Source organism: Blastomonas ursincola, from assembly GCF_013607875.1.
Classification (GTDB): Bacteria; Pseudomonadota; Alphaproteobacteria; order Sphingomonadales; family Sphingomonadaceae; genus Blastomonas; species Blastomonas ursincola.
This window is the reverse complement of the sequence record NZ_VDES01000001.1, coordinates 999689-1055218: the sequence shown is the minus strand read 5'-3', so window position 1 is coordinate 1055218 and position 55530 is coordinate 999689. Positions and strand designations below refer to the sequence as shown.

The window sequence follows — 55530 nt, the reverse complement described above, 5'->3', positions numbered from 1 at the left end:
AGGAAAGTCTATGCCCTTAATCGTCTTGGACGAAAGGTGTTTTACCGTCGTGAATGAAGTCTGGTCCTCGATCTCTTTCAGGTATCGATTGATACCGTAAAATAGGAACCGGGGATGCAAACGACTGTCGAAACGGCGAAGCCGGCACACCCGTTGGTTCAGCAGCGCTGGGCCACCACCCCACTCATAGCACCGGAACTCACCGTCCATGCCGATCAGTAGGTCACCATTGCCCACGACGTAATCCGCATCGTAGTTTCCGAGGAAGCCGACAGCGGTTGCGCCGTTGTCCTTGAGGTCGCGAATGCGGATCAGAGGAAACCCGCTACTTTCGGAAAACTGCTTCGACGAAAACGCAAAGCCATTCTGAACTTCGAGCAATTCTCCCAAGGGAGCCTTAGGCCAAGCCATTACGGTAGGCGCTTCCAATACCGCTGCAGCGCTCACAGCATCCCCCGGATCTCTTCAAGGATCAGCCGCGCCTCTTCGTCGCGGGCGAGCATGTCGGCGATGATCTGCTCGGGCGCTCGCAATGGCGCTTCATCCGGCGCGGTCGGGTTGCGGACCGATAAATCCCATGTCGCCTTGTCGAGATCGTCGACATTCACCGTCCAGCTCTTGGCGCTGTCTGTCTTGTCCGGCTGGAGCGCGATGAACTCGGCCAGATCATCGTCGTTGAGCGGATTGGTCTTGCCGAGCGAGCGGCCCAGATCGAGCTGATAATACCAGACCTGCCGGGTTGGCGCGCCTTTCTCGAAGAACAGCACGACCGTCTTCACACCTGCACCCTGGAAGGTGCCGCCGGGGCAATCGAGCACGGTGTGGAGGTTGCAGCTGGCAAGCAGTTCCTTGCGCAGCTCGACGCTGGCGTTGTCGGTGTTGCTGAGGAAGGTGTTCTTGATCACCACCGCCCCGCGTCCGCCCGCCTTCAGCTTGCGGATGAAGTGCTGCATGAAGAGGTAGGCGGTCTCCCCCGACTTGATCGGGAAGTTCTGCTGCACCTCCTTGCGCTCACCCCCGCCGAAGGGCGGGTTGGCCAGCACGATGTCGTGACGGTCGGCCTGCTGGATGTCCATCACGTTCTCTGTGAGCGTGTTGGTGTGCCGGATCTGCGGCGCCTCGATCCCGTGCAGGATCATGTTCATGACACCCAGCACGTAGGCTAGCGACTTCTTCTCCTGTCCGTAGAATGTCTTGCGCTGGAGAATGTCCCACTCGGCAGCGGAAAGGTCCGGCCGGCGCAGGTATTCGAACGCCTCGCACAAGAAACCGGCCGAGCCTGCCGCGCCGTCGTAGATGGTCTCGCCGATCTTGGGATCGACCACCTTGATCATGGCGCGAATGAGCGGGCGCGGGGTGTAGTATTCGCCGCCATTGCGCCCCGCATTGCCCATGCGCTTGATGCGCGTCTCGTAAAGGTCGGACAGCTCGTGCTTGGCCTTGCTGCTGCCGAAATCGAGCGTGTCGACGATGTCGATCACCTCGCGCAGGGAGTAGCCCGAGCGGAAGCGGTTGATGATCTCGTTGAAGATCTCGCCGATCTTGTACTCGATGGTGTCGGCATCGTGCGCCGCCGCGTGGAAGCCCTTGAGATAGGGGAACAGCTCGCCGTTGACGAAATCGACCAGGTCCTGGCCGGTCATCGCGATCTGGTGATCGATCTCACCGGTGTCCTTCTTGGGCGCAGCCCAGACATCCCAGCGGTACTGGGGGTCGAGGATCGGCTCGTAATCGCGACCCTCCAGCGCCGCCTCGTCCTCCATTTCCGCCTCGAAATCATCGAGATACTTGAGGAAAAGGAGCCAGCTGGTCTGCTCGGCATAATCGAGCTCGGACGCCAGGCCCTCGTCGTTACGCATGGCCCGATCGATATTGTTGAACGCGTTTTCAAACATGCCTTTCAGCTACCCAGCAATTGGGTTCGCGACAAGGGCTATTGCTGTTCGATATTGTTCGGAATTGGACTAGGCTGTCCGCTCCCAAGAGCTTCGCAGGTAGCAAGGAATATGCCCAGGAAAGGCAAGCCAGTACGACCGGTCATCGTGCCGGGGATCGGAAGTAAGCGCTTTCGAAGAACCGATGGAAAGGCCGTACGAGGATCGTTGCCAGCCCATCCAATGCTGGTGGCGCGCGATCTTCGGAATGGGTCTCTCGCGTCGCTGGAAGCCTATCTGAAGCAGCATCAGGGCATTCCGGACCGCGAGGTTGCTTTCGAGCTCTGGCGACTCCTTGCGGGTCCGGCGGCCCAGACGCGGTTCAGACTTGTCGTGGTCGATCATCCTGACGCCCCGGCTGACAAGGGAGGGCGGCCTTCCACCAGAAGCAGAGTTCCGACCCGAAAAGACAGGGAGCGGGTTGCCGAGTTTTCCTGCAAGCTGGACCTCCACGGGAAGGTCTGGCTGGCCAGGGAGGAAGCGGCAGAATGCCTCGGGATAAGCGAATCGACCATCAAGCGCGCTACTCGCAAGATCGAGGCTGAAGAAGCCCAAGAGATCGAGTTGAATAGCACTAGGGCACGCCGCGCCGCTGCGCTGAAGAAACTGCGCCGAGAGCGTTGATTTGCTTCGATACTCGGAAACCTCAGGAGGTTTCGCGCACCCCCCAAAGGCTTTATCCCTCGGTCAACAACCGTCAGGTCATCCTCAAACACATTGGAGCGAGGACGATCAATGACGAACCAACCGCAAAAGCTTGCCTATAGCATCCGCGAAGCCTGCGCCGCATCGAGCCTGGGCCGCACCACGATCTATGCGCACATCGCGGCCGGCCGTTTGCGGGTGGTCCGCGTCGGAGGCCGCACCCTGATCCCGGCCGAGGAGTTGCAAGCCTTCATCAAGGGGAACGGCTGAGGGGTGGTTGCGGGCTGAGGGTGCCAAGATGCCGAAAGGTCGGAGGCTCAACAAGAAGGGCCGCAACCCTGGAATGGACCGGTTCACCGGTGTACCCCACACCGTCATGAAATCGGAGGCTTACAGGTCTCTCAGCTCGACGGCGCGCTCACTGCTGTTTGAATTGGCCATGATCGAGAACGGCAAGAACAACGGTTCCCTGTATCTCTCCGTGCGTGATGCAGCGGACCGGCTGGGCATGTCTGACCCAAATTCCGTTACAAACGCCTTTGATGAACTGACAGATCGCGGCCTGATTTGTTGCACCAAGGCTGCGCATTTCGAAGTGAAGGCGGCAGACCATTCGCGAGCGCGCTGCTGGAAGCTGACGTGGAAAGCAGCCAATCGGCGGCCTCCGAGTGACGAATGGCGGGCCTATTGTGCTCCGCCCGATTCCGGAGCCGCCAAGCGTGCGCGCCGCGGAATGGCAGCGTTGAAGCGCTATGGCTATGCGCTCAGCGCCCACCGTTTGCCGGTATTGGAAACCATAACGGAGTGAGCGAAAATCGCTCCCGACAGTGTTGGAACGGTATGGGAAACCATAACCGCAAAAAGCCTAAGCGACTGAAATTGTTTTGTCCGTCATCGTTTTGGTTTCCATTGCACATGCAGCTGATACCACCAGGGGCAGAAAAAACTTCAGCTCTTTCGCTTGGAAGACGGCGGAACCCGGGGAATGAACCGCTCGATCTTGGCAATGGCACGGATAACGCGATCGAGATCGATGCAGCGGATCTCATCGGCAGCAGCTTCCAGATAAGGGCGAAGATAGAGAGCCGACCCGGTCACGAGCCCCCAGCGCTCGGATATGTGCCACGCGACGAGCTCGGCTTCGACTTCCCTGGCTGAATGTGGGAGATGTGACCGATCGGGCCATCCATATTCTTCTGCCTGGGGGTTGCCCTGATCGAACGCGCCCGCGTGGCCACAGAACAAGTGACCGAGCTCGTGTAAGAGCGTGGAAAACTGTTCGGCGGGTGTTAGGCGGGAGTTGATCATCACCCGCCAATGTCCTTTCAGGTGACCCGGCGTCAGCGCGTCCAGCCCGGGTTGCCCTTGGATCACGAGGTCGGGTTCCAGCGGAAGGGAAGTTTGCTGAGACACCCACCCTGCATAGTCCGAACCCAATGATGCGAACGTGACTTCCAACTTCAAGCTGCGCTTGGTCGGCGTGGTTAGGTTTCGCACCATCGCGTTGAGGGTCTCCGGCTTGAACTCGCCAGTGGCCGCGAAGGCATTCCGGCGCGGGTCCTTTTCCTGGACCGGCAAGGTGTCTTCAAGCTCGAAAACCTGGGCAATAGGTCCATTCGGCCGCAGGATCAGAATAGGAAGAGCGTCTGGGCGAACCGTCTGACCAGCCAAAGCCCATTCCCTGCGCGAGCCGACCGCCAGTGCGCCTGGGCGCTGAGCGTAGACCATCATGATGTTATAGGGACCGAGCCGTTTGAGACGCGATGCAAACGCACTGAACTCCAGAACGGCATCGGGGGTGGGGGCAGTCAGGGCTAATCCCATCAGCTCGCGCAGCTGTGTCTCGCGATTGGCATCACGCGCGGGACAGGCTAACTGTGGTTCGAACTCCCAAGGCGGGACTGGGCTTGATTGGGGCAAGGAAGGTGCCGGCATTCCGGCTTCAAATGGTTCCACTGCCGCAAACGTCGGCAGCGGGTCATCGTATTCTTTGAGCCTTCTGGGCTGACGGTCTCGGACTTTCAGGAGGCAGAACAATGCCCAGGAGGCGCAAAGTGACCAGGCAAGTGCGTTGACAATCACGAAAGCAGCCAGAAATTTGCCAAGATAGGACCAGGTAACGCCAAAACTTGAGTGCGGGGACCTGCAGCAACGGTCGTTCCAAGACCAATCAGGAAGGCCAAGGGCAGGGCCAGCAGGAAACCCGGCCAGCCGAAAACTGACACCACACCGGCTAGATATGCCAGAGCGCCCATTCCAAACCATATCGACCAGAAGGTGCCGCCGATCCATGCCCCAACCTTCCAGCCCGGCTTTGCGGCGGCAAATGATGGATACGCGATACCGGCGATAATCAAGCCGCCGCTTGCCAAAAGCGCCCAATCGGTAAAGTGCATTGCAGGACCTTTCCGTTTGCCAATCACCAGTTGGTCTGACTGGTGTAGAGTATACTCCGTTGTGAAATACACAACACGTGCCAGCCATACTGGCAATGGCACTGCGGCAAATCCTAGCGGACAATCTACGTCAGGCCCGGTGCGCGGCAGGCCTGTCCCAAGAGGAACTCGCCGATGCTGCAGGGATTGATCGGACCTATGTGAGCGCGCTTGAGCGGTGCCGCTACGCTGCCAGCGTTGATGTAATCGAGCGCCTGGCCGATGCACTGAATGTCACCGCGGCATATTTGTTGAAAGGCCTCGACGACGGTGCGGAATGAGTTGGGGCCGGATTGTCTAGCCATGATCCAACCCGCTTAGTTTCATGGTGAGATGCGACAGCGAGTTTTCTTCTGCCCATGTTTCAAGCGTGCCCGCCGCCCAAAAGCCGCCTCCCATCCGGCGGAACTGTCAGATTGCAGGAAGGATTGGCGGATCAAAATTGGGCCAGTTGGGCCACCTAATTGAGGCAAGTCGGGTCAGAATCGGCAACAACGCGTCCGTGTCTTAACCCTCTGATTTTTATTAAACTGGTGGGTGACAGCGGTGCGACAAAATGGCGTCAGGTTTCTAGATGCCTCCCGCGAGATCCCTTCATCACCCAACGCGCCGATTGAGTGTCCTGCGGGCATTGCAAGCGACCGCGACAGGTCTGCACTGGTGGCCGCAACCACTGCGCTATTGCCGGCTCCGTACGCATCAAGCACCGGTGCGCCGTCGCTCCACGCGAGCAGAAGACCCTTAAGCCATGGTCGGACCATCAGAAACGGTATTGGCCAGGAGGGGCCAAAACAGTATGCAGTCCTTTATCGAGAAGCCTATGTGCTCTCCCGACGAGGCCGCCGCCGCTCTCCGGGTACTGATCGAGACGACCACCTGCGCGGACGAACAGCAACGAAACACGGCTATACATAGGACTATTCGCGTAGCGCCGCGACAAGCGTGGTCGCGTGGCTGAACGATAGTAGGGTTGCAGCCGCTCTTCCGCCCAGCCAGACGTTCCCGCCTACTTCTTTTTCAGCGTCAGGGTGTTAGGCCCCAGCGGCTTTGGAGGCGCGGCCGGCTGTGCTTGACCCGGCGCGGCCCCCGCCGCTACGGCAGTTCGTGCAGGTGCGAATGCTGCGCCTAGAACCTTTTGCACGATCACGAAAATCGCTGTCAGATCGTTTGGTTCGACCTTGGGGAAGACCGCCTTTCCATTGTGGACCAATGGGCGGAGGCGGTTGATGTTGACTGTGTAGAGATGGTCGCAGACCACATAGGCTATCCGCCCTTCGGCCTGCCCTTTGGGGTTGGGATTCTTGGAGAGCTGATGAAAGTTCGTCCCGGCCTTTTGCTGCGCGCTCGTGACGGGCAGGATAATGCAGGTGTCATGTAACGAATTGGCCGCCCGAATGACGATGCCAGGGTGCTCGTTCACGAACTCGGGCGCATAGGCGTCGTGCGGAAAATCGATCCAATACATCTGTCCCATGCGTGGACGACTTACGATACGCCGTTCGCGGCGACTAATCGGCACATAACCTGCTTTTATTATTTCGTGATGAAACGGGAAAGGGTGCCCGGCTTCCGTGACCAAATCGGCTACGTCCGGCATGTTTGAGAAGTCGATCGGCACATAGCCCTGCGCCAATAATTCTTCCTCGGTCGGGATCGCCACATAGCCTGCTGCGAACAGTTCGGCTTCGGTCGGGAAGGGTACTGCCATACTTGGTTGATCTTCTGAGTTAACGTCATTGGGCATGGAAAGGCTGCTTTTCCCCGACGGTTGGTTGTCCTATTGCGGTGTGGCCGTATTCATCGGCCGACCATATTCACCCCGCAGCGCATCGAGCGCGATCTGGGTGTAGCCTGCTTCGTAAATCTCGATCTGGGTTCGGCGCTTATAATAGGAAAGGCGACGACCCGGAGTATCAGCCTCGATCCGCATACGCGCCACGCCCCGGATGCCCGGCGCGCGACGATGCTGCGCCAGCGTCACAAGCATGTCGATGCCATAGCGTTCGAGCAGGTTGCTGCGCTCTTCCGAAAGGTTAGCCGCAGCGTCGAGCATCGTGCGGGTGAGCTGATAGACATCGTCACCCTCACCCTGATGATACAGGGCGGCGGGATCGACTGGGAACAGCGGCTCGGCATCCGATTCCTCGCTGTCGAAGATCCATGCTTCATACCAGATGGCCCCGATCTTCTCGAGCATCGCCACCCGCGCCCAGAAATCCTCCCAGACTCCATCCTTGCTGCGGCTCTTCGAGCGATGATAACTCGCCCAGTCACCCTTTGCAGACTTTGACCCACCGACAAGGCGAAGTGCCCAGACGGAATGGATGCCGATCTCAAAAACCTTTCGGGTAGGATAAGCCTCGGGCGGGGTCTGGCTCAACGCGTCGATCGGCACACCGAATGTCGCATCGAGCTGGACCAAGCCATAGAGGTCCACCAGCATTCGCAGTAAGAGCGCGTCGCCGGTTTCGCGGACACGGCGAAGCATTGAAGCCTCAGTTTCAATGCCCGTTACCAACGCGACCGGCAGAAAGACGGGGTCGCTGTCGGGAGCGATGGGCTGCAGGCGATATTGTGGATAGAGCTTCGTCGAGCGTTCGGTGTGCGAAACGAACCCATGCTGGATCAGCTCGTCGATCGCGACCTTGGCCCTTGGCTTGCCCATTCCCGTATGCTGTTCGCAAGCCTTGGTCGACCATTTGCTGAGCTGATGGTCGCTGCCGGTGCCGGCAAGCAGCACGATATATGCGGTGACGAGGTTCAGCCTGTTGCCGGTCTCGACCTCCCACAAGCGTTCCCAGGCTGCACGATCGATGGCAAAGAAGTTGCCGCCTCGCCCCTTCCCCCGAATGCGATCGGCACCGACTGATTCGGCTTCATGGGACGCCGAACCGTCCAAAGGCGCATTTCTCGATCGTTCCATGCGGGTGTGGTAGCACGTCTATCTGTCCCCATCAAGGGATTCAAGGCAATCAAGGTCTTCAAAGTTCTCAAGCACACAGAAACATGTCAAGGATATCAAATAACAAGCGACCATGCTGCTTAGTGATCAGACCGGCTAGGAATGGCTGAAATCAGGGACTTAGGGCTCAACCGCGAGTTGAATTTTAACGTCTTTAGCCTATATAGAACTCACAGCTTCGGCTGCTCGGCTTAACGGCCTTTTGGAATTACACCGCAAGGTGCTCGGGGAGAGTTTCGCAAGAGGCTCTCCCCTTTCCTCGTCAAATTGGACGACATCGCTAGCCCCTCTTAGAGCCGATATGCTCGGCGCGGCGGGAACGAAAAGGCGTTTCCTTTTTTGCTTTCGAGCGACAACCGACCGCTAGTCCAATTAGCCAACCCCGGCAATCGGCGCACGGCGCCTACCAAACTACCCAAGTTTCGACCTGCCGGCCTGGCCCAACCATAGTCGCTTTCTTCAGTAGCTGGCGTCTGGCTGACGATCGGCTGCGAGCGAGGCCAGACTACGGCCTACGGCACCGCAAAATTGGCCGTATAACGCTCGATATTCATCACTGGATGAGCCATGAAAAGTGTCCGTCGATCGGCAAGTGGGATCCTCGCGGCGGACCAGTCGACCGCCGCGCGGAAAAGCCTGAGCCCTGGGTGGTCTTCGAAAATCGCCGGCATGGCCTGCTCTGCTTCTTCGAGGCTCGTGTAAAGCTGAGCCGCGGTGAATACCGGATCGGCTGAGCCGTCGAGCGACAGCGCGGCGGCGCTGTGATATTCGCCGCTCGACAGGAAGAGTTCGAACCATTTCGCATCGACCACCGCGCAACCGTCGAAGCTCCAACTAGCACCATTGCTCTGGTTGACGATTACCAAGGGCATTAAGCGGATATCGGCGATTGGTGTGGCGCCGATGGCCTGTGGGTTCGCGCTCAGCCATTCGGCCTTGCGCCTCGCCTGGGCGGCGGCCTCCTCGAGTTTGCGCAGATAGTCGTAGCGCTCGCTGGGCTCAGTGGGCTTGAGGAAGCACTTGACCTCGCCAACGATCAGGGTCTTGCCCACGCAAACAATGAGATCGATCTCCTCGCAATCGGGGCCCGCCGGCATGTGCCTGACCTCGCTTGCGAATGGACTAAGTATGGGATTACCGGCGAGCGCCTTGCTCACCCTATTACGCAGCTCCCGCTCATAGCGTTCGCCGTTGCTGGTCTTGGACAGGTCAGCGCCCTTGCCTTCCTGGAGCCAGCGCTCAACCGCGCGCAGAGGCGAGCCCCAAGCTAGCGCGCCCGCCACAATCATAAGGTCTGCACCACATTTCGTTGCGATCAACGGGCGATGCCAGAGGCCCGGGTTGAAAAGCTTGGCGAGTGGTCCCCAAGGGTCAGAGGTCAGCGAATGAATCACTGCATTGGCCATCGGATCCGCTATGCTAAGTGTCTTCGCAATCACCTCGACGATGCTCCCACGCGGGATGCAGCAAGACATGCGCTGTATCCAAGCCTGATCGGCTCGTGCCGGGTCAGGCTCGTTGGGTAATGCGGCATCGAGCAAATCCTCGAGCAGCAGCGTCGCATGCGCAAGCAGGCGGGGTGTTACGCCATCGACGTTTAGTTGCTGATCGAGAAAAATGGCCACATAGCTGTCATTGAGTATGTCCAACGCCGATCGGTGCTTAATGGACTGTTCGGCGGTCGGGACCCCTAGCTCGATCGTTGGCGGACTTCCGGCTGTGAATGTGCGCACCGTCGTAGGGATCGGAGATGGTTTTGTTGCCTGCGGGTACCGTCGCTCGATATGGCGATTCAGGATGGCGCCTTGGTGGAGCAGCGACTGCTCACGCCAGTCCCAGATCCGCCACATCGCCTCCTCTGCCGGGTGAAGTGGGCTGACGAGCACCTGGCGCTGTGCGTTCTCGATCTCCCAAGGGGCCCAGAGCACCTGTTGCCATACCTCGCGGAAACTATTGTTCAACGAGAATAACATTTCCCCCTTTAAACCCGCTTCCGAGAAGTCTTGATCCTCTTCAGGCTTATCCGCGAGTTTAGCGGCTGCAGCGAACCAGTGTGGCAAACTGTCGATCATCGTGGTGTTGAGATCAGCCGCCGCTTGGGGCGATGCTCCCTGGTGGCTAATGATTTCGACTTGGCTCATTGCCGAGAAATGCGCCACCTTCGCCGTCGCAGCGTGTTCTTTTAGTGCTTCATGCATCTTGTGGCGGATGAGGAGGAAGCCGCGGTTGGCTAAGGCGATCGCGAGCATCACGAGCTGGGACGGCGACATATGGACGAAGGCCTTGGAGATATAGTCGTCGCGCAGCTTGCGAACCTGCTCATTTACGATGAGGGCGGTGCGGATCAGCGTCTCGTCACGATCGCTATAGCCCTGAGGCAAAACCGTCATCCAGTCGTCAAAATCGAACCGGTCTGCCGTGGGGTGCGCGATCGAAGGCTGCGCGCGATTAGTGAGATGACGGAAAAGAAGCGAATCTATTGCGGATGTGCTAGGCATGATCAGCTTATAGTCTGCTTGACGATCGCTAATCCAGCAATTGGGACGCTTTGCAGACCACCAAAAACTGGGCAAGACGCCGCAATGACTATTGAATGCGCGACACAAAGTGATCTTGAGATAATCCTTGCTTGGCTCGCTGCCGAAGCGGCAGCCGGCAACCCGACCTTTCATGGAAATCGCAACCTGATCTCGAAGGGGCAAGAGGAAGGCGAGCTCTTTGTGCTCCGCGAGGCAGGAGAGATTGTGGCGTTTGCGCTGGGCAAGCCGGGCGAGATCGCGATTCAAGAGACGCGGCCGGATCGGCGCGGCAAAGGCCACGGTCGGATGCTCGCACAGTGGGGAATCGATCGTGCCCGCATGGCAGACATGGTGGTGATCCAGGGTGAGTGCTCGCCATCGACCTCACTGGGCTTTTGGAAGACAATGGGATTTGGGGAGATGCGGCCCCGATATGGTCACAACCCCTGGGTTTATCTGCTGCTCCCAAAGCCTCTGCCAGTCCCGGCTGGGGAGCCTGTCGAGGTCTTGATTCGCGTTTTTGACCAGGACCACCTGTATTCTGACGAAGTGCCCGTCGCGAGCGAGCATCGGCCCGCTGCCGCACGGGACGCGGGCGGCGTCATCCACCTCGCCGAGCGCATCATCATTTACGTACCCAATCTGCCAATGGGGCACGAGGTCTCGCTCGAAATTGTCGTCAACGGCGAGCGCCTTTTCTTCGACAAAGCCAAGCGATCCGTGGCCGCGGCGCGCGGCGTGAAGCGTGACGCAGGGTATGAATTTTACATCGACCGGATTCTGCCGCACGCTTAAAGAAGCTGGTATCCGTTTGAGCGTTTCCTGACCATTTTGTCCTCATCGGCGAAAGCTCGGATTGCCAACGGTTGCTCGAAACCACTGGAGGATCAGCATCGTGAATCACGCGATGATGGTCGAGGCGGTCGTCAGGGCAGGTCGGTCGACTTTTCCATAGGTACTGAGCGCAATGACCGAGGGGACTCTTGTTCCGCCCCCTTTCTAACCGACCTCGCCGCGCAGTGCTTAGTCACGGCTAGCAGGGCGCGGGTGCGTCGCATTCGCTCAGGGCTAAGCGGCATCACAGCCTTGAAAGCCGCCCGCTGACGTGGCGTACGGTAGTGCGCGACGACACAAGGTTCGATATAAGCCCGTGATGGCATTGCGGGACATCATCAACAGGCCAAACGTGTTGGCGTACGCCAAGGCCGGAATCGATGTCGCCCGCGCGGCACAGCGCCTGAGCAACGACGGCTATAAGTGTATGATCGTGCCAAGCCGCGGAGCGGTGCCCTTTCTGCGGATTGCCGAATCCTATTACCGCCGGCTCGTTATCTCCTGCATGCCGCAGAGCGAACGTATCATTAAAGGCATGCCCGCACGCTCTGGTCCCCTGACGCTTGCACTTAATATGCCTTTTACTGCCGACGCAGGGCGGATCGGTGTCAAGGGCTTGAAATCTGCGCATATCCGGCGGTATTGGACGCGGGTCGTTGCAGCAATTGTGCGGCGACAAGTTGACGATCCACACTACCGTTTTTTTCGTTTCGTGCGCGATGAAGTATGCCGGGTCGGCTATCATGACTCGCTCGAATGGCGGATGGAAAGTGAGCGCTTTCTGTTCATCGACACAGTCGTCTCCGGTCGCGCGGTCTGCGAGATCGTCGAGGGATTCGATGCCGAAGGTCTAGACCAGATTCATTATATTCTGCTGCTCGATGAAAATGGCGCTGCCATGCGTCAGCCTTATGCGTCACGAATCCGTGCCCTTGCAGCAGCAGGCCGGGCGACGCTGATCAACGTTCCCTCGCTCTTCACCGAGGACCAGGGACCAGCGGTCAGTGGGGTCTGGAGTTTGGTCGTACCCCAACTCATGGACCTGGTGCGTGACGAGCCGGCAATGGGCGACGGGTTCGCCGGTGCCGGCCTCTATTATCATGAGGTTAGTCAACGGCCCGATGCGTCGAATGTCCAAGTCACTCTTGCCGTCGCCCGGCTCGGCCAGTTGCTCTTCCAGGCGATGCATGTTGTGGTCGACCCCGACCAAGTTTTCGAGGACCTCGAACATCTTGGTTCGGAGTTCTCGGGCGACTCCGCGCTGCAAACGCTTGAGACGCTGCCCGCTCTCTTTGGACAAAACCTAGACCGGGACATCGAAGCTTATCTCGCCCATATCGAAAGCCACAAATTGTTCGGGAAGGCGAATACGCTCGCAATCGCAAAAGCCCCAATCTTGGCAGGGCTGCGTGGCACGAGCACTGAAATCGATGTTTCAACGTCGCACTGCATTCGACTTCATATTGAGGATGCTGCAGCTAAGCGGCTAATGCGACAGTTTCGTACGTCTCTTGCCAAGCCTTATTGGCGCGATGCTGCTAGGACCGAACGCGCCTGAGCACTTTGCCGTCCGAACCGGAGGGCTAGTTTCGGGACTACTTCGAGCTGATTTGAACCGCCGAGTGAAGGCCGATTTCCTGACGGTCCGAGTCGCGACCCCCGCCTGCTGCTTTTGTTTTGAGCGGACGTTCAATATCACTGATTTGAGCGACCGGCTCTGGGTCGGTGCAGCAAATCGCGATTTAGCAAGCGAGACGACTTTGGGGGAGCTATTATGGGAGCGCAGCCGGCATAAAGAAAAAATATCAATTAAATCAACGGAAATTGGCGGAGACGGAGGGATTCGAACCCTCGGTACCGGATTTACCAGTACGACGGTTTAGCAAACCGTTGGTTTCAGCCACTCACCCACGTCTCCGCATGGCAGCATATCGATGCTTGCTTGCCCCAGCTACGGGGCCGGTCGATTGGCCAGAGCGCGCTATAGCGGCGGGTGGGGCAGGGATCAACCGGTTAAGTTCGCTTTCCGCTTCCGCTTTTGCGCATTTGCTGTGGATGGCCCGCAATCGCCCGATTCAACCGCATTTGTCGCAAATCGGACTCGGGTCGGCGCACCACCGACTCGGGTCATCGCCCATTCATTGTCTTGGGTCCAGGAATGCGGCGATTGTGGTTAATGATGCACAGGCGGGAGGCAAGCATGGCAATGGGCTGGTTCGGACAGGGTCTGGCGATTGTCGCCCTGGCGACATTGGGGCTGGGCGCAGGGCCTATGGCCGACCCGGCATCGGCCCAGGTCAGGACGATCGATCCCAATGACGCGATCGATGCAGACCTGGCGCCCGCACGCCCCGGCGGCACGGCCGAGCCGGCGCGCGAGGCGCCGCTCGATGGCGGATATGATTATGGCACGCCCGACAATGGCACCACCAGCAGCACCGAATCGCTGCCTCCGGTGGCCGACGGTGCAGCACCTGCCGCGAATTCGGCGGTTCCGCCTGCGGTTTCCGGCAACGGCTATCAGAAGGACGATCTGATCGGCGCGGCCGAGGGCGTGTTCGGCAAGGGCGCCGAAGGCCTGGCCGGGCTGATCGAGGACATCTTGCGCAAGCAGGGCGAGCCCAACGGCTATATAGTCGGGCGCGAGGCTTCGGGCGCGTTCGTCGTCGGTCTGCGCTATGGATCGGGCACGCTGCACCACAAGGTGGAAGGCGACCGGCCCGTTTACTGGACCGGCCCGTCGATCGGTTTCGATGCCGGGGCCAATGCCGGCAATACCTTCGTGCTGGTCTACAATCTCTACGACACCGAGGACCTGTACAAGCGCTTCGGCGCGGGTGAGGGCGCGGCCTATCTGGTCGGCGGGTTCCACACCAGCTATCTGCGCCGCGGCGATGTGGTGCTGATCCCTGTGCGCATGGGGCTGGGCCTGCGCCTCGGCGTCAATGCCGGTTACATGAAATTCACCCGCAAGCGGAACTTCGTCCCTTTCTGACGGATCGCTTCGCGGCAGACATAGCCCGCAGGGTCGCAACTGCCATGGGCAAATACGGGGCCGGTTGTCGCACGTCAAAGCGGCAGCCGGCCTTTTTGCCTTGCCCCGACGCGCATCGGTCGGCATGGAGGCTCGCGCATTTTCCTGACGCCGGAAGGGCTTTTCCGGCAACATTCAAAGCTGAAATGGGGGACTGACCCGTGCTGGAACTATTGAAGGCGCAACCGGCCGATGCGCTGCTCGCGCTGATCAAGCTTTATGCGGCCGATGAACGCCCGACCAAGATCGACCTGGGCGTGGGCGTCTATCGCACCGCCGATGGCGCGACGCCGGTGTTCAAGGCGATCAAGGCGGCCGAGGCGCGCCTGCTCGATGGCCAGGACAGCAAGAGCTATCTTGGCCCCGAAGGCGATATGGGCTTCGTCCGCGCGATCATGCCCTGGATGCTCGGCGATTTCGATCCGGCAGGCCGTATCGATGGCCTGCAGACTCCGGGCGGCACCGGCGCGGTGCGGCTGGCGGCGGACCTGCTGCTCAAGGCCGGCGTCAAGCGCATCTGGATGGGTACGCCCAGCTGGCCCAACCATGTGCAGATCTTCAACGCCGTTGGCCTTGCCAGCGAGACCTTTCGTCATCTTGATGTGGCGACGCAGAAGCTCGACTTCACCTCGCTCGAAGCCGCGCTCGACAAGGCCGATGCGGGCGATGCGGTGCTGCTGCACGGCTGCTGCCACAACCCCACGGGGGCGGATTACAGCGAGCAGCAATGGCAGCAGATCGCCGAGACGGTTGCGGCCAAGCGGCTCTTCCCGTTGATCGACCTGGCCTATCACGGCCTGGGCCATGGGTTCGAGGCGGACGGCTATGGTCTGCGCACCGTGCTGGCCCAGGTGCCCGAGGCGCTGATCGCCTATAGCTGCGACAAGAATTTCGGCCTGTATCGCGAGCGCGTCGGCGCGCTCTACGTGATGACCGAAAGCGCCGAGCAGCAGCCGGCGATCCAGTCGAACCTCGCCGCGCTGGCGCGCGCAAACTGGTCGATGCCGCCCGATCATGGCGCGGCTGCGGTCCGCATCGTGCTCGAAGACGAGGGGCTGACCAAGATCTGGCTCGACGAGCTCGATTCGATGCGCGAGCGGATGCGCAGCGTGCGCGACACGCTTGCGTCCTACCAGTCGATCGGTTCGGTCAATCTGGCCGCAGTCGGTCAGCAGAACGGCCTGTTTTCGGTGCTGCAGCTGACGCCCGACCAGATTGCCGCGCTGCGCGCCGACTGGGGCGTGTACATGGCAGGATCCGGCCGCATCAACATTGCCGGCTTCACCGAAGCAAACATCCCGCACTTCATCGAAGGACTGCGCGCGGTCACCGCGTGATTTTCGCCTGACTGCGATCTGCCGCACAGCGCGCGCCCTGCGCGCCGTGTAGGCGGATCGTATGTCCTTGTGTTCCACCCTGTTGCGGATGCGCGATCATCTGGCTGCTCTGGCGGCGGCGATCCTGTGCGCGCATGCCATCGGCCTCGTTCGCCTGTCCGACTTTGTCCCCCACGGTTCGCTGCTGATCGAGGGGCGCGCTGGCCAGCTGATCGGCGTCGCGCTGTGTGCGCTGGCCCATGCCATTGTGCTGACCGCGCTGTATCGCAGGCGTCTGGTCGCAGGGCCACTCTATCGCTGCGGCGAGACGCGGCCAGCCGATACCTATGGCCGGCCCTACCGCCCGGGCACCTCTCGCCTGCTCGAAAGCTGGCACTATCGTTGACCGGCGCGCGCGCAGCATTTACCGCTGGGTCCCATGAAACCACCCCATATCCTGTTGATCGTCGGCGGCGGCATCGCCGCGTACAAGGCGTGCGAGCTGATCCGGCTGATCCGCAAGGCGGGCATGAGCGTACGCTGCGTGCTGACCGATGGCGGCGCGCAGTTCATCACGCCGATGACGCTCGCGGCGCTGAGCGAGAACGAGGTGTTCACCACGCTCTGGGATCTGAAGAACGAGACCGAGATGGGGCATATCCAGCTGAGCCGCGAGGCCGATCTGATCGTGGTCTGCCCGGCGACCGCCGATCTGCTCGCCAAGATGGCGGCGGGGATATCCGACAGCCTGGCGACGACGGTGCTGCTCGCGACCGACACGCCGGTGCTCGCGGTTCCTGCGATGAACGTGCGCATGTGGCAGCATGCGGCGACCCAGCGAAACGTCGCACGGTTGCGCAGCGATGGCGTGACGGTGGTCGATCCCGATGACGGCGCGATGGCGTGCGGCGAGTACGGTCCGGGCCGGCTGCCCGAGCCGGTCGCGATCATGGAGCGGATCGAGGCCGCGCTGGGGCGTCGTCCGATAGGCAAGGCAGGGCCGCTGGCCGGCAAGCGCATCCTTATCACCGCTGGGCCGACGCACGAGCCGATCGATCCGGTCCGCTATATCGCCAACCGGTCGAGCGGGCGGCAGGGCTTTGCGATTGCCGAAGCCGCCGCTGCGATGGGCGCGGACGTGCAGCTGATTTCCGGACCGGTGCATCTGCCGACCCCGCCGGGCATGACGCGGATCGATGTCGAGACCGCGCGCGAGATGGCGGCGGCGGTCGATGCGACGCTGCCCGCCGATATCGCGATCCTGGTCGCGGCGGTGGCCGACTGGCGCACCGCAGATGCCGCGGAGCAGAAGATCAAGAAGACCGGCGGCGCGCTGCCGGTGCTGCAGCTGGCCGAGAATCCGGACATTCTTGCGGGGCTGGCAAGAGATGCGCGGCGGCCCGCATTGCTGGTCGGCTTTGCTGCGGAAACCGAGAATGTCATCGAGCATGCCCAGGCCAAGCTCGCGCGCAAGGGGTGCGACTGGATCGTCGCCAATGACGTCTCCGGCGATGTGATGGGCGGCAGCGAGAATGCGGTCCATATCGTCACCGCCGATGGCGTCGAAAGCTGGTCGAACCTGCCCAAGGACCAGGTTGCACGCAAACTCATGGAGAAGATTGCCGATGTCATCCGCTGAACACCCGCTGGCGCCCATCACGATCCGGCTCAAGCGGCTGGCGCACGGCGAGGGGCTTCCCGTACCTGCCTATGCCACGGCGGGCGCGGCGGGAATGGATGTCGTCGCTGCCGAAGAGCTCGACCTGATGCCGGGCCAGCGTCATGCGGTGGCGACGGGGTTCGCGATGGCGATTCCGGACGGGTACGAGGTGCAGGTGCGTCCGCGCTCGGGCCTGGCGCTCAAGCACGGCATCACCGTGCCCAATACGCCCGGCACGATCGACAGCGATTATCGCGGCGAGTTGAAGGTCATCCTGATCAACCATGGCGACACGCCCTTCCCGATCCGCAGGGGCGATCGCATCGCGCAACTGGTGGCAGCGCCGGTGCAGCGCGCGGATTTCGCGGAGGTGGATGATCTCGACGCCACCGAGCGCGGCGCCGGCGGCTTCGGCTCGACGGGCGTATAGAAATCCTCCCCGAGACAAGCTCGGGGAGGATTCTAGGAAGTTCAGGCGGGCAGCAAGCTCACCGCGTCTCGCGGATCGGCTTCACCTTCTTGCCTTCGGGCGCGATCGAGATGCGGACGGTTTCACCCGAGCGGCCAGGGAAATCGGTGAAGATTGCGTCGACCAGATTCGGCACCAGATATTGCAGGTTCTTGCTGCGCGACTGGGCCTCTGCCTTGCCTTCGAACAGGCGCTGGTTGTCGGCGACGCGGTCGATCTTCAGGTCGAGTTCGCTGGTGTACACGGTGTAGCTGCGCACATCGTTGTTCCAGCCGGGGCCGAAGATGAACGGATCATAGAAGCCGAAGCCAAAGGCGCGGCGACCGTAGAAGCCGCCCCACGGGCCACCCCAGGGGCCGAAACCGGCGCCCCAGCCGCCGCCAAAGCCGTCGGACACGACCTTCTCGCGGCCATTGTCGACATCATAGGCAAAGCTCACCACCATGTCGGCGCGCGAAGGATCGCTGGCGGGGACATAGCCCAGCTGGCTCATCTGGCGCGTCACCAGCCCGGCATATTGCGCGAATTCCAGCCCGCCTTGCAGGCGCGGATCGGATGCGGTGACGACAAAGCTCTGGCCCTGGGGAGCGGGCAGAGCCTGGAAGCGGGCGACATCGGCCTTGAACGGAGTGGCGCAGGCCGAAAGCGCAAGGGCAAGGGCGGGCACCGCAAACAGCGCTGCACGACGGGTAAAACGGCTGCGAACAGTCATTTTTTCTCTCCATGGCGGACGCGCGCGACCCTGCGCCGTCCGACTCTGGATATAGGACTAACTGGCCGCGAATGAACCCCGTTTGAACGCAATTCTGCGCAGGTTCAGCTGCGGCTCAGCGCATCAGGCCGAGCGCCTCGTACGCGCCGCTCAGCGTCGGCGCCGCAACCGACCGCGCCTTTTCCGCGCCCTTGTCGAGGATCGCGTCGAGCGCGGCCTCGTCGTCCTTGAGCTCGACGAATCGCTCACGGATCGGACGGAGCGTATCGACCAGCACTTCGGCGAGCGCGGGCTTGAACGCGCCGAAGCCCTGGCCTGCAAACTGTGCGCAGACGGCATCGGGCGTTGATTCGGTCAGCGTCGCATAGATACCGATCAGGTTGAGCGCCTCGGCCCGGCCTTCCAGCGCAGATGCGACGTCCGGCAGCGGTTCGGGATCGGTCTTGGCCTTGCGGATCTTCTGCGCGATCTCGTCATCCGTGTCGGTCAGGTTGATGCGGCTCATGTCCGACGGGTCGGACTTGGACATCTTGGCATTGCCGTCGCGCAAGCTCATGATCCGCGCCGATTCCTTGGGGATATAGGGATCGGGCAGGGTGAACAGCTCGACGCCGAAATCGGTGTTGAACTTCATCGCGATGTCGCGAGTCAGCTCCAGATGCTGCTTCTGGTCCTCGCCCACGGGGACGTGCGTCGCCTGATAGAGCAGGATGTCGGCGGCCTGCAGCACCGGATAGACGAACAGGCCGACGCTCGCGCCTTCGCGGTTCTTGCCGGCCTTGTCCTTGAACTGGGTCATGCGGTTCAGCCAACCGATGCGCGCGGTGCCGTTGAGCAGCCAGGCAAGCTCGGCATGCGCAGGGACCCGCGCCTGGTTGAACAGCACGCTGCGGTCCGCATCGATGCCGCAGGCGATGAGCGCAGCGGCCATTTCGCGCACGTTGCGGATGCGCGCCTCGCGCTCCTCGTGCACCGTGATCGAATGCAGATCGGCGAGGAAGAAGAAGCACGCGCTCTCGGCGTCCATCTCGTCCTGCATCTTCACCCAGTTACGGATCGCGCCCAGATAATTGCCCAGGTGCAGATTGCCGGTCGGCTGGATGCCGGAAAGGACGCGCATGTCTTTTACTTTCTCGCCTGAAGGGAAGGGGACGCCTAGCCCTTGCGGCGCAGCATGCCCTTGATCTCGCTGAGCCGGTAAGCGCCCAGCGCCAGCGTTGCGAGCCCATATACCGCGGCGCCGCCACCGCACAAGACGGCGAGTGCGGCAATGCGATGCTCGAGCCGTCCTTCCATCCAGCCTTCAGCCAGATGCCCGCCGAACCAGAGCGCCACACCCATCAGCGCCGCCGCCGCTACGATGCGCCAGGTCTTGGCGATCAGCCGCCCATCGGGCTGAATATGCCCGCGCTTGTAGAGCACGCCGAACAGCAGGCCGACATTGACCCAGGCCGACAGAGCCGTCGCAACGCCCACGCCAACCGGCCCCAACGGCCAGATCAGCACCAGATTGCCGACGAGATTGACCAGCATCGCCGCCAGCGCCAGCCGCACCGGCGTCCTGGTGTCGGCGCGGGCGTAGAAGCCGGGGGTCAGCACCTTGATCAGCACATAGGCCGGCACACCGCAGGCAAAGGCGGCGAGCACCTGCGCGGTGGCCAGCGTGTCCTCGGCGGTGAAGGCGCCATACTGGAACACGCCATGGATGATCGGCCCGGCGGCGGTGACCAGCGCCACGGCAGCGGGCAATGCGAGCAGCAGCGCGAGTTCGAGCGCGCGGTTCTGCGTGTTGAGCGCGGCCGCGCTATCGCCGCTGCCGATCTGGCGCGAGAGCATCGGCAGGATCGCGGTGCCGACGCCGATGCCGATCAGCCCGAGCGGCAGCTGGTTCAGCCGGTCGGCATAATAGATCCACGAGACCGCGCCTTCGCTCAGGTAGCGCGCGGCAAGAGAGGTGGATATCAGCAGGTTGAACTGGATCGCACCCTGGCCGATCGCCGCAGGGGCAATCAGCAGCAGCATTGCCTTGACGTCGGGCGACAGGCGCGGACGCGAGAGCTTGAGCACCACGCCATTGGCGCGGCACGACAGGATCAGCCAGAGCAGCTGCAGCGCGCCCGACACGGTGACCGCAATCGCCTGGGTGATCGCGGTTTCGACCTCGTTATCGCCGCGGAAGAACAGCAAGGCCACGATCATGCAGATGTTGAGCAGGATCGGCGCGGCGGCATTGACCCAGAAGCGGTTGAGCGAATTGAGAATGCCGCCGAGCAGCGACACCAGCGAGATCAGCCCGAGATAGGGGAAGGTGATGATCGTCAGGTGCCGCGCCAGCGCAAACTTTTCCGGCCCGCCATCGGGAAAACCGCCGGTCATCGCATAGACGACGGGCCCGGCGGCCAGCATCATTAGCGCGGTGAACAGGACCAGGAACGGCACCAGCACCGACAGCACCTGGCCGGCAAAGGCCTTGGCGACGTCCAGCCCGGTACCGGGCGCGTCCTTGTCGGCTTCGGCCAGCTTGCGGTTGAACATCGGCACGAAGACCGCGGCGAACGCGCCCTCGGCAAACAGCGCGCGAAACAGGTTGGGCAGCCGCCAGGCGATCAGGAACGCGTCCGATGCCATGCCTGCGCCGACATAGCGCGCCATCAATATGTCGCGCACCATCCCCAGCACGCGGCTGACCAGGGTCAGACCGCCGATGGTGGAGACGGCGCGCAGGAGGTTCATCGGATGATGACCCGGGATGCGAGGATCAGGCGTTGCCTTCTGCAGGCGGCATCGCCGCACCGAAATTCGGATCCTGGCTCTGCTGTTCGTACAGGCCGACGAAATCGATCGGTTCGAGCACCAGCGGCGGATAGCCCGCATCGCGGATGACATTGCCCAGGATCAGACGGATGTTCGGGAAGACCATGCGCGGCGTATCGGCGAACAGGAAGCGGCGCGTCTGCTCCTCGTCCATCCCGCGCAGGCCGACCAGCGCGCCATAGGCGAGCTCGACGAGATAGGCGGTGCCCTGCTCGGCCTTGGCGGCGATCGTGTAGGTGCACAGCATTTCATGCACTTCTTCGTTGAGCTGGCGCGATTCGGCGCGGAACTGCACGTCGAAGCTCAGCTGGCCGGGCCACTGATAGCTGTCGGGCGCATTCGGGTTCTCGACCGAAAGGTCCTTCACATATTGCGAGATCAGGCCCGCCTGCGGTCCCGCTGCGCCGTTCAGCGCCGGATTTTGCGAGTTGTCGGTGCCGTCTTCGGCCATGGATATTCCCTTTCGATGCTCGTGCGCGCCCCGCGCGTCCTGATCGGCGCTCTAATCGGGCTGCGGTGCATGCGCAAGCGTCGCGAAAGTGCAGGCCCGGCGCAACGGATATCGGGCCAAAGCGATTTGCATATTGGCCGACATGTCCTATGTTGTGCTTTCAACCTGCTGCGCTGGCAGCATCACGTTCCACACGGGTGGGCAAACGGGAAGTCTTGTGACGGTAGAAATCATCATCCTGGCCATGGTTGCAGCATTTCTGGGGCTCCGGCTCTATTCGGTGCTGGGCAAACGCACCGGGCACGAGCAGGAACCGCTGACCCGCGGGATGGACACGCCTGTCACCAAACGCCCCGCCGCGATCGAGCGGCCACAGCTTGACGACAAGCCCGCCGGGCTGACGCCGGGCACCTCAACGGTGTTCGATATCACTGCCGAGCCCGGCATCCGCCAGATGCTTGCTGCCGATCGCAGCTTCGATGTCGGCCGCTTCCGTGAAGGCGCCAAGGCCGCCTATGCGATGATCCTCGAGGCCTTCTGGGCGGGCGATCGCGAGCAGCTGCGCAGCCTGTGCGACGACGAGGTCTACGAAAGCTTCGCCGAATCGATCGAGCAGCGTGACCAGCGTGGCGAGACGCTCGAAAACCGGCTGGTGCGGATCGACGAGACCCGTATCGTCGATGCCGAATATGACGCGCCGCTGGCACGCATTACCGTGCGCTTCGATTCGGACATCGCCGCGGTCGTGCGCGGCCCTGATGGCGAGCTGGTCGCCGGTTCGTTGACCGATGCGGTCGAGACGCACGACGTGTGGACCTTCCAGCGCGACCTGCGCAGCAACGATCCCAACTGGATTCTGGTCGAAACCGATCAGGCCTGATCGTGTCGGGGCAGGGGGCTGCGATGCACAGGCTGGCGCTTGCCCTGTTGCCGCTGGCGCTTGCCGGATGCGCGGGGGCTATTCCCTCGGCAGAGACCGCATCGACGCCGCCGCCTTCTCGCCTGCCTTATGAGACGGTGAGTCCCGCGCCGGGCCGCGTGCCCAGCCCAGCGCCCGCACCGACGGCAACGACCAGTTACGTGATCCCGCGCGCGACGCCGCTGCCCGCGATGACCGGAGCAGGGGTGATCGCCAGCGCCGATGTTGCGCAAGCTGCAGGCCAGACGCTGCGGCGCGGTCCCGAAATCGCCAGCCTGCCGATCGCCGCCGACGATGCGCGCGCGGCGCTCGCCGCATTTCGCCTGACCTGCCCCTCGGTCACCACGCGCCAGGATGCGAGTGGCCTGACCCGGCCCGAGGACTGGCGCGCGCCCTGCGATGCCGCCGCTTCCTGGGGCGACAAGGATCCGGTCCGCTTCTTTGCCGAGGCGTTCGAGGCGGTCCAGGTCGGCGAGGGCGCGGCCTTTGCCACCGGCTATTTCGAACCCGAGATCGCGGGCACCCGCACCCGCCAGCCGGGGTTCGAGGTGCCGGTCTATGGCCGCCCGTCCGATCTGGTCGATGTCGACCTGTCGCAATTCTCCCCCGAATGGGCGGGCAAGAAGATCCGCGGCAAGGTCAAGGGCAGCGATTTCGTGCCCTATGATGACCGGACGCAAATCGAGCAGGGATCGCTGAACGGCCGCGCGCCGATCATCGCCTGGGCGGCGGACGAGATCGAGTTCTTCTTCCTTCAGGTCCAGGGTTCGGGACGGCTGCGCGCGCCCGACGGATCGGTGGTGCGGATCGGCTATGCGTCGCAGAACGGGCGCGACTATACCGGCATCGGCGCATTGATGCGGACACGCGGTCTGCTCGCGCCGGGCCAGGCGAGCATGCAGGGCATCGTCGCCTGGCTGCGCGCGAACCCGGAAGAGGGCCGCGCGATCATGCGCGAGAACAAGAGCTTCGTCTTCTTCCGCGAGCTGACCGGGCCGGGGCCGCTGGGCGCGCTCGGCTATCAGGTCGAGGCGGGCAGCACCGTCGCTGCCGACCCCAAGTTCATTCCGCTCGGTGCGCCGGTCTTCCTGTCGATGGACCGCGCCGAGCCCAACGGGCTGTGGGTGGCGCAGGATACCGGCGGCGCAATCAAGGGCGCGAACCGGTTCGATACCTTCTGGGGTGCCGGCGACCAGGCCCGGACGATTGCGGGTGGCATGTCCGCGCGGGGGCTGGCGCTGATCCTGCTGCCGCGCGGGACATACGACCGACTCGCTGCCCAGGCACGCTGACGATGAGCCGCAGGCCGCTGACCGATGCGGAAGCGGCCCTGTGGAAGCGGGTGATCGCGACCGTCGAGCCGTTCAAGGACAGGAAATCCTCTCCCCTCCCGCGTAAAGCCCTCCTTCTTGATGGGGGAGGCCAAATCCCCAACCAGGAATCGCGTGGGGGTGATGGTGCCTCCAGCTCGGATGCTAGCGGCACCATCACCCCCAACGCTGCGACTAGGCCGCACGCGGCCAAGTCTTGCGCCTCCCCCATCAAGGGGGAGGACTGGCTGAGCGGAAGCACAACCAAACCCACCCCCGGCTGGACTTTCACTCCTGCACCCGTCCCCACGGTCAAGGGCAATCTCGACGGCCATTGGGACCGGCGCATGGCCAAGGGCGGGGTGCAGCCCGATGTGACGATCGACCTCCACGGCCACACGCTGGCGAGCGCCTATGCGCGGCTCGACCTGGCGCTGGGCCAGGCCATTGCGGCGGATATGCGGCTGATGCTGCTGATTACCGGCAAGGCTAGGGCGCCCGAAAGTGGGCGCGGCGCGATCCGCGCAGCGGTGTCGGACTGGCTCGCCTCGTCGCGCCATGCGGGCGATATCGCGGCGGTGCGCAACGCGCATCCCCGGCATGGCGGGGATGGGGCGCTGTATATCGTGCTGCGGCGGCGGCGGGGTTAGCGAGCAAGATTTGCATCGCGCCTTTCGTCGTCACCCCCGCAAAGGCGGGGGTCCCGCTTCACTTCTCCAGCGTCCGGACAGAAGCGGGATTCCCGCGTTCGCGGGAATGACGGGACGATCAATCCTCTTTCGGCTCGAAGTCCAGCGAGGCGCTGTTCATGCAATAGCGCAGGCCTTCGGGCCCCGGACCATCCGGGAAGACATGGCCCAGATGCCCGTCGCAGCGCGCGCAGCGGACCTCGGTACGGACCATGCCGTGGCTCGTGTCGACGATCTCGCTGACCGCTTCCTGCTCCACCGGAGCGGTGAAGCTGGGCCAGCCCGAGCCGCTATTATACTTGGTGTCCGATTCGAACAGCGGCGCACCGCATCCGGCGCAGCGGTACATGCCGGTGCCCTTGTGGTCGTTATACTTGCCGGTAAACGCCCGCTCGGTGCCGCCTTCGCGCAGCACGTGATATTGTTCGGGGCTGAGGCGCTGACGCCATTCGGCGTCGCTGATCTTCGTGTCGCTCATCGGTCTCTCCTGGGGAGACTGTAACATGGACCGCACGGGGCAAAGATCAAGATGCGCGCGCTGCAACCCGGGCGATTTCCAGCAGTTCCTGCTCGAGCAGCAGCGCAGGGCCGGGGCTCGCCTTCATCATCGCCTGTTGCAGCACCAGCAGCCGCTCGGACAGCCGCGCTACCGCCTGCGGACGGCCCCAGGCGCGCAGCTGGCGCGTCCAGTCGTTCGCGCTGCCGCCGCCCCATAAACGGCGGCTCTGCATCTCCTGCCGCACCCAGGCAGCGACATCGCGGGGTTGGCCCATGCGCTGGGCGTGGCCGGCGAGCTGCATCACCTGGCGCTGCATCACGATGACCAGTCCGACCTCGGACACCGCCTGCTCGCGCATGCGCTTGAGTTCCTCGGGCAGGCGCTTGAGGTCGCCGGACAGCGCCGCGTTGATGATCGGCTGCATCGCGTCATCCTCGGCATCGGCGCGCAGCGCGGCGATGGCCTCGCGCGTCACCGGCTTGGGCTCTTCCGGGCTGGCGTCGAGATAGAGCGAGAGCTTCTCGATTTCCTGCGCCGCCAGCCTGCGATCGGCGGCGGTGAAGCCCGCGATGACATGCGCCAGTTCGGCATCGATGGTCAGCCCCGCCGCGCGGCCGAGATCGGTCACGATCCGCGCCATATCGTCCGGCCCCGGAATCTTGGTCTGCACCGCCATCGCATTGGGTGCGGCGAGCACGGCCTTGGCGATGCGCGACTTGTCGGTGATGCCGGTCGCCAGCATGACGACGGGGTTCACCGCCTTGTCCGCCGCGAGCAGCGCCTCGACCGCAGCCAGGCTTTCCTCGCCGTTGGTGTGAACGCGGATATAGCGCGCATCGCCGAACAGCGAGAGCGAGGCGGCCTCGGCAGCGAGCAGCGAGGGGTCCTTGGCGAGCTGGTGCCCGTCGATATCGGTACGCTCGGTGCCCTTGGGAAAGCTCGCGATGATATCCGTCATCAGTGCGGCATTGCCGCCATCGTCGGTGCCGAAGATCAGATAGAGCCGGATATCGGGGCGCGGCTTGCGGGCGAGCGCCTGGATGGCACCTGCATCGCCCTTCATTGCGCGGCCGAAACCTCGCGCGCGAACAGCGAAAGGCGCGTCACGATCTGGTCGGCAATCTCGAGCGACAGGTTCTCGAGCGCGCGGTTCTCCGCCGCGATGGTCGCATATTCGCTGCTGACGATGTCGATACCGGCGTCGGAGGCGGCGGTGGCATCGAGCACTGTTTCGCCGCTCGCGATATCGACCAATTGGTAGCGCGCGCGCAGCGTGCGGCGCTCGCGCGTCACCTGATCGTTGGCGAGCAGACCGAAGCCGGTGATCTTGTCGTCGAGCACGACCTGCAGCTTGTAGCGCTGATTTCCGTTGCTCAGCGCGTCAAGCTTGTCGTCGAGCGCATTCTTCACCAGCCAGCCCGCGCGCCCCTGGATCGGCGCGACCGCGACATCGCCCAGCGTGGTCGCGACCGCACCCCGGGTGCCGTTCGAATAAAGCGGCTTCATCCCGCACGCGGACAGCGAGGCGAGCAGGGCGAGGGGGAGAAGGGCACGCATCAGTTCGCTCCGGCGCATAAGGAAGCAAGTACGCTACCAACCCCGTCACCCTGAACTTGTTTCAGGGCCCATTTCTCCCCAAGCGGCTTCGGCTGCTGGGGCACGATGGGTGCTGAAACAAGTTCAGCATGACGGAAGTTGATACGTAAAGCCATCACACCACCAGATTGACCAGCCGGTCGGGCACCACGATCACCTTGCGGATCGCCGCACCGTCCAGGCTACGCTGCACCTTGTCCGATGCCAGCGCAAGCCGTTCGAGCTCCTCGTTGGGCAGGCCCTTGGCGACGGTGAGCGTGTCGCGCAGCTTGCCCTTGATCTGCACCGCGATGGTGACCTCGTCCTCGACCAGCAGCGCCGGATCGACCTCGGGCCAGCTGGCGTCGGCGATGAGTCCGTGGCCTTCGAGCACTTCCCAGGCCTCTTCGGCGAGGTGCGGGACCATCGGCGCGACCAGCCGGGCGAGCGCGCGGATCGCGACGTTGCGGCTGGCCGATGCCTCGGCCTTCTCGATCGCGTTGGTCAGCTCGTACAGCCGCGCCACCGCCTTGTTGAAGGCCAGCGCCTCGATGTCCTTGGCGATCAGATCGATCGACTGGTGCAGCTTGCGATCGAGCGCCTTGTCCTGGCCTTCGGCCGCCTCGACCGAGTTGAACACGCGCCACAGCCGCTGGACGAAGCGCCAGCAGCCCTCGATGCCCGCCTCGCTCCACGGCAGATCGCGCTCGGGCGGGCTGTCCGACAGCATGAACCAGCGTACCGCGTCCGCGCCATAGCGGTTCACGATCTCGTCGGGATCGACCACGTTCTTCTTGGACTTGGACATCTTCTCGACGCGGCCCGCAAACGCGGTCTCGCCGGTCTCGGTGACGATCCAGTCCTCGCCCCGCTTCTCGACCTGTTCGGGGCCAAGCCACTTGCCTTTCGCGTCCTGCCAGGTCTGGTGCGTCACCATTCCCTGCGTGAACAGGCTAGCGAACGGCTCAGTCACCTCGAGCTTGCCGATGCGGGCCAGCGCCCGCGTCCAGAAACGGGCGTAAAGCAGGTGCAGGATCGCATGTTCGACCCCGCCGATATACTGGCCGACGGGCAGCCATTTGGCAATTTCTTGCGCGTCGAACGGCTTGTCCGACGGCTGGCTGGCAAAGCGCAGGAAATACCAGCTCGAATCCACAAACGTGTCGAGCGTGTCGGTCTCGCGCACCGCCGGCTTGCCGCATTTGGGGCAATCGACATGCTTCCATGTCGGGTGACGGACCAGCGGGTTGCCGGGGATCTCGAAGCTGACATCCTCGGGCAGGGTGACCGGCAGCTGGTCCTTGGGCACGGGCACGACGCCGCAATCGTCGCAATGGATGAACGGGATCGGCGTGCCCCAATAGCGCTGGCGCGAGACGCCCCAGTCGCGCAGCCGCCACACGGTGGTGCCCTGGCCCCAGCCTTCGGCCTCGGCACGCGCGATCACCTTCGCCTTGGCCTCTTCCGCCGCCATGCCGTCGAGAAAGCTCGAATTGATGATCCTGCCCGGCCCGGTATAGGCCTCGTCATGGATGGGCGCGTTCTCTTCGCCCTCGGCCGCGACCACGCGGGTCACCGGCAGCATGTACTTGCGCGCGAAATCGAGGTCGCGCTGGTCGTGCCCGGGCACGCCCATCACCGCGCCGGTGCCATAATCCATCAGCACGAAATTGGCGATGAAGACCGGCAGCTCCCATGTCGGATCGAACGGGTGAATGGCTTTCAGCCCGGTATCGAAGCCCAGCTTTTCTGCCGTTTCCAGCTCCGCCGCCGTGGTGCCGCCCGCCTTGCAGCGATCGATGAACGCTTGCGCCTCGGAATTGGTCGCTGCCAGCTCGACCGCCAGCGGATGGTCGGCCGCAATGGCGACAAAGCTCGCCCCGAAGATCGTGTCGGGGCGGGTGGAATAGACGGGGATCGTCCCGGCGCCGCCCGACAGCGTGAAGCTGAACGTCAGGCCCTGCGACTTGCCGATCCAGTTCGCCTGCATCGACCGGACCTTCTCGGGCCAGTCCTCCAGCGTATCCAGGCCTTCGAGCAGTTCGTCGGCAAAGTCGGTGATCTTGAGGAACCATTGGCTGAGCTTGCGGCGCTCGACCTGCGCGCCCGAGCGCCAGCCCTTGCCGTCGATCACCTGCTCGTTGGCCAGCACGGTCTGATCGACCGGGTCCCAGTTGACCGCGCTTTCCTTGCGATAGACGAGGCCTGCTGCGTACAAGTCCAGGAACAGCGCCTGTTCATGGCCATAATATTCGGGCTCGCAGGTCGCCAGCTCGCGGCTCCAGTCGAGCGCGAAGCCCAGACGCTTCAGCTGCTTGCGCATCGCGGCGATATTGTCGCGGGTCCAGCCGCCGGGGTGCACGCCCTTTTCCATGGCGGCGTTTTCCGCCGGCATGCCGAACGCGTCCCAGCCCATCGGGTGCAGCACCTCGAAGCCCTGCATCCGGCGGAAGCGGGCGATCACGTCGCCCATGGTATAGTTGCGCACATGGCCGATATGGATGCGCCCCGACGGATAGGGGAACATCTCCAGCACATAGGCCTTTTTCTTGGGGCTGTTGCTGTCTGCCTTGAAGGACTGGCGCTCGTCCCACACCGACTGCCAGCGGGCATCGGCGGCCAGCGGATTGAACCGCGTCTTCTCGTTCATTGTATCCCTCTGAAAGACAGGGTGTTATTCGCGAATAGCGGACTGGCGCAGGTCGCGGGCCTTGGTGAGGATGACCTCTTCAAGCTTCTGCACGGTGGCGGCGCGGACGGGGGCATCGACCCACTGGCCGTTCTGGTTGACCTGGCGGCTGGCGGCGACGCGGAGCGCATCGGCGCGCAGATCCTGGTCGAGGATCGACACCGTCACCTTCATCCGCTCGGACGGGCTCTGCGGATTGGCATACCAGTCGGTCACGATCACGCCGCCGGCGCTATCGGCCTGGAGCAGCGGCATGAACGAAAGCGCGTCGAGCGACGCGCGCCACAGATAGCTGTTCACGCCGATGGTGGTCACCTGGCTGGCGGCGATGTCCGCTTCGGCGCGCTTTTCCCCGCCACCGCATGCGGAAAGCAGCGCCAGCGTGCCAGCAACGCAAAGGGCGGCACGGGCAAAACGGGGTACGGACATGGCGGCTTCCTTATATCTTCGCAGCTTGAAACAGCGGCCTTCTATAGTGGCTTGGCGGGCTTCGGCAAGCACTTGCGCATGCCGATTGATGTTCAGCGCGCAGCAAGAATTCCCGGGATATTCTGCCATCTGGCAGAGCTCTGGCAGCCCGCATGACGGGTCATCAAGAGCCGCAACCGATTGTGGATTGTTTGCAACGGTTTGAGATTATTTTTACGGGAAGGTGCTTTGATCCCCCATGGACGCGTTTTTGTGTTAACGCGTTTTACAGGGATGCGGCGGGGTCGGATTAAGACAATGAAAGCGGGAGTTTCAAAAAAGCTGGCAATTTCAGGGCTTTTGCTCGGTGGGGCGGCCTTGGTGCCGTCGATTGCGCTCGCTTTTTCCTCCGGTTTCGATTCGCGGCCCGTCTCGATTGATGCGCGCGGCGGCATTGGATCCTTCACGCCCGCTTCGGTCGATCCGCGTCTGGCGGACAAGCTCAAATTCTCGGCACTGCGCGGCGACAAGATGTTCCGCTTCACGCCTGCCGCGTCTGCCGCGACCGACGGCCCGCGCGCGCTGACCATTGCGGTGCGCATCCGCCCCGATTCGGCCAAGGCGATCAACATGCGGCCTGACCTCGCCAGCGACAGCGGCAAGGGCGACGGCGTCGTCCAGATCACGCCCACCGCCTACAGCCTGGGCGTGGCCAAGGGCTTCACCAAGTTCGCGTTGCCCGCCAGCATCCGCCAGTCGGACGATGCACTTCCCGATATCGGCGAGCTCGGCCGTGGCGCGTCGCAGCGCAAGAGCCGGTTCAGCCCGCGGATCGAGATGGACGATGTCCAGGCCCCGACCACCCGCGCGGTCCGTCCGTTCAACGACCAGGGCAGCTATTCGCTCGATGTGGGCGGCGCCTACAAGGTCACCCGCAATCTCGACGTCACCGCCGGCATCCGCCTGCGCAGCGAGCGCGACCGCCTAACCGGCCTGACCAACGAGCAATATGACAGCCAGGCTGTCTATGTCGGAACCGAATTCCGCTTCTGATCTCGCGACAGCTCTGACGTTACTCCCCCCTCTCCCTGGATGGGAAAGGGTTGCGAAGCCTTATGAGCGAAGCGAATTAGGCGAAGCTGGGTGAGAGTGAGAACGCGATGGCCCGTCACACTGTCCGGATCGTTCCCCCATCGATGACGAACTCGGCCCCATGGATCGCCGCCGCGCGATCCGAGGCAAGATAGGCAATCAAATCGGCGACCTCGTGCGGTTCGGCCCCGCGCCCGATCGGGATGCCGCCCAGCCCATCGAGCACGCGCTGCCGCACCTGCTCGATCGTGCCGCCCTCGGCCGCCTGCAGCCGCTCGAGAAACTCCGAGGATGCTTCGGTCATGATCCACCCGGGCGAGACGCTGTTCACACGCACGCCCTGCGGCCCGATCTCTTTGGACAGCGCCTTGCTATAGGTCCTCAAGCCGGCCTTGGCGGCGGCATAGGCGGTGGTCGATTCGGGCAGCGGCATGACCGACTGGATCGATGTCACGTGCACCACCGCGCCCGACCCGCGCGCGGCCATTTGCGGAACGAGCAGCCGGTCGAGACGCACCGCCGCAAGCAGGTTGAGGTTGATTTCGGCCAGCCAGTGATCGTCCGACAGCGCGGCAAAGCCGCCGCCGGGCGACGATGATCCGCCGAGCACATGCGCAACGATGTCGACCCCGCCCAGCTGGTCGAGCGCGGCCTGCGCGAGCATGTCGCTGCCTTGCGGCGTCGTCAGTTCGGTCCGGACGGACAGGACGCCCCTGATCGGCTCGCCGTTGGTGCGAGCGGCGGTGACGACCTGCGCACCTCCCGCGACGAAGCGTTCGACGGTGGCGCGTCCCAGGCCCTTGGAGCCGCCGCTGACGACGACGCGCTTGCCGGCAAACTCGGCCGGATCAACACGGTAGGTCATAGCGTGATCTCCAGCGCCGCGATTCCATCGCCCGCCAGCGCGAAATCATAAGTGAAGCGGATGGGGCTGCCCTTGAAGCTGCCGCGCGCGGCTCCCTCGACGATCACCCGATCGCTCTCGTGCCGCACGCTGTCCGGCGCAAAGATAGCCTGGGCCGGGATAACTTCCCGTTCGAACAGCGCGCGGATCTGAGCGGTCCCTTCGTACCGCTGGCCATTATCGACCACGACCGCGTCCGGCGCGAACGGGCGGAGCATCGCATCGACATCGAGCCGGGCATTGGCGGCGACATAGTTGGCAATAGGGTCGGGTAGTTCGATCGGCATGGTTCTGCTCCTTGATGACATGGAGCAATCATAGCGATCCGGCTTGTTGCCAATAAGCGGGACAAACTGATATGTAGTGTTGCGGAAAGAGGGATAATGTCGAGACAGGGTCTGATCGAGTTCGACGCGGTTCTTGCCATCGCGCGGCGCGGATCGTTCCGCGCGGCGGCGCTGGAACTCGGCGTCTCTACCACCAGCCTCAGCAACCTGATCAGCGCGCTCGAACGGCGGCTCGGCGTCCGCCTGTTCAACCGCACCACGCGCAGCGTCTCGCTCACCGATGCGGGGCGCAACTTTGTCGATCAGGTCGCGCCCGCCGTGGCGACCCTGCACGATGCGATGCTGGCGGCCAGCGCGCAGCAGGAATCGCCATCGGGCACGATCCGGATCAACGCCTTCCCGACTGCGGCGCGCGAGATCCTAGCGCCGCTGCTGCTCCCTTTCCTCCGGCGCTATCCGCAAGTGCATGTCGATCTCGTCACCGAGGGACGCATCGTCGACATCGTCGCCGAGGGGTTCGATCTTGGCCTGCGCAGCGCCGAGCTTGTGCCCAGCGACATGATCGCCATCCCCGTCGGGCCACCGCGCCGCTTTGCCGTGGTTGCATCGCCCGCCTATCTCGAGGCGCATGGCATGCCGGAAACGCCGCCGGACCTGATGCGGCATCGCTGTCTGCGCATCCGGCTGCCCAATGGGGCGCTGCATCGCTGGCAGTTCGAGAGGGTCGGCCAGCCTTTCCATATCGATGTCGAGGGTCCGATCACGCTAGACGAGGCGAGCCTGGCGCGGATCGCGGTGCTCGAGAATATGGGCATCGGCTATTTCATGGAATCCGACGTCCGCGAGGATCTGGAGGCAGGGCGGATGGTTCGCCTGCTGGCGGATTGGACCCCGCCGCTGGCGCGCCTGTGCCTCTATTATCCGAACCGCCGCAACGCCTCTGCCGCGTTCAGGGCCTTGATCGAGATGGCGCGGCGTTCGTTCGGGTGACCGATGCGCTCAGCCCGACAGCCCGTCGATCGCCGCCCAGCCGGTGACGATCGCGCCGATCTGCGTCGCCCGCGCCCGGGTCATGCCGCCGAGCGCAATGACGGGCAGGCGGGACAGGCGGGCGAGCCCCTCGAATTTCTGCACCCCCAGATGTGCGCCGCCGGGATGGGTGCGCGTGGCGAAGATGGGGGAGATGAGCGCCTGTGCACGCCCGGGCATCCGATTGGCGCGGGCGAGTTCATGCAAGTCATGCACCGTCAGCAAACGGATCAGCCGCGCATCCGCCTTGCCGCCGGGCGCGCCATAGCAGCCGTCGGCGCGCCAGCGCCGCGCGGTGCGCAGATCGCCTGCCAGCACGATCGCGCCGCCGCGCGCGCGTATCAGTTTGGACAGCCGCTCGAACCGCGCGCGCCGTGGCTCGGCGGCGAGGTGATAATGGCGGAACACCAGCCCCGACCCGAATGGCAGTCGCTTGATCACGCGTTCGAGCACCGCGTCGTTGCGCGCGTCGCTGATCAGCCAGAGTGTGGGCAGGGCATTGCCTGACTTCGTGTTTCCGGGCTGGCGGCGGCGCATGACCGGGCTTATAGCCGCGCGCCATGGATATACAAAGCGACGCCCCCACCACCCCGCTTTCGACCGTGCGCGACAATATCGCCCGGTCGGAGAAGATCGCCGGTCGCCCCGCCGGTTCGACAACGCTGATCGCCATTTCCAAGACCAAGCCGGTCGACGCCATCGAGTCGCTGATCGGCGAGGGGCAGATGGTGTTCGGCGAGAATAGAGTGCAGGAGGCCGCGCTCAAATTCCCGGCGTTGCGCGAGCGCTACCCGGATCTGCAGCTGCACATGGTCGGCCAGCTGCAATCGAACAAGGCGGACGAAGCGGTGGCGCTGTTCGACTGCATCCACTCGCTCGACCGTCCGTCGCTGGCCAAGGCGCTCGCGGGCGCGATGGACAAGGCGGGGCGGCGCGTGCCGTGCTTCGTCCAGGTCAATATCGGCGAGGAAGAGCAGAAGGGCGGCTGCGCGATCGCCGAGCTGCCGCGGTTTCTCGCCGATGTGAAGGCGCTCGGCCTGCCTGTCGTCGGGCTGATGGCGGTGCCGCCCGCCGATCTGGAGCCTGCACCCTATTTCGCGCTGCTCGCCAAGCTCGCCCGCGAACATGGCCTCGATCAGCTCAGCATGGGCATGTCGGGCGATTACGAGACCGCCGTGAGAATTGGCGCCACGCATGTCCGTGTCGGCTCCGCCCTGTTCGGGGCGCGCTAAGCATTTCTGGGCGATACCGACAATCATATCCATAATGAAGCAATGGCGCGCTTTCCCATAGAATAACGGGCCGAAGTTATTTTATGCTCCCGTGATGGAACGGGGGGTAGGGGATGCGAGCGATATTCGGCCTATTGGCTTCGCTTCTGTTCTTGGGAGCGGCGGTTTCGACCCCGCTACTGGCGCAGGAGCGATCGGCGGTGCGGCAGGGCTTTGCCCTTCCGCCGCAAAGTGGCAAGACCATCCTGGTATTGCGCCCCTCGGTGCGCGTGGCCGAGCAATCGACCGGGGGCATGGCCGAACCGCGCGCCGAATGGACCGATCAGGCGCGCCGCCATATCGATGCGGCCCTGGTCGAACTGCAGCGGCAATTGGGCAACCGCGTGATTGCAGCGCCCGAAGCCTATGGCGAGGATGCCCGGCTTGTTGCGGAGCATCAGGCACTGTTTGCGGCGGTATCGAGGGCCGTGATCGAATATCAGTTCTTCGTCGGCAATCGCCTGCCCACCAAGAAGCGCGACAACAAGGCGGGCCAGTTCGACTGGTCTCTCGGACCCGATGTGGCGAAGCTGCCCGGCGCAGACCAGGCCGATTATGCGTTGTTCCTCTATACGGACGATCAATATGGCTCGACCGGGCGAAAGATGCTTCAGATCGTCGGGCTCGTCGCCGGGGTTGGGGTAAGCTCGGGCGTGCACGCGGGCTATGCCGGGTTGGTCGACCTCAAGACCGGTGATCTGCTGTGGCTGAACGCCGATTTCCAGATGGGCGGCGATGTGCGCGAGGCCGACGGCGCGATGAAGCGCGTGCGCCAGCTGCTCGAGGATTTTCCGGGCAGCACGATTGCGAAAGAGGCCGCAGCGCCAGCCGCAACCGCGCAGGCCAAGCCATGATCGCGCGGATGCGGTTGGCGGTCGGCGTGCTGGCCCTTGCTGCGGGCGTTTCCGCCCAAGCCGAACCTCCGCTTCCACCGCCTTATGCCGGGGCCTATCAGCCGCAGGGCGTGGATGAACAGGGCTTCTGGCAAAAGATGGACGAGGAAGAACGTCGGCTTGCTCAATCGGATATGGTCATCCGCGATCCGGCGCTCGTCGGTTATGTTCGAAACATACTGTGCGCAACCGTGGGCGAAGATCGGTGCGGAGCAGTCCGCCCCTACATTCTGAGAGTGCCAATTTTCAATGCAAACATGGCACCGAATGGCACGATGCAAGTGTTCACCGGACTATTGCTCCGGGTCCATAGCGAAGCCGAGCTGGGAGCTGTGCTGGGGCATGAGTTTGGTCATTTCGAGGCGCGCCATACGCTAGAAAGGTTCCGTGCAGCCCGTTCGAGCACCGACATTCTGGCCTGGGCTGGCGTTCTCGGTAGTCTTGCTCCCAGCTATGACGTGGTCAGGGCCTATCGCAATCTCGAAATCACGCTCATCAGCAGCTTGTACAGCTTCAATCGCGATCATGAGCGCGAGGCTGATCGGCTAGGCATTGCCTATTTGAACAACAGCAATCTGCGACCGCAGGCCGCTGCGCAAGTGTGGGAGCGATTGATCGAAGAATATCAGGCAGACGCTCTTTCCAAGGGGTTGAAGAAGCCGCGTCTTGACCGGGTGCCATTCTACGCAACCCATCCGCCCCAGGTCGAACGCGCCACGACGCTCGCCTTGCTTGCCCGGCCCGAAGCCGCGACGCGCGACGATGGCGCGGCGCGTTACCGGGCGGCGCTCGCGCCCTGGCTGCCGCAGCTGCTCGACGATCAGATCAAGCTCAACGATTTCGGCGCAAGCGAATATATCATCCAGTCGCTGGCCGAAAGCGGCTGGACCGCGCCGCTCTGGCATGCGCGCGGCGAGCTCTATCGCTTGCGCGGCGCGCCGCGCGATCTTGTCCAGGCCGCACAATTCTATGGCGAGGCGATCGCGCTCGATCCCGCCCATCCCGAGGCGCATCGCGGCCTCGGCCTGGCATTGCTCAAGACCGGTCAGGCGGCTGCGGGGCAGAAGGCGCTCCTCCGCTATCTCGAACTCAAGCCCGATGCAGCGGATGCGAAGCTGATCGGCATGATGATCCCCAAAGAGGTGCCCGCGCCATGATGTCCCGCCTTATCGCTGCGCTTGCCGTCACGCTGATCGTCGCTTTGCTGCCCTCCGCCGCCATGGCGCACAAGCTGCGCGAGCAGGGGGTGGCGGTCAGCATCGCCGATTCGCCGCTCACCGTCACACCGGGGCGCGACTGGAACCGGCTCGACGGCAATGTCGGCAAGCATACGGAGACCTGGACGCTCGATGGCGGACAACTCAATGACCTCACCTTTTTCGCCGGGATCGAGCCGGGCAAGCCGCTGGTGCGCGAACGCAGCAAGAAGCGCGAGCCCTTGCCGAAATTCGGTGCCGGAACCCTGCTCGTCGAGCTGCCCGAGCTGTTCGAGGCAACCTATCGCACCGCCAAGCAGATTGCCGATTTCCGCGTTACCGATGTGCAGCCGACGCGCTTTCTGGGGCAGGATGGCGTCATGTTCACATATGAATATGTCGACCAGGATCAGCTCACCCGCAAGGGAGAGGCGCATGCCGCGATCGTCGCAGGTCGGCTTTACATGATCGGGTTCGATGCACCGCGCCTCCATTATTTCGAGCGGAACATCGGCGATTTCCATCGCATTGTTCAAAGCGCGCGCATGTCTTGAGCCGGGGGCAGGCGCAAACCGACGGGCTTGGACGTTTGTATAGTCTTGCGAACGCCGCATAAGTGCGAGACTGGGACAGGAACCGGGGCAATGTTCCCGGGATGAGATCTGGCCCGTAGCAGCGGCCTTGGGGGGGCGGATGTCCTGCACGATCGATACGGGTGGAGCAGGGGGCGAGCCCGGACCTGCAGCCGGCGCGGCGGAGTGCGATAGCGCCGTATTCGCCGAACCCGTGCGCATCCTTCTGGTCGATGACCATATGGTGGTTCGGGCCGGACTTGCGCAGGTGATCGGCAGTGTCCCCGGTCTGGTGGTCGTCGCCGAGGCGGAAAATGGCGAGGAGGCGCTGTTCCAGTGCCAGCGTCATCGCCCCGATGTGGTGCTGATGGATGTGCGGATGCAGGGCATGGGCGGCATCGCGGCGACCGAGGCGATGTGCAAATACCACCCCAATGTTGCCGTGATCGCGCTGAGCAGCTTCGCCGATCCGCCGACGGTCGCGCGAATGCTTGCCGCAGGGGCACGGGGGTTTCTGCCCAAGAGCGTTTCGGCCAGCGACCTCTGCGTCGCGATCCGCAAGGTGCACGATGGCGAAACGGTGGTCGATCCCGGCTGCCTGCCGCAGGTTGCCACCGCCTTCGACCCGACTACGCCAGGCGAGGACGATCTGGAGCTGTCTGCGCAGCAGCGGCGGGTGCTGGCCCTGCTGAGCAAGGGCTATACCAACCCGGAGATCGCGAAATATCTGGGCATTTCCATGCCCACGGCGCGCTATCATGTCAGCGCGATCCTGGTGAAGCTGGGCGTGTCGAACCGCGCGGAGGCTGCTGCGATGGCGATCCGCAACCGGCTGGTCAGCAACAGCGATTTCTGAGCGCCTGGACGATCGTCCAGCCCGGCTTGCTGGCGATGCCATTTCCCCCGATCAGTCCGGCAGCGGTCAGCCAAAGGGGGGCGCATGACAAGATGGATGGCGGCAATCGCACTGGCGGCGCTGGCGGCTGGCGGCTGCAGTGGAGCACCGAGCGAAGAAGCGGAGGCCCCTGCCTCCCCCGCAGCAGAGCAATCCTGCGCGGATGACGGGGAGCGCCTGGAGCTAACCGGGCTGTGCGCGGGGCGCGCGGTCAATTATCTCGCCATGGATGCCAGCAGCTCTCCGCAAGCGCCCGATGGATGCGGCTGGCAGGTGATGGAAACGCAGATGTCCGATGGCGTGCTGCTGTATCGCGGGCTGAAATGCGATGCGGGCGAGACGAAGCTCGAATTTTCCGGCGGTGCCGAGCGCGGCGAGCTCAAGCTGGTCAGCTCCGCCTATCTAGGCAAGATCGACGAGCCGCCCGCTTATGTCCTGGTCTATCCGGTCAAGGGCGATGCCCGGCAGGGGGTGACTGCGCGGGCGCGCCAAGCGATCGCCGAGCCGGCAGAAGCCAGCAAATGTTCGGCACGCCCCGCCCGGGGCAAGGGCTGGCCCAGCGACGCGTTGGTGGTCGATGTACCCGGCGGAGAAACCCAGACCGGCCCGCGCAGCGCATGCGGTGACCTCGGCGTCAATGACGACCTCGCCGCCTTCTGGCGCGTGTCGCAGGGCCATGGCTGGTACTCCCAGATGGGCCAGGCCGACATGGAGATCGATCCCGGATCGTTCACGCTGATGACGAAGCAGCCCGATGGCAGCTGGGGCGCGATGTGACGCTGCTTTTCAATCCACGCTCTCGAACAGGAAGATCATCATGAAGCATGCCCATGTGATGTTGGCCGCAACGGCCGCACTGGCCGCGCCGCTGGCGTGGTCCGCCGCCGGAGAGGCGCAGACCGGGACGCTGTCGCAGTCCAAGGTCGGCCCGTTCACGATCGACTACATCACCGAAAAGGGCAAGTTCGACCGCTGCGCAGCGACCTTGTCGCCCGGGCCTAACATGCTGCGGATCGCCTATACCAGGGCGCTCGTCTATTCGATCAGCGTGCCCGGCGTGCCGGTGCCGGCCAGGACGATCGATTTCCACTTCGGCGGCGAAACCTTCTCGGCGACGCCTGCGACCGATCCCAAGCGGATCCGTGCCTGGGCTGCTGTCGATCCCACCGCGATCAACGCGCTGATGACCGTGCAGGGCACCATCGACATCACTCTCGGCAGCAAGGCCTATAGCTGGCCGATCGGCCGGACGAAGATGGAGGACGTGATGGTCGCGCTGGAAAACTGCACCCACAAGGCCATGGGCCACTCCTGATCGGCCTCTGGCTGGAGAAGAGCGGGTGGGGCGCTTTATCGCCCCGCCCATTTCTGCCATGCTGGGGGATCGAAACGACGCGGTCCGGGGGGATCTTGGCGAAACATCGGCATATCGGCGAGCCTGTGCGCGCCCACAGACCCTGAGCCGTGCGTGACGCGGTGCAGACGCTGTACTGGAACCCCGGCGCGGTCAGCTTTCTGGTCGAGCTGCTGCTGGCGCTCGTGCTGTCGGTCTATGTGGCTCACCGGCTGGTGCGCGAGCATCGCGGTGGCGGAATTACCGCGCCGACGCTGCTGTTCGGCCTCACTTTCTGGTGCTTTGTCCCGGGCCTTTTCGTCTCGCTGCTTCATGCGCTGACCGGCGGCGGCTGGACCAGCTATGCGATGCCATGGCTGGCGCCCGACAGTCTCGTCGTGCTGGCCATGCCCTGGGTCACCGCCTTTACCGGCGTTTCGGCGATCGCCTTCGTCCAGTTCGCCTATCGGGTGCCGCAATGGCTGCCCGGTGCCCAGCGCGAAGCGATGCTGGTCGGGATGGCGATGAGCGTGTGTGTCTGTCTCGAGATTGCCAGTTCGCTTCATACCGACTGGACGCTCGCCGAGCACCGCATCTGGTTCCGTCCCGATTGGGCTGCCATCTGGACCAGCGCCAGCATGATCTGGGCGATCCTGGTATTCATGCGCCAGCTTGCGCATGCGCAAGGCCGGTCGCGCGACAAGGGCCTGGGCACCTGGCTGGCGATGCTGTTGCGCCGCCCGGCCAATCGCAGCGCAGGCGCGGCACGCGGGTTCATCCTGTTCGCCCTGTTTCCGATCGCCCATACCTGTGCCCTGCTGTTCCAGCGCGATGGTTATCTGGGCCCGCTCTCTATGGACCTGCTCATCTGCTGGTCGACGCTGGTGCAGCTGACGGGCCTGACGCTGGTCTATTTCGGCTATCTCCCCGAGCGCTCGTCCTTCATCTTCAAGCTCACGATCATCAGCCTGGTCCTGCTGTTCGGAGCGATCAATGGTGCATGCTGGGTGCTGGCGACACCCTATATCGCGCAATTTCGTCCAGCCGATCTGCCGCAGCCGGGCACTGCTCTGGAATTCGTGCCGATGGCAAAGGGCGGCTATCAGGTCCGTGAGCGTCCTGCCGCGCCGCTTCCGACCAGCGGGCGACCGATCGGGCCGGACGGGGCGCGCATCGTGCTGCCTTTCACGGTGCGCTTCTATGGAAAGTCCTATCGCGCGGCCTATGTCGCCGGGCACGGATCGATAGGCTTTGATGCTTTGCCGCATCTGATCGACTCGACCATCGCTTATGGAGTCCGGCCCGCCATCCGTCCGCTGCTGATGCGCATTCCGCCCGAGGGAAGCGACGTTACCGCGCGCGCCGTGGCAGACCGGCTGGTGGTCACGCGGAAGGACCGCTGTTCTGCCATGGCCGACACGGCTTGCTGGGCGGTCCAGACGGTGGTGCATGCGGATGGGCGGATCGTGCTGACCCATCTGTCGGGACCTGCGGCTCCGCCTTATCAGCTGGCCGATCCGCTGGGCGCGCCCTGGATGACCGGGATCACCCCGGGGCTCGAGCATCCGGGGGCAGCGCCAATCATGCGCGACCACTACCGTGCGTTCCTGGCGCATCTCGACAGGCTTTATGCGCCCGTCCTCGGCTTCACCCTGGGCACGATGCTGATCGTTCTGCTGGGCATGCCGCTGCTGTTCCAGGGCTTTCTGGTGCGCCCGCTGGACCGCCTGCTGCGCGCGATGCGACGGTTCCGCGATGGCGAACTCGACCGCCAGGTCGAGGTCAGCTTCAACGACGAGATCGGCTATCTTACCGAGTCCTTCAACGAAATGGCACGCGCCCAGAACCATCTGGTCAATACGCTGGAGGAACAGGTGGCAAGCCGCAGTGCCGAACTCGCCGATTTTGCGGCGCGCAACGCGCGGCTGGAAGAGCGCAACCGCCTGTCGGGAGACCTGCACGATACCGTCTCGCAGACCCTGTTTTCCGCCGCCATGCTGTCGGACGCGTTGGCGGACCAGTGGCAGCATGACCCGCAGGCATCGACCGGCAAGCTCCGGCAACTCGCGCAGATGAACCGGCACGCACTGGCGGAGATGCGGCTGATGCTCAATGAGCTGCGCGCCGAAGGCATGGTCGAACAGCCGCTGGCGCATCTCATTGCCGCGCTGGCCCGGGAATTTGCCGAAGGGCAGGGCGACCGCGTGCAGATCGCATGCGATATCAGCGGCGATACGCTGCTTCCGCTTGATGTCCAGGCGATGCTGTATCGCATCGCGCAGGAGAGCCTCAACAATATCGCCCGCCATGCCGGCGCAAGCCAGGTGAGCATCGCTCTGGAAGCGCTGCCGGGTCAGGCAATGCTGTCGATCAGGGACAATGGCAGCGGCTTCGATCCGCACAAGGTCCCCGGCGGGCATCTGGGGCTGCAGATCATGCGCGAGCGCGCCCGCCGCATCGATGCGGTGCTAGAGGTGGAATCGCGGCCGGGGGGCGGGACCGGCATCACCGCCATCTGGATGCAGCAGGCCTAGCGCGTGCGCTGTTGCAGGCTCATCCCTTGAACGCGCAGACCTTCGCGCGCTTTCCGATCCAGCAGCCGCCCTTGCGGCGGAAGTCCTCGCCCAGCGGCGCCTGCGCACTCATGGACTTGGGCGTCTCGTTCCAGCTGACACTGGCCAGTCCCTTTTCCATCATGGTGACATAGGCGAAATAGCCCGGCTTGGTGGTGCCCGCATTGATCGTGAACGATCCGTCACCGCCCATGAACTCGATGCGGCAGGTCTTCTTGATGTCGACATAGACCTTGCCGTCGACGGTCAGCGAGCAATCGCCGGCGATCGTCTTGGCCTCGGCCGGCGGAGCGCCGACGGTCATGGCTGTCGTGGTTGCCAGGACGCCCATGGCGGCCAGCGCGGCGGTTGCGGTTGCGTGTTTCACAGGTCGATCTCCAGAAGCGATCGGCGCGGCGATGCGCCTCATCGGCCGAGCGCTTTTCGCTGCTCGGGGCGCAGCCGATCAAGCTGGACGATCGTACAGGCCGGGGGCTGGCCGGTGGCTATTCGGTGACGTCGTCGAGTGTGAAATAGCCGAGTTTCAGTGACTTGAGCACCAGCTGCGCGCGGTTGGACACGCCGAGGCGGCGGCGCGCATCGGTGAGATATTCGCTCACCGTCTGGTCCGAAATGCCGAGCACCGCCGCGATTTCCCAGCTCGTCATGCCGCGGGCGACCAGCTTGATGCAATCGACCTGGCGCGGCGACAGCCGCTCTTCCTGGGTGACCTGCACCTGGGGCAGTTGCGATTGCCACAGGGTGCGTGCCTGCTGCCCGGCGGCAATGCCGAGCAGGATGGCGAGCATGAACGGACGCGCTTCGAGCGGCTCGCCGCCGGCAACGACGAAATGCACCGAGATGGTGGGCCTGTCGGGCATGTGCCCGGCAATGGTGCAGCCCGAGTTCAGGCCCAGCTTGCGCATCTCTTCCAGATATTCGCGCTGGATGCGGGTGAGCGGAATGATCGTTTCCAGATCCTCCCAGCGGATGGCGCCACCGCGGCGCTGGCATGCCGCGAGCACCGGGCTGGTGAGGCCATAATCCCGTCGCGCGAACAGGTCGTGCCAGGCCTGCGGATAGTTGGTAACCATTTCGGGCTCCATCAGCCCGGATTGCACATGCACGTGACGCGCCAGCGCTGCATGCGCAAAGCCGAAGGGCGTTGCCGCATGCGCGGTAATTTCCAGAAGTTCCTCAAGCGTTTGCGCAGCCTCTATGGCTTGCGATGCGCGCTCGACATGGTCCAGTTCGGGCATGAGGCTGGTCGAAATCCCGGTTGGCAATGGTTACGCGCAATAGCAGGGATTCGCCTGCGAGTAACACGGTTAATTGATAATGATTTGCGAATCGCTATTGGCGATACGTTCGCTACGCAACGATTAAACCGTTACATCGATCCAGTTTGGATCAATTTCGTCGCACGGGACGAGATCGGGCACGGTGGCGCTGGCCGATCGTTTCAGGCGCCGGGGACACCCAGGGCCGCTGCCGCTTCGCGCACCTTGCGCTGGTCTGCAGCCTTGTTCTTGAGCGCTGCCGTGGCATCGCGCAGCGCCGCCTGGGCCTTGCCCGTCTCACCCAGCTGCATCCGGCTGCGCAGCAGCATGATCCAGCCATCGGTATCGCCGGGCTCGCGCTTGAGGCGCTCGGCCAGGCCATCGACCATCTGCTGGATCATCATGTCCTGCTGGCCCTGGGGCAGGGCAGCGGCCGCCGCCATCTGGTCGCGCGAGGGGCCAGGTATCGCGGCGGTCGCGGTTTCGGCGCCATCGGTGCGGAAGCCCGCCGTGGGCGGCGCGAACTTGGCCGAGGCCAGCCGCTTTTCCACCTCGATCCCGCGTTCCTTGCCGACATTGCGGATCACGTCGCGAATGTCCTTGGCATAGGGGGCGTCGGCGGGGGTTTCGGCGAGCAGCGCAAACCAGTCCTCGATCGCCTCAGCATGCTTGCCGTCGATATCCTTGGCGGCGGCGAGGAAGTAGCGTGCACGCGCATCCTTGGGGTCGAGCTCTACCGCCTTGCTGAACGCGGCGCGCGCATCCTGGCTGATCGCCTCGTCCTTGCTGGCCATGACCAGCGCCTCGCCCAGCATCGAGTGATATTCCGAGTTGCCGGGAGCAAGCTGGATCGCCCGGCGCATCGCAGTGGCCGATTCGGCAAAGCGCTGCGTCTCGAAATAGCTCCAGCCCAGCATGCGCCAGCCTTCGGCGTCGTTCGGGTTTTCGCGCAGCCGGGCTTCGAGCTGGGTGATGACCTCATCGACCGATGCGGGCTGTCCCTGCGCGTTCAGGGGGGCAACGGGTCCCGATGCAGCGGGTTTCTGGTCGCTATAGACCTTGTACCCCACGGCCGTGACAGCAATCAGCGCGGCGGCAGCCAGCGCGATCGTGCCGACACCGGGGCGGCCGCCGGAGGCGCGCGCGGAAGCCGGTTCTGCCACAAGGGGCATGTCGGTATCGGTCTGTGGGTCGGTCATACGGGCTGTCTCTTTGTCGCGTCCGGGTGGAAGGCTAGCCGATCGGCCAGATTTTCCAATTTCTAAGTGGTAAAGATCACATTCTTTGCTAGAAATATCGGCATAGGGTTCGCAACCGAATTTTGGGCAAGTTCTTGCGGCAGCGGGGCAATCTGGCGATAGCAGCACCGATCGGGGAGAAATCGGGTTGCGGGGCGCCGGATGGGGCAGCGTTTGCTGGCAGGCGCGGTCGCGCGAGCGTCCGCAATTGGGGGACGCGAACCAGTGAGCGAGATCTACCGCGTTGCTATCATCGGGTCGGGCCCGGCAGGCAAGAGCGCAGCCGCGCGTGCCGCGAGCCTCGGCATGAGCCATGTTCTGCTCGAAAAGACCGATCACCTCTCCGACACGATCTACAAGTACCAGAAGGGCAAGCACGTGATGGCCACGCCGTCGCAGCTGGTCCTGCGCTCCGACCATGAGTTCGAGGCGGGCAAGCGCGAGGCGATCCTGGAAAAGTGGAATGCGCGCACCAAGGAACTGAACGTCAATGTGAAGTTCAACGCCGAGGTGAAGGCGATCAAGGGCACGGGTCCCGCGATCGAGGGCAGCGTCCATGTGATCGAGCAGCGCGCGCGCGACGGATCGGTGACCAAGAAGGAAATCCAGCGCTACGCTCCGCCTTACGAGATCGAGCTGACCAATGGCGAAAAGATCATCGCCGAGAATGTCGTGCTCGCCATCGGCACCCAGGGCAACCCCAACCGGATGCGCTGCCCCGGCGGCGACCTGCCGCATGTGCAGTACCAGCTCGATGACCCCACCGAATATGTCGACGAGCATATCGTGGTCATCGGCGCGGGCGATGCGGGGATCGAGAATGCGCGCGGCCTGGCCGAGGATTCGGCGCAGGGCAATGTCGTCACCATCGTCAACCGCGGCCCTGAAGCGCCGAGCCCCAAGGAAACCTTCCCCACAGCGAAAGAGGCCAATGCGCTGGCGCTGCTGGCCGATCGCAACGCCGGCAAGCTTCAGATCCGTTTCGAGACCGACACTGCCAGCATCGAGCCTGGCTGGATCACCTTCAGCACGCGCGATGGCGAGGAGCGGGTGCGCTGCGACCGCATCATCGCGCGAATCGGCTCCGCGCCGCCGCGCGCGTTCATCGAGGAATGCGGTATCGCGTTCACCAGCGCCGATCGTCTGGCCTTTCCGCAACTGTCGCCGGTGTTCGAATCGACCGCGCCCAGCATCTTCGTCATCGGCGCGCTCGCCGGGTACCCGCTGATCAAGCACTGCATGAACCAGGGCTATGACGTCATCGAGTTTATCAACGGCAATACCGAGCTGAAGCCGGCGGACGAGCCGATCCTCGAGGCCAAGTTCAAGGACCTGCCGGGCCGCAAGTCGGTCGCCGAATGGCTCGACCTGCTGCGCGAGAACGTGACGATCCTCAACGGCATGAACCCGCTGCAGATGCGCGAGTTCATGCTCGATTCGGATGCCAAATTCTATCGCCGCGGCGATGTGATCTTCGAACGCGCCGCGCCCGGATCGTCGCTGTTCGCGATCGCCGAAGGCTCGGTCGCGGTGCAGATCGACCCCAATGACCCGTCGAAGACGGTGCCGATCGGCAAGGGTTCGATCTTCGGCGAGGTCGGCCTGATCTCGGGTCGGCGTCGCGGCGCCACCGTGGTCGCCGCCGAGGACACGATCTGCGTCGAAATCTCGCGCAACGCCGCGCTCAAGCTGCAGAGCCAGGTGCCGACCGCGAAAAAGGCGATCGAGCGCATCTCGACCGAGCGCCTGCTCCTCCAGATGTTCGGCTCCGGCCTGAAGCCCGACGACATTCGCGAAGTCGTCGATACCAGCAAGATTCGCCAGGTCCGGCCGGGCGAGGCGATCCTCACGGAAGGCGACGAGGGCAACGAGATTTATGTGATCCGCGTGGGATCGATGATCGTCGAGAAGGAAATCGGCGGAAAGCCGGTGTTCCTGTCCTATCTGCCCGCCGGCTCCTATGTCGGCGAAATGGCGCTGATCGCGGGCGGACGCCGCACCGCGACGGTCAAGGCGGCGATCAAGTCCGAGGTCATCCAGATCGACGGCGATGCCTTCAAGAAGGTGCTGGAAGCCAATCCCGAGCTGCTCAAGCGCGCCAAGCGCGACATGGCCAGCCGCCAGGACATCAACGCCTTTATCGAGGCGAAGAAGGACAGCTTCTCGGGCGTGGTCGACATGTATTCGGGCGTGGCCAACTTCCTGGTCGAGAACGGCATCGGCGAGGCGACCGACGTGCTGCTGATCGACGAGACGCTGTGCGTAGGCTGCGACAATTGCGAAAAGGCGTGCGCCGACAGCCATGACGGCCTGTCGCGGCTCGACCGCGAGGCGGGCCGCACCTATGCGCATCTGCATGTGCCGACCAGCTGCCGCCATTGCGAGCATCCGCACTGCATGGCCGACTGTCCGCCCAATGCGATCAACCGCGGCCCCGATGGCGAGGTCTATATCAACGACACGTGCATCGGCTGCGGCAACTGCCAGCGCAACTGCCCCTATGGCGTGATCCGCATGGACAAGGTGCCGCCCAAGAAGCCGAGCCTGCTCTCCTGGCTGTTCTTCGGCTTCGGCCCCGGCCCCGGCGAGCCGAGCAAGAAATGGTCCTATGCCAATAGCGACCACAGCGTCGAGAAGCCCAAAAAGGCGATCAAGTGCGACATGTGCGCCGGGATCGAGGGCGGGCCCAGCTGCGTGCGCGCCTGCCCGACGGGCGCGGCGATCCGCGTGGCGCCGGACGAGTTCCTCACCGTCGCCCGGCTCGAGCAGGAGGAGGCTTGACCATGGCCAGCCAGGCGCAAACCGCCGCACCCGCCGTGCGCAAGAAGACCACGGGACGTCAGCGCAGCTCGATGCATGACGGCTTCCTTCGCCACAAGAATTTCCGCTGGATGAAGATCGCGACGGTGCTCAGCATCACGTGCCTGGTCAGCTATTTTCTCATCGATGTTCAGCCGCGGCACAATGGCGGGTCGTGGTACGGCTATACGCTGGGCACGATCGGCGCGCTGCTGATCCTGTGGCTGACCTGCCTCGGCTTGCGCAAACGCGCGATCACGCCCGGTGGCTGGTCGCTCAAGGCGTGGACCAGCGCGCATGTCTATCTCGGGCTCAGCCTCATCGTCATCGGCACGCTGCACACCGGCTTCCAGCTGGGCTGGAACGTGCACACGCTGGCCTGGTCACTGATGATGATCGTGATCATTTCCGGCATTGTCGGCATCTATTTCTACGCGACATTGCCCGACAATCTGTCGAGCAACCGCGCTGACTCGGATGGTGCTGTCACCGAAAAGATGATGATCGAGCAGTTGCGCTCGCTCGACCGGCAGCTGCACGATGCCGGCCAGCCGCTCGACCCTTCGCAGGCCGCGCTGGTCCAGGCCTCGCTCGAGCAGGACCCGTTTGCCGGCAATTTCATCCAGCGCATCACCAACAGCTATTCGGGCTGCGAGACGCGTGCTGCCATTGCCGAGCTGCGCCGGATGCGCGCCTATCAGCCGCGCATGGGCGATGACCCGCTCGACAAGGTCGACGGGCTTTTGCAGCGCAAGGAATCGACGCTCGCGCGGCTGCGCAAGCACCTGCAGATCAAGGCGCTGCTGCAGGTCTGGCTCTATGTCCATGTACCGATGACGTTCGCGCTGCTCGCCGCGCTGTCGGCGCATATCTTCAGCGTGTTTTTCTACTGGTGATCCAAAGTCCCGGGGCGGGGTGTCGGCAAGTGTTGGGGGCAGTTGAATGATGTTTATCGTCCGCCAGGTGGCCTTGAAGGCAGATGGCAGCGAGATCGTCCGCCAGACCGAGGTCGCGGGCGAGGAGATCCTCATCGGCCGCAACGCCAGCAACGGCGTGCACTTGCCCGACCTAGCGGTGAACCCGGTCCACGCCCGCATGGTCCGGCGCGGCGGCGAGCTGATCGTCACCGCCGAGTCGGCGCAACCATTCGATGTCGACGGCCGCGGCGTCGAATCGACCGCGATCGACGTGGCGCGCGGTGCCGAACTGCGTTTTGGCGGCCATATTATCGCGCTGGGCACCGAAGGCGATGCGATCACGCTGACCGTCCGCCGCGTCGAGGCGGTATCGGACAGCGCCGAGGACAAGGACGAGGCGGCGATCTATTCGCTGAAAGGTCTGCTGCCCGGCAAGCGGATGAGCGCCTGGGGCTTTGCCCTGCTGGTCCTCATCGCGTGCCTGGCCTGGCCGGTCTATACCTGGTCGAGCTACAAGGACCTGGCCTACAAGGAGAAAATCTCGCGGCCCGCCGGTTTTCATGCCGACACGATGTGGTCTTCGGGCAAGCTCAGCCTGGCGCACAAGACGCTCAAGAACGATTGCCAGTCGTGCCATGTCGATGCGTTCGTGTCCGTCCGCGACAACGCCTGCATGACCTGTCACCAGAAGGATGCAGGGCCCCATGCGCCGATGGCGCGCCAGCTCGACGCGCGCGGCGATCCGACCGGATTTGCCGCCTTCACCCGATTCGTTGCGGCCAGTTTCAACAAACCTGCGGGACGTTGTGTCGAATGTCACACCGAGCATGAGGGTGCGGGTGCTATGGAACCGACACAGCAGCGATTCTGCGCTGAGTGTCACGATGGGATGGATACGCGCTTGACCGACACCAAACTCGGAAATGCCGCCGATTTCGGTAAGGCCCATCCGCAGTTCCAGGCGGCGGTGCTGGTGCGTCCGCTGGTCGGCGACGATGCCAAGGCGCCGCGCAAGCGCATCTCGCTCGACAAGCGACCCAAAGAGAATAACGGCCTCAAGTTCCCGCACGACATGCATCTGAGCAAGACCAATGGCGTCGCACAGATGGGACGGCGGCTCAGCGCCAAATATGGTTTTGGCGACGCGCTCGAATGCAAGGATTGCCACGAGCCGGACAAGAACAATGTCGGCTTCGTCGAGGTTGACATGGAGAAGAGCTGTGCGATGTGCCACAGCCTCGCCTTCGACAAGATCGGCGATACCTATCGCACGCTGCGCCATGGCCAGCCCGAGCAGGTCAAGGCCGACCTTCGCGCCTTCTACCGCTCGACCCCGCCTGCACGCCCGATCAACCTGGGCAGCCTGGCACGCCAGCGCCCCGGCGTGGTGAACTCGCGGCGTACGGCAGCGGATTACGCGCGAGCGGTGAATTTCCGCGGCGGCCGGGCCGATCAGGCAATCCGCCAGGTCTTCAGCCGCGGCGGTGCCTGTTATGACTGTCATGTCGTGGTGCCCCCTTCGGGATCGGGCGGGCTCGATTTCCGCATTGCTCCGGTCGCGCAGACCAGTCGCTACATGGAAAAGGGCTGGTTCACGCACGATGCGCATGACAAGGAAGAGTGCACGAGCTGCCATCTCGCCGAAAAGTCGAGCGATGCATCCGACCTGTTACTGCCCGGAATCAAGGATTGCCGCACCTGTCATGTCGGCGAGACTGGCGCTTCGCTGATCAAGGTGAAGAAACCGGTCGAATCCACCTGCGCAATGTGTCACGATTACCATGCCGATAAGGGGGCGCCATGGCTGCTTCGCGAGCAAGACAAGAAGACAAAGCGGCCAGAGATTACGGCCTCCATGGCGCATCCGGGAGGGGCAGCGGCGCGACTGCGACGATAGCTGCCTCCCCCATAGCAACAAACACCAAGGGACCGGGTCGCGCCATGTTGATAGCTCAGATTACCGATATTCATCTGGGCTTCGATCCGGATAATCCCGCCGAATTCAATCGCAAGCGGCTCGATCAGGTGATCGCTATGCTGCGCGATCTGGACCCGGTGCCCGATCTCCTGCTCGCGACCGGCGATCTGATCGATCGCGGTGACGAGGACAGCTATCGTCGGCTCAAGAATGCGTTTTCGGTCTGCCCGTTCCCGGTGCACATGTGCATGGGCAATCACGACCAGCGCGACACTTTTGCCTCGCAATTTCCCGACGTCCCGATGGTCGACGGCTTCGTGCAGTACGAGGTCGACGCGGGGCCCATCCGGCTCCTGGTGCTCGATACGCTCGAAGAGGGCCGGCATGGCGGCGCGTTCTGCGAGATCCGCGCCGAGTGGCTGCGCGCGCGGCTCGCCGAGCAGACCGATCGCCCGACGCTGATCGTCCAGCATCATCCGCCGATCGAGGTCGGAATCGAATGGATGAATACGCATCCCGAAGAGCCCTGGGTGGAGCGGCTGCGCGGATGCCTTGCTGACCGGCCCAATGTCATCGGCATGGTCTGCGGCCATGTCCACCGCGCGATCGTCAGCCAGTGGAACGGCTTTCCCGTCGCCATCTGTCCGTCAAGCGCGCCGCAGGTGGCGCTGGAGCTTGCGCCGATCGATCCCGACCGGCCCGATGGCCGCAACATGATCATCGCCGATCCGCCCGCCTTCGCGCTGCACTGGTGGAACGGGCGCGAACTGATCACGCATTACGAAACCGCCGACGAGCACGTGATGCTGGCGCGCTTCGACGAGAAGATGCAGCCCCTGGTGCGCAGCCTGCTGGCCGAGCGCCCCGCCTGACTGCTGCCTCGGGTCGCATGGCAGGTCAGGGTACCTTGCCGCTTGCGCACCCCGTGGCTATCTAGCGGCGATGACCATTGCACCGACCACGCTCGACCTGATTGGCAACACTCCGCTGGTGCGGCTCGCAGGCCCCAGCGAGGCCGCCGGATGCGACATCTTTGGCAAGTGCGAATATGCCAATCCCGGCGCGTCGGTAAAGGATCGTGCGGCGCTCTATATCGTGCGCGATGCCGAGGAGCGCGGAACGCTGCAGCCCGGCGGAACGATCGTTGAGGGGACGGCGGGCAATACCGGCATCGGCATCGCGCTGGTGGCCAATGCCAAGGGCTACAAGACGATCATCGTGATGCCCGAGACCCAGTCCAAGGAAAAGATGGACACGCTGCGCGCGCTGGGGGCGGAGTTGGTGCTGGTGCCCGCGGCACCCTATGCCAATCCCGGCCATTTCGTGCACACCTCGCGCCGCCTGGCCGAAGAGACGCCCGGCGCTGTCTGGGCGCAGCAGTTCGACAATATCGCCAACCGCCGCGCGCATATCGAGGGCACGGCCGAGGAAATCTGGGCGCAGATGGATGGCCGGATCGATGGCTTTACCTGCGCGGCGGGCACCGGTGGCACCATTGCCGGCGTCGGCATGGGGCTCAAGGCGCATGATCCGAAAGTCACCATCGCGCTTACCGATCCGCACGGGGCGGCGCTGTTCAACTATTATGCCAATGGCGAGCTCAAGGCCGAAGGCTCGTCGGTCGCCGAAGGCATCGGCCAGGGCCGCATTACCGGCAATCTGGAGGATGCGCCGATCGACACGCAGTTCCGAATCTCGGACGAGGTCGGGCTGTACTGGGTCCAGCGGCTGCTCAAGGAAGAGGGGCTGTGCCTTGGACTGTCCTCGGGCATCAATGTCGCGGGCGCGGTCGAGCTGGGGCGGACACTCGGCCCGGGATCGCGCGTGGTGACGATCCTTTGCGATACCGGATTCCGCTATCTGTCGACGCTGTACAATCCCGAATGGCTGCGTGCCAAGGGATTGCCCGTCTTCCCCTGGCTGGCCGATTGACCTATACTGGCTGGATGGTCGCTGACAAAGCCCGCACGCCGGGGGGCAATCCCCTGATGCACCGATTGCAGATCGGCATCGGTGGCATCTTTGCCGTACTGGTGATGGTCGCGCTTGCCGACATGCTGTTGCAACGCGCGGCAACCGAGGCTCCGGCGGAGAGCGTCAGTGTCGCCGAGCCCGGTGTCGCCGCGAGCACCGCGCCGCCCGTGGTGCAGCCGCCCGCCGCCAGCGAGCCGCTGGTCGATCTGGGCGTCGTCCCCGATCTTCCGGCAGAAGGTACGCAGCATAGCGCGGGCGGGCAAACCCCGGTCGTCGGCGAACTGCAGAACGCGCCGCAATCGGGTTCGCCCAGCCAGCCGCAACAGTGATGCGCACAGCGCTCGCGCTGGCGGCAGCAGCTCTTGCAGCGGTGGCCTGTGTCCCCGCCGCGTCCGAACCACCGGACCAGCGCGCTGACCCGTCCCCGATCATCCCCAGCATGCCGCGGCAGAAGATCGCGCTGATGAGCAGCCTGCCGCTGGTCTATGGCGCGGGGGTCGACATGGCGGGTGTGATTGCCGGAAAGGCCGATCCGCACCCGCTGCATGCGGCGCTCGCCGCGGCGCATGATCTGGCGGTACCCGATGCCCTGGATGCCGCCGCGCTCAAGGATATGCGGCTGGTCATATTGGTGCAGCCGCGCGCGCTCGACCCTGGCGAACTTGTGGCGCTCGATGACTTTGTGCGCGCTGGCGGCCGGTTGCTGCTGTTTGCCGATCCGCAGCTCGATTGGCCGCATGAGCTAGGGCTGGCGGATCCGCGCGGTCCGCTGCGCACCTCGCTGATCTCGCCCTTGCTCCGCCATTGGGGACTGGAGCTGCAAAACACGGGAATCGAATCGGTCCGGCTGGGTAAATCGCGCGTGTTACTGGTCCATCCCGGGCAATTCGGGGTTCTGCAGGGGAAATCTGGGGACGGCTCGTGCCGCCTGGCGTTCGATGCTTCGGTGGCCCGGTGCGCGATAGGCAGGGGGCGCGCGGTGATGGTTGCCGATGCCGATCTGCTGGATCCCGAAATCCTCGCAAACCGGGCCGATTCCGGGTCTGCCAACCAGCAGTTCATCCACCGCCTGCTACTCGAACTGATGCAGGAGGAAAGCGGATGATGCCAACTGCACGGGTATTTTCGGTTCGCCCCGAATTTGGAACATCAACCCCAATGTTACCGTTCTAGACCCAAAAAACCCCTTCCATCCCCAACTATCCCTTGTTATGAACCTTCTTAATCGGGGTTCAACCATCTGTGATTCCTTTCCGACCTGCGGCGCTAGCGCGGCGTGGGGGCCTGAGGACTTTGCCTGCGGAGAGACGGGCAAGGGCTGTTTGCAGGTCAGGCAAGGGTCAGGCGAACACCCCCGGCATGTCAGGGATACGCAAGGGCGCGGAAAAAGGGGTGAATCGACCAAGTGGCGGAAATCAGTGCCTTTCTTGGTTCTGCATTGACCACCATCGACCCCAAGGGGCGGATGGCCATCCCGGCTGCCTTCCGCAATCCCATCATCGCCAATTCCGACGGCGAAAGCTCGGTCGTCTTCTCGTTCAACGCCCAGGGCCAGTGCCTGCAGGGCTATGGCACCCAGCGCCTGAGGGCGCTGATCGAGCAGATGCGCCGCCGCGAGGAACTGGCCAGCGAGGCGGGCGAGGAATTCCGCACCGAGCTGTTCGGCGGCCCCCGGTTCAATTCCACCTCGACGATCAGCTTCGACGGCAGCGGTCGTCTGATCCTGCCCAAGATGCTGGTGGCGATGGCGCGGATCGAGAAGCACGTGTTCTTCAGCGGCAACGGCACCGATTTCAGCGTCTGGGGCTACGAGCATCTGATGTCGCTCGACGACCCGCGCCTTGCCTCGCAACAGTTCAATGCGCGCTTCCTGATGGAAGAGCTGGGGGGCAAGCGCTGATGGCTGCCCGGCACACCCCTTCCGTGACACCCGACGCGCCGCACATCCCGGTGCTGCTCGCCGAGGTGCTCGAAGGCCTCGCGATCCGGCCTGGCGAGGTGCATGTCGATGCGACCTTCGGCGCGGGCGGATACAGCCGCGCGATGCTGGCCGCCGGCGCGAGCGTCCACGGTTTTGACCGCGATCCCGATGCGGCGACCACCGGGGCTGCTTTGGCCGCGCAGAGCGAGGGGCGCTTCACCTTCCACGCCGGGCGCTTCTCGCAGCTGGCCCAGATGCTGCGTGCGGCGGGCGTGTCTCAGGTCGACGGTATCGTGTTCGATATCGGCGTGTCGTCGATGCAGCTCGACCAAGCCGAACGCGGCTTTTCGTTCCAGTCGGACGGCCCGCTCGACATGCGCATGGGCCAGGAAGGCCTGAGCGCAGCCGATTTCGTCAACACCGCCGACGAAGGCGATATCGCCGACATCCTGTATCTCTATGGCGAGGAGCGTCAATCGCGCCGCATCGCCCGCGCCATCGTCGCCGCCCGTCCGTTGCAGAGGACGCTCGAGCTGGCGACGGTGGTGCGCAAGGCTCTGGGTCATCGCCCCGGCGCGCCGAAGGATCCGGCGACGCGCACCTTCCAGGCGATCCGCATCCATGTGAACGGCGAGCTGGACGAGCTGCGCGAGGGCCTGGTCGCGGCCGAGGCGATGCTCGCCCCCGGCGGGCGGCTTGCCGTTGTCAGCTTCCACAGCCTGGAAGACCGCATCGTCAAGCGCTTCCTCAAGGCGCGCAGCGGCGGCGAGGGCGCAGGATCGCGTCACCTGCCCGACAATCCCGGCCAGCGCCGGACCCCCAGTTTCGAGAAACCCGCCAGACCGACCCGGGCGGGCGAGGCCGAATGCGCGCGTAACCCCCGCGCGCGTTCGGCCACCTTGCGGGTCGCAGTCCGTAGCGATGCCCCGGCCTGGGGCGCGCATGACGATGCGGAAAGGCAGGCGGCATGATCCTGGCAGTCAAGCGCCTCAAGACCATCGGCTGGATCGCGCTGATCTTCATCGTCGCGATCGCGCTCTATCCGCTGTCGCTCAGTGTCGCGACGCTGCGCAGCGATCTCACGCGCACCGAGCGCGACATCCTGCGCACCCGCGCCGAGATCCGCTATCTGGAAACCGAATTCGCCACCCGCGCCAGCCTCGCCCAGCTCGCGATGTGGAATGACCTCGAATATGGCTATGAGGCGCCCAGCGCCGCGCAGTATCTCGATGGCGAGCGCGAACTGGCCAATCTGGGCGAGATCGACAAGCCGCTTGATGAGCCGGTGCGGGTTGCCGCGATGACGATCAAGCCGCAGGCCGAGCCGCAGCCGATCAAGCCTGCCGAACTCGCTGCCAACACGGTCAAGACGCCCGAGCCGCTCTCGGTCTCGGCGAGCGTCGCCATCATCAGCCCGGCGCGCGCTGCGACATCGGCGACCGCACCCAAGGCCGCCAAGGGGGGCGAGGAAAAGGGCTCGGGCCGCCGCCTGCTCGATGACCGGTTGCTCGACCGGATCAACCAACAGGCCGATGCCGAACTGAAGAAGACGGGGGGTCAATGACCGCGCTTGCATCCGGAAGTC

57 protein-coding genes and 1 tRNA gene (2 of these 58 only partly in view) are annotated in these 55530 nt (G+C 63.8%); 35 read left to right on the top strand and 23 right to left on the bottom strand.

Annotated elements, in window-relative coordinates:
* Nucleotides 1-411: the 5' end (the start) of a restriction endonuclease subunit S gene (locus tag FG486_RS04920; RefSeq protein ID WP_277816968.1), read on the bottom strand. It extends 756 nt beyond the left edge of the window; the window shows 411 of its 1167 coding nt (coding positions 1-411); it begins with the start codon at nucleotides 409-411; its stop codon lies beyond the left edge, outside the window.
* Between the two features lie 32 nt (nucleotides 412-443).
* Nucleotides 444-1895: a type I restriction-modification system subunit M gene (locus FG486_RS04915; RefSeq protein WP_181266651.1), complete on the bottom strand. Its 1452-nt coding sequence runs from the start codon at nucleotides 1893-1895 to the stop codon at nucleotides 444-446.
* Between the two features lie 222 nt (nucleotides 1896-2117).
* Here FG486_RS04915 and FG486_RS04910 point away from each other — a divergent pair, with 222 nt between their 5' ends.
* The 3 genes from FG486_RS04910 to FG486_RS04900 all read left to right on the top strand — a co-directional run bounded on the left by FG486_RS04910 (nucleotide 2118) and on the right by FG486_RS04900 (nucleotide 3387).
* Entirely contained in the window at nucleotides 2118-2558 is a 441-nt protein-coding gene (locus FG486_RS04910) for a hypothetical protein (RefSeq protein ID WP_181266650.1), read from the top strand.
* A 111-nt stretch (nucleotides 2559-2669) separates the two neighbouring features.
* Nucleotides 2670-2849: a helix-turn-helix domain-containing protein gene (locus FG486_RS04905; RefSeq protein WP_181266649.1), complete on the top strand. Its 180-nt coding sequence runs from the start codon at nucleotides 2670-2672 to the stop codon at nucleotides 2847-2849.
* Nucleotides 2850-2922: 73 nt separating this feature from the next.
* Nucleotides 2923-3387 (top strand): hypothetical protein, encoded by a 465-nt coding sequence (locus FG486_RS04900; protein WP_181266648.1) that lies wholly within the window; start codon nucleotides 2923-2925, stop codon nucleotides 3385-3387.
* A gap of 140 nt (nucleotides 3388-3527) precedes the next feature.
* Here FG486_RS04900 and FG486_RS18340 read toward each other — a convergent pair whose 3' ends face one another.
* Together FG486_RS18340 and FG486_RS04890 are read right to left on the bottom strand one after the other, a co-directional pair.
* Nucleotides 3528-4661, bottom strand: a complete 1134-nt coding sequence (locus FG486_RS18340; protein WP_181266647.1) for an ImmA/IrrE family metallo-endopeptidase — start codon at nucleotides 4659-4661, stop codon at nucleotides 3528-3530.
* Nucleotides 4658-4975, bottom strand: a complete 318-nt coding sequence (locus FG486_RS04890) for a hypothetical protein (RefSeq protein ID WP_181266646.1) — start codon at nucleotides 4973-4975, stop codon at nucleotides 4658-4660. The genes FG486_RS18340 and FG486_RS04890 overlap by 4 nt, the downstream gene beginning before the upstream one ends.
* 95 nt (nucleotides 4976-5070) lie before the next feature.
* On the opposite strand from FG486_RS04890, the gene FG486_RS04885 reads away from it, so the two are divergent.
* Nucleotides 5071-5295 carry a helix-turn-helix domain-containing protein gene (locus tag FG486_RS04885; RefSeq protein ID WP_181266645.1) on the top strand — a complete coding sequence of 75 codons (225 nt, stop codon included), beginning with the start codon at nucleotides 5071-5073 and terminating at the stop codon, nucleotides 5293-5295.
* A gap of 725 nt (nucleotides 5296-6020) precedes the next feature.
* On the opposite strand, the gene FG486_RS04880 is transcribed toward FG486_RS04885, so the two are convergent.
* From FG486_RS04880 to FG486_RS04870, 3 genes are all read right to left on the bottom strand, one after another.
* On the bottom strand, nucleotides 6021-6758 hold the full coding sequence (locus FG486_RS04880) for a type II toxin-antitoxin system PemK/MazF family toxin (RefSeq protein WP_181266644.1): 738 nt from the start codon (nucleotides 6756-6758) through the stop codon (nucleotides 6021-6023).
* Between the two features lie 33 nt (nucleotides 6759-6791).
* Nucleotides 6792-7913 carry a hypothetical protein gene (locus FG486_RS04875; RefSeq protein ID WP_181266643.1) on the bottom strand — a complete coding sequence of 374 codons (1122 nt, stop codon included), beginning with the start codon at nucleotides 7911-7913 and terminating at the stop codon, nucleotides 6792-6794.
* A 575-nt stretch (nucleotides 7914-8488) separates the two neighbouring features.
* Entirely contained in the window at nucleotides 8489-10474 is a 1986-nt protein-coding gene (locus tag FG486_RS04870) for a hypothetical protein (protein ID WP_181266642.1), read from the bottom strand.
* 84 nt (nucleotides 10475-10558) lie between these two features.
* Between FG486_RS04870 and FG486_RS04865 the strand changes: the two genes are divergently transcribed.
* Both FG486_RS04865 and FG486_RS04860 read left to right on the top strand, forming a co-directional pair.
* Nucleotides 10559-11290 (top strand): GNAT family N-acetyltransferase, encoded by a 732-nt coding sequence (locus FG486_RS04865; protein WP_181266641.1) that lies wholly within the window; start codon nucleotides 10559-10561, stop codon nucleotides 11288-11290.
* Nucleotides 11291-11648: 358 nt separating this feature from the next.
* Nucleotides 11649-12887 (top strand): hypothetical protein, encoded by a 1239-nt coding sequence (locus FG486_RS04860; RefSeq protein ID WP_181266640.1) that lies wholly within the window; start codon nucleotides 11649-11651, stop codon nucleotides 12885-12887.
* 267 nt (nucleotides 12888-13154) lie between these two features.
* On the opposite strand, the gene FG486_RS04855 is transcribed toward FG486_RS04860, so the two are convergent.
* Nucleotides 13155-13247, bottom strand: a tRNA-Ser gene (locus tag FG486_RS04855).
* Nucleotides 13248-13535: 288 nt separating this feature from the next.
* Between FG486_RS04855 and FG486_RS04850 the strand changes: the two genes are divergently transcribed.
* The 5 genes from FG486_RS04850 (at nucleotide 13536) to dut (ending at nucleotide 17769) form a co-directional block, all read left to right on the top strand.
* On the top strand, nucleotides 13536-14324 hold the full coding sequence (locus FG486_RS04850) for a DUF1134 domain-containing protein (protein ID WP_181266880.1): 789 nt from the start codon (nucleotides 13536-13538) through the stop codon (nucleotides 14322-14324).
* A 200-nt stretch (nucleotides 14325-14524) separates the two neighbouring features.
* Nucleotides 14525-15700 (top strand): aromatic amino acid transaminase, encoded by a 1176-nt coding sequence (locus FG486_RS04845; RefSeq protein ID WP_181266639.1) that lies wholly within the window; start codon nucleotides 14525-14527, stop codon nucleotides 15698-15700.
* Between the two features lie 61 nt (nucleotides 15701-15761).
* A complete protein-coding gene (locus tag FG486_RS04840) occupies nucleotides 15762-16085 on the top strand; it encodes a hypothetical protein (protein WP_181266638.1) in 324 nt (107 codons plus the stop codon).
* A 33-nt stretch (nucleotides 16086-16118) separates the two neighbouring features.
* Entirely contained in the window at nucleotides 16119-17318 is a 1200-nt protein-coding gene (gene coaBC, locus FG486_RS04835; RefSeq protein WP_181266637.1) for a bifunctional phosphopantothenoylcysteine decarboxylase/phosphopantothenate--cysteine ligase CoaBC, read from the top strand.
* On the top strand, nucleotides 17305-17769 hold the full coding sequence (gene dut, locus FG486_RS04830) for a dUTP diphosphatase (RefSeq protein WP_137775843.1): 465 nt from the start codon (nucleotides 17305-17307) through the stop codon (nucleotides 17767-17769). The genes coaBC and dut overlap by 14 nt, the downstream gene beginning before the upstream one ends.
* Before the next feature lie 58 nt (nucleotides 17770-17827).
* Here dut and FG486_RS04825 read toward each other — a convergent pair whose 3' ends face one another.
* The 4 genes from FG486_RS04825 to FG486_RS04810 all read right to left on the bottom strand — a co-directional run bounded on the left by FG486_RS04825 (nucleotide 17828) and on the right by FG486_RS04810 (nucleotide 21785).
* On the bottom strand, nucleotides 17828-18520 hold the full coding sequence (locus FG486_RS04825) for a DUF4136 domain-containing protein (RefSeq protein ID WP_060978531.1): 693 nt from the start codon (nucleotides 18518-18520) through the stop codon (nucleotides 17828-17830).
* 115 nt (nucleotides 18521-18635) lie between these two features.
* Nucleotides 18636-19640 carry a tryptophan--tRNA ligase gene (gene trpS, locus FG486_RS04820; protein ID WP_181266636.1) on the bottom strand — a complete coding sequence of 335 codons (1005 nt, stop codon included), beginning with the start codon at nucleotides 19638-19640 and terminating at the stop codon, nucleotides 18636-18638.
* 35 nt (nucleotides 19641-19675) lie between these two features.
* Nucleotides 19676-21253, bottom strand: coding sequence for a murein biosynthesis integral membrane protein MurJ (gene murJ / locus FG486_RS04815; protein WP_137775844.1), 1578 nt, complete (start codon nucleotides 21251-21253; stop codon nucleotides 19676-19678).
* Nucleotides 21254-21278: 25 nt separating this feature from the next.
* Nucleotides 21279-21785, bottom strand: a complete 507-nt coding sequence (locus FG486_RS04810) for a protein-export chaperone SecB (RefSeq protein ID WP_066284001.1) — start codon at nucleotides 21783-21785, stop codon at nucleotides 21279-21281.
* Nucleotides 21786-22002: 217 nt separating this feature from the next.
* Here FG486_RS04810 and FG486_RS04805 point away from each other — a divergent pair, with 217 nt between their 5' ends.
* Genes FG486_RS04805 through FG486_RS04795 form a run of 3 tightly spaced genes read left to right on the top strand, consistent with a single transcriptional unit; the run spans nucleotide 22003 to nucleotide 24664 of the window.
* Nucleotides 22003-22665, top strand: a complete 663-nt coding sequence (locus tag FG486_RS04805) for a Tim44/TimA family putative adaptor protein (RefSeq protein ID WP_181266635.1) — start codon at nucleotides 22003-22005, stop codon at nucleotides 22663-22665.
* A 23-nt stretch (nucleotides 22666-22688) separates the two neighbouring features.
* Nucleotides 22689-23996 carry a murein transglycosylase A gene (mltA, locus tag FG486_RS04800; protein ID WP_181266634.1) on the top strand — a complete coding sequence of 436 codons (1308 nt, stop codon included), beginning with the start codon at nucleotides 22689-22691 and terminating at the stop codon, nucleotides 23994-23996.
* A gap of 2 nt (nucleotides 23997-23998) precedes the next feature.
* On the top strand, nucleotides 23999-24664 hold the full coding sequence (locus FG486_RS04795; protein ID WP_181266633.1) for a Smr/MutS family protein: 666 nt from the start codon (nucleotides 23999-24001) through the stop codon (nucleotides 24662-24664).
* 118 nt (nucleotides 24665-24782) lie between these two features.
* On the opposite strand, the gene msrB is transcribed toward FG486_RS04795, so the two are convergent.
* The 5 genes from msrB to FG486_RS04770 form a co-directional block, all read right to left on the bottom strand.
* On the bottom strand, nucleotides 24783-25181 hold the full coding sequence (msrB, locus tag FG486_RS04790) for a peptide-methionine (R)-S-oxide reductase MsrB (protein ID WP_066274209.1): 399 nt from the start codon (nucleotides 25179-25181) through the stop codon (nucleotides 24783-24785).
* 46 nt (nucleotides 25182-25227) lie between these two features.
* Nucleotides 25228-26265 carry a DNA polymerase III subunit delta gene (holA, locus tag FG486_RS04785; RefSeq protein WP_181266632.1) on the bottom strand — a complete coding sequence of 346 codons (1038 nt, stop codon included), beginning with the start codon at nucleotides 26263-26265 and terminating at the stop codon, nucleotides 25228-25230.
* Complete coding sequence (gene lptE, locus FG486_RS04780; protein WP_181266631.1) at nucleotides 26262-26759, bottom strand: LPS assembly lipoprotein LptE; 498 nt, start codon at nucleotides 26757-26759, stop codon at nucleotides 26262-26264. The genes holA and lptE overlap by 4 nt, the downstream gene beginning before the upstream one ends.
* 154 nt (nucleotides 26760-26913) lie before the next feature.
* Entirely contained in the window at nucleotides 26914-29427 is a 2514-nt protein-coding gene (gene leuS / locus FG486_RS04775) for a leucine--tRNA ligase (protein ID WP_181266630.1), read from the bottom strand.
* A gap of 24 nt (nucleotides 29428-29451) precedes the next feature.
* The gene (locus tag FG486_RS04770; protein ID WP_181266629.1) at nucleotides 29452-29895 is read right to left on the bottom strand and encodes a DUF3576 domain-containing protein; all 444 of its coding nucleotides are present in this window, start codon (nucleotides 29893-29895) and stop codon (nucleotides 29452-29454) included.
* A 360-nt stretch (nucleotides 29896-30255) separates the two neighbouring features.
* Between FG486_RS04770 and FG486_RS04765 the strand changes: the two genes are divergently transcribed.
* Nucleotides 30256-30927 (top strand): hypothetical protein, encoded by a 672-nt coding sequence (locus tag FG486_RS04765; protein ID WP_137775851.1) that lies wholly within the window; start codon nucleotides 30256-30258, stop codon nucleotides 30925-30927.
* Nucleotides 30928-31042: 115 nt separating this feature from the next.
* Here the strand turns inward: FG486_RS04765 and FG486_RS04760 are convergent, their stop codons facing one another.
* Nucleotides 31043-31831: an SDR family oxidoreductase gene (locus FG486_RS04760; protein ID WP_181266628.1), complete on the bottom strand. Its 789-nt coding sequence runs from the start codon at nucleotides 31829-31831 to the stop codon at nucleotides 31043-31045.
* Complete coding sequence (locus tag FG486_RS04755; RefSeq protein ID WP_066276044.1) at nucleotides 31828-32157, bottom strand: nuclear transport factor 2 family protein; 330 nt, start codon at nucleotides 32155-32157, stop codon at nucleotides 31828-31830. The genes FG486_RS04760 and FG486_RS04755 overlap by 4 nt, the downstream gene beginning before the upstream one ends.
* 96 nt (nucleotides 32158-32253) lie before the next feature.
* Here FG486_RS04755 and FG486_RS04750 point away from each other — a divergent pair, with 96 nt between their 5' ends.
* Nucleotides 32254-33147 carry a LysR family transcriptional regulator gene (locus tag FG486_RS04750; protein ID WP_181266627.1) on the top strand — a complete coding sequence of 298 codons (894 nt, stop codon included), beginning with the start codon at nucleotides 32254-32256 and terminating at the stop codon, nucleotides 33145-33147.
* A 9-nt stretch (nucleotides 33148-33156) separates the two neighbouring features.
* On the opposite strand, the gene FG486_RS04745 is transcribed toward FG486_RS04750, so the two are convergent.
* Complete coding sequence (locus tag FG486_RS04745) at nucleotides 33157-33723, bottom strand: thiamine phosphate synthase (protein ID WP_181266626.1); 567 nt, start codon at nucleotides 33721-33723, stop codon at nucleotides 33157-33159.
* Nucleotides 33724-33746: 23 nt separating this feature from the next.
* Here FG486_RS04745 and FG486_RS04740 point away from each other — a divergent pair, with 23 nt between their 5' ends.
* The 8 genes from FG486_RS04740 to FG486_RS18335 all read left to right on the top strand — a co-directional run bounded on the left by FG486_RS04740 (nucleotide 33747) and on the right by FG486_RS18335 (nucleotide 41880).
* Nucleotides 33747-34418, top strand: a complete 672-nt coding sequence (locus FG486_RS04740) for a YggS family pyridoxal phosphate-dependent enzyme (RefSeq protein ID WP_181266625.1) — start codon at nucleotides 33747-33749, stop codon at nucleotides 34416-34418.
* Nucleotides 34419-34531: 113 nt separating this feature from the next.
* Nucleotides 34532-35311, top strand: a complete 780-nt coding sequence (locus FG486_RS04735) for a hypothetical protein (RefSeq protein ID WP_181266624.1) — start codon at nucleotides 34532-34534, stop codon at nucleotides 35309-35311.
* Nucleotides 35308-36507, top strand: coding sequence for a M48 family metallopeptidase (locus FG486_RS04730; protein WP_181266623.1), 1200 nt, complete (start codon nucleotides 35308-35310; stop codon nucleotides 36505-36507). The genes FG486_RS04735 and FG486_RS04730 overlap by 4 nt, the downstream gene beginning before the upstream one ends.
* Nucleotides 36504-37100: a hypothetical protein gene (locus FG486_RS04725; protein ID WP_231750014.1), complete on the top strand. Its 597-nt coding sequence runs from the start codon at nucleotides 36504-36506 to the stop codon at nucleotides 37098-37100. The genes FG486_RS04730 and FG486_RS04725 overlap by 4 nt, the downstream gene beginning before the upstream one ends.
* Nucleotides 37101-37359: 259 nt before the next feature.
* The gene (locus FG486_RS04720) at nucleotides 37360-37974 is read left to right on the top strand and encodes a response regulator (protein WP_422125047.1); all 615 of its coding nucleotides are present in this window, start codon (nucleotides 37360-37362) and stop codon (nucleotides 37972-37974) included.
* Between the two features lie 84 nt (nucleotides 37975-38058).
* Nucleotides 38059-38790, top strand: coding sequence for a hypothetical protein (locus FG486_RS04715; RefSeq protein ID WP_181266621.1), 732 nt, complete (start codon nucleotides 38059-38061; stop codon nucleotides 38788-38790).
* 40 nt (nucleotides 38791-38830) lie between these two features.
* Complete coding sequence (locus tag FG486_RS04710; RefSeq protein ID WP_181266620.1) at nucleotides 38831-39328, top strand: hypothetical protein; 498 nt, start codon at nucleotides 38831-38833, stop codon at nucleotides 39326-39328.
* Between the two features lie 149 nt (nucleotides 39329-39477).
* Complete coding sequence (locus FG486_RS18335; RefSeq protein ID WP_181266619.1) at nucleotides 39478-41880, top strand: histidine kinase; 2403 nt, start codon at nucleotides 39478-39480, stop codon at nucleotides 41878-41880.
* A gap of 19 nt (nucleotides 41881-41899) precedes the next feature.
* On the opposite strand, the gene FG486_RS04700 is transcribed toward FG486_RS18335, so the two are convergent.
* The 3 genes from FG486_RS04700 to FG486_RS04690 all read right to left on the bottom strand — a co-directional run bounded on the left by FG486_RS04700 (nucleotide 41900) and on the right by FG486_RS04690 (nucleotide 44377).
* Nucleotides 41900-42286 (bottom strand): hypothetical protein, encoded by a 387-nt coding sequence (locus FG486_RS04700; protein WP_181266618.1) that lies wholly within the window; start codon nucleotides 42284-42286, stop codon nucleotides 41900-41902.
* A 118-nt stretch (nucleotides 42287-42404) separates the two neighbouring features.
* Nucleotides 42405-43157 (bottom strand): LuxR family transcriptional regulator, encoded by a 753-nt coding sequence (locus tag FG486_RS04695; protein WP_066275996.1) that lies wholly within the window; start codon nucleotides 43155-43157, stop codon nucleotides 42405-42407.
* Between the two features lie 203 nt (nucleotides 43158-43360).
* Nucleotides 43361-44377 (bottom strand): tetratricopeptide repeat protein, encoded by a 1017-nt coding sequence (locus FG486_RS04690; protein WP_181266617.1) that lies wholly within the window; start codon nucleotides 44375-44377, stop codon nucleotides 43361-43363.
* 264 nt (nucleotides 44378-44641) lie between these two features.
* Between FG486_RS04690 and FG486_RS04685 the strand changes: the two genes are divergently transcribed.
* The 11 genes from FG486_RS04685 to FG486_RS04635 all read left to right on the top strand — a co-directional run.
* Nucleotides 44642-47197 (top strand): cyclic nucleotide-binding domain-containing protein, encoded by a 2556-nt coding sequence (locus FG486_RS04685; RefSeq protein ID WP_181266616.1) that lies wholly within the window; start codon nucleotides 44642-44644, stop codon nucleotides 47195-47197.
* 2 nt (nucleotides 47198-47199) lie between these two features.
* On the top strand, nucleotides 47200-48111 hold the full coding sequence (locus FG486_RS04680; protein WP_181266879.1) for a hypothetical protein: 912 nt from the start codon (nucleotides 47200-47202) through the stop codon (nucleotides 48109-48111).
* Nucleotides 48112-48157: 46 nt separating this feature from the next.
* Entirely contained in the window at nucleotides 48158-50029 is a 1872-nt protein-coding gene (locus FG486_RS04675) for a cytochrome c3 family protein (protein ID WP_181266615.1), read from the top strand.
* A gap of 44 nt (nucleotides 50030-50073) precedes the next feature.
* Nucleotides 50074-50922 carry a phosphodiesterase gene (locus FG486_RS04670; protein ID WP_181266614.1) on the top strand — a complete coding sequence of 283 codons (849 nt, stop codon included), beginning with the start codon at nucleotides 50074-50076 and terminating at the stop codon, nucleotides 50920-50922.
* Between the two features lie 70 nt (nucleotides 50923-50992).
* Complete coding sequence (locus FG486_RS04665; RefSeq protein WP_181266613.1) at nucleotides 50993-51982, top strand: cysteine synthase A; 990 nt, start codon at nucleotides 50993-50995, stop codon at nucleotides 51980-51982.
* A gap of 56 nt (nucleotides 51983-52038) precedes the next feature.
* Complete coding sequence (locus tag FG486_RS04660; RefSeq protein WP_181266612.1) at nucleotides 52039-52353, top strand: hypothetical protein; 315 nt, start codon at nucleotides 52039-52041, stop codon at nucleotides 52351-52353.
* Complete coding sequence (locus FG486_RS04655) at nucleotides 52353-53129, top strand: Gldg family protein (protein WP_181266611.1); 777 nt, start codon at nucleotides 52353-52355, stop codon at nucleotides 53127-53129. The genes FG486_RS04660 and FG486_RS04655 overlap by 1 nt, the downstream gene beginning before the upstream one ends.
* A 300-nt stretch (nucleotides 53130-53429) precedes the next feature.
* A complete protein-coding gene (locus tag FG486_RS18330) occupies nucleotides 53430-53924 on the top strand; it encodes a hypothetical protein (protein ID WP_137775856.1) in 495 nt (164 codons plus the stop codon).
* Nucleotides 53924-54916: a 16S rRNA (cytosine(1402)-N(4))-methyltransferase RsmH gene (gene rsmH, locus FG486_RS04645; RefSeq protein ID WP_181266610.1), complete on the top strand. Its 993-nt coding sequence runs from the start codon at nucleotides 53924-53926 to the stop codon at nucleotides 54914-54916. Before FG486_RS18330 ends, rsmH begins: the two co-directional genes overlap by 1 nt.
* The gene (locus FG486_RS04640) at nucleotides 54913-55509 is read left to right on the top strand and encodes a hypothetical protein (RefSeq protein WP_066277624.1); all 597 of its coding nucleotides are present in this window, start codon (nucleotides 54913-54915) and stop codon (nucleotides 55507-55509) included. The genes rsmH and FG486_RS04640 overlap by 4 nt, the downstream gene beginning before the upstream one ends.
* On the top strand, nucleotides 55506-55530 hold the start of the coding sequence (locus FG486_RS04635) for a peptidoglycan D,D-transpeptidase FtsI family protein (RefSeq protein ID WP_066277626.1). Its footprint extends 1685 nt past the window's final position; the window shows 25 of its 1710 coding nt (coding positions 1-25); it begins with the start codon at nucleotides 55506-55508; its stop codon lies off the right edge, out of view. The genes FG486_RS04640 and FG486_RS04635 overlap by 4 nt, the downstream gene beginning before the upstream one ends.

Excerpts from the sequence above, each read along its gene's own strand:
- FG486_RS04915 (WP_181266651.1), bottom strand. The coding sequence starts at position 1,895 with ATGTTTGAAAACGCGTTCAACAATATCGATCGGGCCATGCGTAACGAC.
- FG486_RS04910 (WP_181266650.1), top strand. The coding sequence starts at position 2,118 with ATGCTGGTGGCGCGCGATCTTCGGAATGGGTCTCTCGCGTCGCTGGAA.
- FG486_RS04905 (WP_181266649.1), top strand. The coding sequence starts at position 2,670 with ATGACGAACCAACCGCAAAAGCTTGCCTATAGCATCCGCGAAGCCTGC.
- FG486_RS04900 (WP_181266648.1), top strand. The coding sequence starts at position 2,923 with ATGGACCGGTTCACCGGTGTACCCCACACCGTCATGAAATCGGAGGCT.
- FG486_RS04890 (WP_181266646.1), bottom strand. The coding sequence starts at position 4,975 with ATGCACTTTACCGATTGGGCGCTTTTGGCAAGCGGCGGCTTGATTATC.
- FG486_RS04885 (WP_181266645.1), top strand. The coding sequence starts at position 5,071 with ATGGCACTGCGGCAAATCCTAGCGGACAATCTACGTCAGGCCCGGTGC.
- FG486_RS04880 (WP_181266644.1), bottom strand. The coding sequence starts at position 6,758 with ATGCCCAATGACGTTAACTCAGAAGATCAACCAAGTATGGCAGTACCC.
- FG486_RS04870 (WP_181266642.1), bottom strand. The coding sequence starts at position 10,474 with ATGCCTAGCACATCCGCAATAGATTCGCTTCTTTTCCGTCATCTCACT.
- FG486_RS04865 (WP_181266641.1), top strand. The coding sequence starts at position 10,559 with ATGACTATTGAATGCGCGACACAAAGTGATCTTGAGATAATCCTTGCT.
- FG486_RS04860 (WP_181266640.1), top strand. The coding sequence starts at position 11,649 with ATGGCATTGCGGGACATCATCAACAGGCCAAACGTGTTGGCGTACGCC.
- FG486_RS04850 (WP_181266880.1), top strand. The coding sequence starts at position 13,536 with ATGGGCTGGTTCGGACAGGGTCTGGCGATTGTCGCCCTGGCGACATTG.
- FG486_RS04840 (WP_181266638.1), top strand. The coding sequence starts at position 15,762 with ATGTCCTTGTGTTCCACCCTGTTGCGGATGCGCGATCATCTGGCTGCT.
- coaBC (WP_181266637.1), top strand. The coding sequence starts at position 16,119 with ATGAAACCACCCCATATCCTGTTGATCGTCGGCGGCGGCATCGCCGCG.
- dut (WP_137775843.1), top strand. The coding sequence starts at position 17,305 with ATGTCATCCGCTGAACACCCGCTGGCGCCCATCACGATCCGGCTCAAG.
- FG486_RS04825 (WP_060978531.1), bottom strand. The coding sequence starts at position 18,520 with ATGACTGTTCGCAGCCGTTTTACCCGTCGTGCAGCGCTGTTTGCGGTG.
- trpS (WP_181266636.1), bottom strand. The coding sequence starts at position 19,640 with ATGCGCGTCCTTTCCGGCATCCAGCCGACCGGCAATCTGCACCTGGGC.
- murJ (WP_137775844.1), bottom strand. The coding sequence starts at position 21,253 with ATGAACCTCCTGCGCGCCGTCTCCACCATCGGCGGTCTGACCCTGGTC.
- FG486_RS04810 (WP_066284001.1), bottom strand. The coding sequence starts at position 21,785 with ATGGCCGAAGACGGCACCGACAACTCGCAAAATCCGGCGCTGAACGGC.
- mltA (WP_181266634.1), top strand. The coding sequence starts at position 22,689 with ATGCACAGGCTGGCGCTTGCCCTGTTGCCGCTGGCGCTTGCCGGATGC.
- FG486_RS04795 (WP_181266633.1), top strand. The coding sequence starts at position 23,999 with ATGAGCCGCAGGCCGCTGACCGATGCGGAAGCGGCCCTGTGGAAGCGG.
- msrB (WP_066274209.1), bottom strand. The coding sequence starts at position 25,181 with ATGAGCGACACGAAGATCAGCGACGCCGAATGGCGTCAGCGCCTCAGC.
- holA (WP_181266632.1), bottom strand. The coding sequence starts at position 26,265 with ATGAAGGGCGATGCAGGTGCCATCCAGGCGCTCGCCCGCAAGCCGCGC.
- lptE (WP_181266631.1), bottom strand. The coding sequence starts at position 26,759 with ATGCGTGCCCTTCTCCCCCTCGCCCTGCTCGCCTCGCTGTCCGCGTGC.
- leuS (WP_181266630.1), bottom strand. The coding sequence starts at position 29,427 with ATGAACGAGAAGACGCGGTTCAATCCGCTGGCCGCCGATGCCCGCTGG.
- FG486_RS04770 (WP_181266629.1), bottom strand. The coding sequence starts at position 29,895 with ATGTCCGTACCCCGTTTTGCCCGTGCCGCCCTTTGCGTTGCTGGCACG.
- FG486_RS04760 (WP_181266628.1), bottom strand. The coding sequence starts at position 31,831 with ATGACCTACCGTGTTGATCCGGCCGAGTTTGCCGGCAAGCGCGTCGTC.
- FG486_RS04755 (WP_066276044.1), bottom strand. The coding sequence starts at position 32,157 with ATGCCGATCGAACTACCCGACCCTATTGCCAACTATGTCGCCGCCAAT.
- FG486_RS04750 (WP_181266627.1), top strand. The coding sequence starts at position 32,254 with ATGTCGAGACAGGGTCTGATCGAGTTCGACGCGGTTCTTGCCATCGCG.
- FG486_RS04745 (WP_181266626.1), bottom strand. The coding sequence starts at position 33,723 with ATGCGCCGCCGCCAGCCCGGAAACACGAAGTCAGGCAATGCCCTGCCC.
- FG486_RS04740 (WP_181266625.1), top strand. The coding sequence starts at position 33,747 with ATGGATATACAAAGCGACGCCCCCACCACCCCGCTTTCGACCGTGCGC.
- FG486_RS04735 (WP_181266624.1), top strand. The coding sequence starts at position 34,532 with ATGCGAGCGATATTCGGCCTATTGGCTTCGCTTCTGTTCTTGGGAGCG.
- FG486_RS04730 (WP_181266623.1), top strand. The coding sequence starts at position 35,308 with ATGATCGCGCGGATGCGGTTGGCGGTCGGCGTGCTGGCCCTTGCTGCG.
- FG486_RS04725 (WP_231750014.1), top strand. The coding sequence starts at position 36,504 with ATGATGTCCCGCCTTATCGCTGCGCTTGCCGTCACGCTGATCGTCGCT.
- FG486_RS04720 (WP_422125047.1), top strand. The coding sequence starts at position 37,360 with ATGGTGGTTCGGGCCGGACTTGCGCAGGTGATCGGCAGTGTCCCCGGT.
- FG486_RS04715 (WP_181266621.1), top strand. The coding sequence starts at position 38,059 with ATGACAAGATGGATGGCGGCAATCGCACTGGCGGCGCTGGCGGCTGGC.
- FG486_RS04710 (WP_181266620.1), top strand. The coding sequence starts at position 38,831 with ATGAAGCATGCCCATGTGATGTTGGCCGCAACGGCCGCACTGGCCGCG.
- FG486_RS04695 (WP_066275996.1), bottom strand. The coding sequence starts at position 43,157 with ATGCCCGAACTGGACCATGTCGAGCGCGCATCGCAAGCCATAGAGGCT.
- FG486_RS04690 (WP_181266617.1), bottom strand. The coding sequence starts at position 44,377 with ATGACCGACCCACAGACCGATACCGACATGCCCCTTGTGGCAGAACCG.
- FG486_RS04680 (WP_181266879.1), top strand. The coding sequence starts at position 47,200 with ATGGCCAGCCAGGCGCAAACCGCCGCACCCGCCGTGCGCAAGAAGACC.
- FG486_RS04675 (WP_181266615.1), top strand. The coding sequence starts at position 48,158 with ATGATGTTTATCGTCCGCCAGGTGGCCTTGAAGGCAGATGGCAGCGAG.
- FG486_RS04670 (WP_181266614.1), top strand. The coding sequence starts at position 50,074 with ATGTTGATAGCTCAGATTACCGATATTCATCTGGGCTTCGATCCGGAT.
- FG486_RS04665 (WP_181266613.1), top strand. The coding sequence starts at position 50,993 with ATGACCATTGCACCGACCACGCTCGACCTGATTGGCAACACTCCGCTG.
- FG486_RS04660 (WP_181266612.1), top strand. The coding sequence starts at position 52,039 with ATGCACCGATTGCAGATCGGCATCGGTGGCATCTTTGCCGTACTGGTG.
- FG486_RS04655 (WP_181266611.1), top strand. The coding sequence starts at position 52,353 with ATGCGCACAGCGCTCGCGCTGGCGGCAGCAGCTCTTGCAGCGGTGGCC.
- rsmH (WP_181266610.1), top strand. The coding sequence starts at position 53,924 with ATGGCTGCCCGGCACACCCCTTCCGTGACACCCGACGCGCCGCACATC.
- FG486_RS04640 (WP_066277624.1), top strand. The coding sequence starts at position 54,913 with ATGATCCTGGCAGTCAAGCGCCTCAAGACCATCGGCTGGATCGCGCTG.